The sequence below is a fragment of the Paenibacillus sp. FSL P4-0176 genome (assembly GCF_037975265.1).
Taxonomy (GTDB): Bacteria; Bacillota; Bacilli; order Paenibacillales; family Paenibacillaceae; genus Paenibacillus; species Paenibacillus amylolyticus.
Window position 1 is genome coordinate 6858554 of the sequence record NZ_CP150242.1, and the last position, 57671, is coordinate 6916224.

Below are 57671 nucleotides of genomic sequence, written 5' to 3' on the forward strand. Positions count from 1 at the left end.
CAAACAATGCCGTGATGGCCTGTGCCAGCCATTTGGCTTGCATAATGATCGTCATCGCCTGTAGCAGCACCAGCGCTGAGGCCAGCGCAAGTACCGGCCGGATGCCCGGCAGCTTCATCAGCCCCCGTCCCATATCAGTACTCCAGGTGGTGCTGCTCGTTCAGACGTTTGCGGAAGATATAATAGCTCCAGATCTGATAACCGAGAACAAACGGCAGCAAAGTGCAAGCTACAATGGTCATTACTTTCAATGAATAAGCACCAGATGCAGCATTGTATACAGTCAGGTCATATGCCGCCCCAAAGGAACTCACCATCACTCTTGGGAAAAGTCCGATAAAGACCGAGGCAAAGGCAATTGCAATCACTGCCCCTGTCATACCAAAAGCCCAGCCTTCACGCTTCTGACGAACAAAGTATGCCGCAAGTGCAAGCGAAACTGCGCCAAGTACAACCATGATCCAAAGAGCCCAGCCGCGTACGGCGAACACATCGGTCATGAAATACGTCATTAACGCGTAAACAGCGAGCAGTGCAGCCAGCGGCAGCATCAATTTTTGCGCTGTCTTCAAGGCACGCTCTCTGAGATCACCTACTGTTCGTAGTGATGCAAACAGCAATCCATGAACCAGACACAGCAGGGTTACACTCAAGCCACCAATCACGGTGTACGGATTAACAATATCGAGGAATCCTGCACGCAACTGCATCTCCCCATCAATGGGCAGACCCTTCATCAGCGTGGCAAAAACCACGCCGAACAGGAACGGTAAAAGCGCACTGGAGACCACAATGATGATGTCCCATGTTTTGCGCCAGCGCTGCTGTTTCATTTTACTGCGGAATTCGAAAGCAACTCCGCGACCAATCAAGGCGAGTAACACCACTACAAGTGGAAGGTAAAAACCACTGAACAACGTGGCATACCAGTGCGGGAAGGCGGCAAACATCGCGCCCCCTGCCGTAATAAGCCATACTTCATTACCATCCCAGAACGGACCAATCGAGTTGATCAGGGTCCGGCGTTCACGGTCCGTTTTGGCAATAATGCCTGTAGACATCCCCACACCAAAATCAAAACCTTCCAAAAAGAAGAAACCAACAAACAATACGGCAATCAGCAAAAACCACAACTCACTTAGTGACAACGGAATAACCTCCATCCACGCCGAACGGATCGGCCGATTCATCGTGATCTTCTGGCTTCTCGACCGCAAACGGTCCTGCTTTGATCTCACGTACGAACAGGTATACCATCACGATTCCGAGAACCGTATACGCAGCGGTAAAAGCGATGGTCGAGAACAGGATCGTTCCTGCGGATACGTTTGGCGAGACCCCGGCTTCGGTTGTCATATAGCCAAATACTGTCCATGGCTGTCTTCCTACCTCGGTCATAATCCAACCTGACGTATTGGCGATAAACGGCAGGGAGATGGCGAACACCATCAGACGCATAAACCACTTTCCAGCGACCTCCAGCTTCTTACGCATGGCTAGGAACGTACCGTATAGCGCCAATGCAATCATTAAACCACCCGCTGCGATCATAATGCGGAAACTCCAGAATGTTGTCCGTACCGGCGGGATGTAGTCCCCCGGTCCATACGTCTGTTCATACTCAGCTTGAAGCTCCTTCATACCTTTGACACTACCGGAGAACTTGCTGTAGGACAGGTAACTGAGCAATCCAGGGATTTTGATCTCACCCGTACTCTCCTGTTTATCCGGGTCAATAAAAGCGACCACCGTCCATGGCGCCGGATCTTCTGTCGTTGTCCATGTGCCCTCACTGGCTGCCATCTTCATCGGCTGTGTCTCCACCAGATATTGCGCCTGAAAGTGACCCGAGAATGCGACGCCGAATGAAGAAACAAGAGCGATAATGATCGCAATATTAAACGATTTGCGGAAGATCTCCACATCCTGCTTTTTCATCAATTTGTAGGCACTGATCCCGGTTACGACGAAGGCCCCTGTCATCAATGCCCCAAAGATTGTATGTGGGAACTCGACGAGAAGCTGACCATTTGTGATGAGTGCAAAGAAATCATTCATCTCGGCTCGTCCGTTGTTAATCTCAAACCCAACAGGATGTTGCATAAATGAATTGGCTGCCAGAATCCACAGCGCGGACAGGAATGTGCCGACAAACACCAGCCAGATGCAGGCTAGATGCACTTTTTTGGACAAACGATCCCAGCCAAATATCCACAATCCAATAAATGTAGACTCCATAAAAAACGCCAGTAGCGCTTCAATAGCCAGTGGCGCACCGAACACATCCCCGACAAATCGGGAGTACTCGGACCAGTTCATGCCAAACTGGAACTCTTGCAGAATACCTGTGACAACCCCGACGGCAAAGTTAATCAGGAACAGTTTGCCCCAGAACTTGGCCATCGTTTTGTAAATCTCCTTACCCTTAACAACGTACAACGTCTCCATAATCGCAACCAACAGCACAAGACCGATGGATAGCGGGACAAAAAAGAAATGGAAAATCGTTGTAAGTGCATATTGGATACGCGATAACATAATCGGATCCATACCGTTACCCCTTCTTTCTGTTCACTTCGCAGTATGCGTATTTGGCATTGAAGCTGCACCTTCGCTGTCTGTCCGCCAAATACGTTGATGAACGTATTGTGCCAGATTACCTATTTTATACATGTGAGAATTATCACAATCTTCGTCTCTAGAGCAAAAAAAAGTGATCCTGGTCACACAAAAGATAAAATTCAGCCTATTATCACAGCTTGCCAACTTCATCTATTCATGGAAGATACTCATGTTTGGGACGGAATGCCCATATGTTAGTCTCAGGCATATCATGCGAAGTACCGTGAGGGCTTTACATATGAAGTGAAAGCATGAAGCACATGCAGAGCGAAGACGCTCCATATTACAGTCAAGGTGAGGTGAACTATTCATGGAAAAACCTGCACCACTGCCAGGTGAAGACGCCGAAGCCAGCCTGGATAAGGCCAATACAACACAGCCCCCTGTCCGGTATGTTCTCTTCCCTCGCAAAGGAGGCTGGTCATCCTTTCCCTATCCCGATATTGCTGCACTGCTGTCGATCGAGGGAGAGGTCTACTATGTCAGCAGCCTGACACAAACAGAAGATGTACCTTCGGTCATTACCGTCATCTCCCTCCCTGATGCCGAGCAGCTATTACTGGAACCTCGCACCGTAGCCGTAGTCGCCCATCCCTACTGGCTAATGGCTACAGCTTCGCTGGAGCCTGAGCTATGTATTGCCCTGCTCCCTGAGCCTGCTGGAAACGAAGCAGAATCTCCGCTATGGGAGAGCAGTATTTCCAAACTGGTCGGCATCGCCGATCTGGTAGGCACATCCTCCGAAACACGTTATATGAAGCTGTTATTCCAAGGCGTACGTGTTATCTGGCTGGGCGGAGAAGACCCTGCACCTGCGGGTACGATGCAAAGGGATGATCTCGAAGTCCCTCTCCGGGACTACGAACTGCTCTTCTTGCATGCGCTACGGCAGATCCTGTCAGGCACTCCAGATAGCGTCACCCTGCTTCAATGCAGTGTACGTGCCGACTTCTACCGTCAGCTCCGTGCCAAAGCAGGTGCACATGAGACGATATCCTTTTTGCTGGCAGCCTATGAGTACTTGCTTGAAGATCCGCGGGCCGTCCATTCGTTGCAAGAGGCCTTCACCCATGCGGTCATGAATGATCGCAGTGATTGTGTGGTCTCCCATTATCGATTCCTGTCTGCCATCCATGCCCGGGCTGGACAGTTGGAGGACGCCCTGCGGGTGTATGGAATTAGTGCAGCAGATGAACAAGAACGGCATCATTATGAACAGTTATGTCGCTGGCTTGAGGCAGGAGAAGATCAACTTGTACGAGCGGAACTACTCCGTATGAACGATGATTACGGAAATGCCCTGCGTATCCTGGACGAACTTGGCGGAGAAACGGCGAGACATTGGAAATTCCGCATTTACCAGGAGACTGGACGTGTGGAAGAAGCACTGGCTCTGGTGCATGCAGTCGATATTCAGGATGATGCCAGTCGCCGGGATTACCAGCAATTATCCGGCAGTGCGCTGGCACTGCGAGGGGAACGACACGGGGCAGTCCGACATTTCCTTGAGACAGCACTGGAGGATGAAGATGCGCTGGCCCGGATTGTGGAGCTGGAGCTGTTGGATCATGCTGTACAGCAATTGCTTGGGGAGGTGCCATGATGCTGGACCCGAAGAAGCGTAGACAACAGTTGAATGGGCCAATGGTGCACAGGGATATCCGAACCGAAACCACTTACACGCCAACGGAAACAGTCGATCGAACACATACAGACGCATTGGGAAATGGCGATCACACCCCGGATCATGCACAACCAACGCAGGACATCCGAAGCCAAGTGCATCACTGGAATGATTCACAAGGTCAGGCAGAACAGAATGCTGCTGTAACACATGAGGAAACAAGTATATTCAAAGAACCCTTCTCCATTCGTCGGGTTCGCAAAAGCAAAGGCAACAAGCTGACCGCCATGCTCCAGGTTCGCAATGAACGCGGCCGATACCTTGAAGAAGTATTGCATGATCTGAGTGAGTTCGTGGATGAGATTGTCATTGTGGACGATGCCAGCACAGACGGAACACCGGACATATGCAAAGCCTATCCAAAGGTGGTCCGTCTGGAGGTATTGGAGAAACCACTGTTCGCCGAGGAATGGCGACTTCGCAACACCTTGTGGCAAGCGGCTGCGGGAACATGTCCCGACTGGTTGCTCTCAGTTGATGCGGATGAGCTGTACAGCTCAGAGGCCAAGAAAGCCATACGCACTCTGATTAATCAGGAGTATGCGGACTGGTTTGCATTCCGATTCTACGACATGTGGGGTGGCCGGACCCACTACCGGGAAGATGATCTCTGGTCTCTGCACAAACGGCATACCGCTTCACTTGTACGATATATGCCTGGATATCCTTATTTTTATCCACAACAGAATCATCATGTTCCCCGTCTTCCCTTGTCCTGCACGGTATTGCCTGGAGTCAGCACGGAATTGAAGGTTCAACATCTCGGCTGGGCCGGCAGTCTGGAGGACCGGGTTCGTAAATATTTGCGTTACAAACGCATTGATCCTAGTGGTGAATGGGGCAATCTTGCACACTACGAGTCGATTCTCGATCCGGAACCTCGGCTGATTCCCTGGAAGGAGGGACCGTGAGATGGGCGTGGTGAGTATTCTGACGCATAGTTTCACCGACGGGTACAACCGGGAATTCGGTCGTGTATTTGGTGGTGGACTGGAACGCTATATTCTGGATCTGTGCAGTGTCATCCGTGGACTCGGGCATATTCCCGAGGTTCATCAGCTGTCTTATTTTGAAGCATTCCAGACTCGGACGGAGCAGATTGACGTATTTGGTTATTCGTACGACATGGATAATGTACCCGAAGCTTTTGAGCGGATGGCAGCCGCAGCGCGCGGCCCAGTGATCTATGCCAGCTGTCTGTGGCAACCCATCACCTACAAAGCCGGCAGTCTTGGCATCTGTCACGGCATTAACTGGGATCGTCCCGGACTGCCACTGGAGACCAAACAACAAGTCGCGGAACATATTCAACTGGCTCTGGATGGACTCGTGCGCATTGTATCCGTGGATTCTCACTTCCAGACCTTTTGCCGAGCTGCGTGCACCTATACCGATCCAAGGCAGGTTGTCCTGATTCCCAATGCGGTGGATACGTCCTATTTCACACCTGCCCCACCAACGCGAACCTTTGAGCAAGAACAGGAAGACGAATGGCTTGTCGCATGGAGGAATGATCTGGCAAGTCATGTAGAGAGTGCTGGTGCAGTTATATCAGGGGTGCAAGCTGTAGAAGGCAAGGGGGGAACGAGTCGTGATGAAGCGGACAGTGGTAAGGCTAACAGAGATGGAGGTGAGGATACAGATAGCGATCAAGAACGAGAGGGGAAAGAAACGGTAGATTTCCATTTGAATATATCGAAACTGGAAGAAGTCGAGGTAGATGGAGAAACGTATAGGTTTGCTCATAATCACCGGAATTCAAAGGATTGGGCTACGGAGATTCTAGTAGAAGCAGATGCTGAGTATCAGGTTAATGGTCCGATTCAGGGACAGGTTGAAAAGGAAACTGTGGATGCCCGTATAACCTCTCCCCGCCCAATTCGCATTATCTATCCACGCCGCATCAGCATGGAACGGGGTATTATTCCAATGATGCTGGCAGCGGATAAACTACTTGGAGCCTTTCCAGATCTGGAGATTGAATTTGCCGGGGAACTGGTCGAAGGCAGCACGGTCGGGAGAGTCTTTCGTTACTGGCATCGTACTCATCCACATGCGGAGCGAATTAACCAGCGCACGTATGATTTCCGGGATATTCGGGAGGCCTACCATCAGGCAGATATCGCTGTGATTCCAACTGTGTTCTCGGAAGGCACCTCCTATGCCTGTCTGGAAGCGATGAGCTGTGGACTTCCGGTAATTGCCTCCAATGTTGGCGGATTGAATGATCTGATTCAGGATGGTTTTAATGGACTCCTGGTACCTCCTGGTGAGCAGGAACTAACCGCCGCACTGGTACGCCTTGTACAGGATCGGGCCGAGCGAGAACGGCTGGGAATCTATGCGCGCGAGACTGCACTGTCCTATGATCTTGCCAGGTGGCGGAGCCGGTGGAGCACGGTGTTGGAATCTTTTTTGGCAGAGACAGGATTGAAGGAGGGAATTCGGGGATGATGGATACGCCCAAGGCAACGGAATTCATGGAATCAAGATACATTCGGCAAAGTGACCCTAAAACGGACACACTGGTCTTCCCGCTGCATCCGGCATGGTGGAGCCGTCCCTACGAATATGAATGGGCCCGGCAGTTTGCACGTCCAGATGATGTCGTCCTTGATGCAGCCTGCGGCATCTCCCATCCGTTCAAATTCTGGCTTGCAGAACACTGCCGCGAGGTTCACGCTTGTGACTGGGATGAACGTATTTTGTCTGAAGAGGCGATAAGACTGGATATTGTTTCTGATTTTGGGGAGCAAGCCGCTCAGGATCTGCCGGAATCAACTCTCGTCCGATTGCACCGTGCACAGGCTAATCTGGCCCAGCTTCCGTACGAGTCGGGTAAGTTTGATCGGGTGTTCTGTATCTCTGTATTGGAGCATCTGGATACGGGCACGATGCTGCGAGCTTTTCGTGAATTCGCTCGGGTGCTGAAACCAAACGGACAGTTGATCGCCACCTTCGATGTACCCGAGATGCGGCCGGATCTGCTGGAGACAATCATGGCTGTCACCGGATTAACCATTGAAGATAAGCTGAATGTGAAAGAGCCAGACGATGCCATCTGGTCTGATATGTACGGCGCGCCGATCCGCTGTTTTCGAGCGGTGATATGCAAAGGTTGAAACGAATTGGGTTACGTTGAGTTAAGTGCAGAGTGGAAGATTGAGGGCTTAAGGGCTCGACCCATTGGCAACGGAACAATACACGGTTCGGGCAATGCTCCGATTACCGGTAGCTCCGTTGCTTTTGCAATTTCAATCGGATGGGCTAGTGCGGGAATATATGGGGATGTAGAGGGGTTGGAGGTTCGGGACTAGGACTAGGACTAGGACTAGGAATAAGAGATTAGTGATTAAAGATTAAAGATTAAAGATTAAAGATTAAAGATTAAAGATTAAAGATTAAAGATTAAAGGAAATTATAGGTGTACCAGTAACATGTTGCACTGGTTGGTGTACTCTTTGGCATAGGCTGCGCCGGGTGCTGTCAGGCGCAACAGGGTTTGCAGGCCCGGCGAGATTGTCGTCGCCGGGCGACCTGTAGCGGCAGGTTGCCGCGCAGTGAGTTGGGCCGATTTGGCCCATTCACGCGCCAGGTTCTGCCGCCCGGCGAGCAGCGCGAGCGTGCCCGCGAGGAGCGCGTGAGCGGTACGCTCCGGGGCGGGCACTTCGTCCGCGTGGGGCTGCTGCGCGCCGTCAGGCGTGCCGCATAGCGCAAGCAGCCCTTCGCGGACGCTCGCGGGTGCGCGCAGCAACCCGCAGCGTGCCGCAGGCGGAAGCGCTGCGAGCAACGCCAGCGCGCCGCGGGGCGGCAGGGCTTGCAGCAGGCGCAGCCATGCGGCCCAGGCGCCTACGCCGGCGAGCGCTTGCGCAGCGGCGAGCACGTCGCCAGGCGCAGGCGTGGCCGGGCCAGCGGGCGTTGCGCCGCGGGGCGGGCTGCCGCAGCTGCACGCCGAGGCGTAGCTGCCGGCCAAGGCCCCGCGCTGCAGCAGCGCCTCGGCGGCGTGGGTCGCTGCGGGCAGCGCTGCCGCATGGCGAGCCGCCGCTCGGGCGTTGCGCCCGCCGGGCTGCTTGTGGCCCAGCGCCCACAGCGCCAGGGCCGCCTCTGGCCCGTGCTGCGCATGCGCCGCCCAGGGCTGCAAAGCCGCCCGAGCCGAGGCGTCCTCGCCCAGCTGGGCCAGCGCAAGCCCGGCGGCCAGCGGCTGTGCCCGCAGCGGGCCAGCAAGCGCCGCCGCATGGCGTAGCAGCCACTCCGGCCGATGCGCGGCAAGCGCGGCCGGGATCAACGCTTGCCATGCCGCAGGTGGCAAGCTTACCCGGGCTGCGACGCTGGCGATGGCATGCGGCCGCCCTGTGGCTGCGGCCAACAACAACAGCCGCTGCCATGCAGCCATGCTGCCGGGTTGCATGCTCAGCGCCGCCGTGTACGCGGCTTCTGCCTCTACCCAGCGGCCAGCCCGTTCATGCGCCATGCCTTCCAGCGTCAGGCTACGGTAGGTTCCAGCACCAGAGACTGATGTATACCTGCTGGCTGTGAAAGCAGCTGATTTAGCCTGATTTAACCAATTCAAGGCCACGTTCTCTCTCCCTTGATCCAGTTCAAGTACAGCACCAAGCTCCAACAAATCCGGAAAATCCTCATACACGGGCGCCCATGCTTCCACCACAGCAAGCGCCCGTTCCGGGCTGCCAATCTCTCGCCAGGCGTAAGCCGTTTTCAGCACCAGATCCGAGTGATATCCGCAATCCGGCATAAGTTGTGCCAATAATGGCTGTAACAAACGGAGTGTTTCATCATACTTCGCTTGCTGAAACCACTCGGCAGCCAGAGCATATAACAACTCCGGTTGATCTCCCTCCTGATTCAACGCGGAACGTATCAACTGCATGTTGCGTGCACCTTTATTTTTGGCAGTAATCGCCTGCTCCAGATATCCGTAATGAATGACTTCAAGTCCAGAATGAAGCACACCTTGCGAAGCCAGTGCCATGATGGAAGAAGCAATCTCTTCATGAATTCTGCCCTGAAAGGCAATTCGGGGATCATTTCGGAACAATCGACATACCGCATCCGTCACACGCTCTTCACCGGACACACCCAGCAGACTTGTGACCTGTATCCAGTATCCCCACACGTCATCCCTACTTGCCGCTAACAACCGCATGAGTTCTGTCTTCATCTGAGGGGTCTGTACCCATACCTCATCCGCATCAAGCACCAGAATCCACGGTTTCGTAGCAGCGGTCAGCGACAGATTACGGGCTTCACTGAAATTTCCGTTCCATTCCGTTCGGATTACAACGGCACCATGAAGGCGGGCAATTTCAGTTGTATCATCTACCGATCCTGTGTCTACAACGATGATCTCATCCACAACATCCCTGACTGCATTCAAACACCGCTGGAGTGAACCGGCTTCATCCTTCACGATCATACACAAGCTAATCCCTATGCCCATATTCATCACCACCCCTCACCAACGGAGTTCACCCCACCCATTAGCCTGCTGATTTAAGTTTGACCCCGGACCTGCCTGATCCCCTCTCAGCTCTCAAACCCGTCCGCTCCCGGCAACTCCAGCCGAATATGCTGAACGACAGGCCAACAACGGTGCCGCTGTCCATCTGCATGCTGAGCGAACACCTCCAGATGATGGTCCGCAGCACTGACCAATCCTTTCACCAGCCAGCTTGTTCCCGTCAGGGTATCCGAAGCCCCAGGGAACGAATCAATGTCACTCACCTTCCCGTTTTCCTTTTTCCCTTCCATCTCTTTCTCCTTCTCTCCCATTCGAACGCTCTGTTCCACCGATAATCCTTCTCCAGCCAATTGCTGTCGACACATCTGAATTAGGCTATGCAGCTCTTTCCATCTCCCTGACTGTACACATCCTTCCATCATCAGTCCGAGCGCCTGCCAGCCATCATACTCTGCTCCTGCAACCGTTCCGTCCATACCGGAGTCCGTGTCCTTCTTCTTTGTCGCTCTCAGACCAGCAATTCGTCCTGTCTGCACAGCAGGTTCCTTATTCGTTACTGCCCCAGCCTGAGAACTACGCTTCAACCACAAGGTCAATGGATCATCTCCGTTGGCTTTCTTCCCCTCGATCCACTCCAAACGTTCGAGCCATCGTGCAGACGAGATCGCGAGTAGCCCTTTTTTCCGCTGCACAGGTTCCAATTTCAGACGCGCCTTGTTCCATCTTCCCTGTTGGATTTGGAGCATCGACTCCGCCACAGATAAACGCTCCCTCATCTCTGCGGAGGGTTGTGAGGATATACCCGATAACAATTGCAGAGCCGCATCATAACAACGAGATTGCTCCAGAATACCCAATACTTTGTGTGTAGCCTCTTCCGAACTGAGTGCAAAGCGCTCCCTCACCAGCTCTGGAATCTGATGTTCCTGCCCGGAGACTCGCATAATTCGGAATATCCGATAGAGCGGCGGTAACAGACTGGATTTGGCACGTACCGCTTCCACGTAAGCATCTACCGCACCCTCCAGATCTGCCCTTCCTTCCAGTAATCGTCCTAACGTATACCACGTCTGATAGGTGCCGATGCCTTCTTCCGTATGATATATGGGTGGAGGTGGTCCCATACGGACAGCTTCACGCAGCGAATATTCTGCCCGATCTGCATCACCCAAGGCGTCTGCACATACCCCGCGATGGTGCATCAGATCCGTGTACTCTGGAAAGAGTTCAAGCGCAGCATCAATGCGATCTAATGCCTCCTGCCAGCGATTCAGATGCTGGAGACAACGAACTTCATATTTGAACAGCAAATGCGCGTAACTGGTCACCGCAGGATCAATCCCCATCCGAGCCACACCAAACGTCTCCAACGCCCGCTCCGCTTCCCCCACACGCAGATACTCGACACCCAGATTATAGTGATGGAACGGCTGATCTGGTTCTTCCTCCACTGCCTGTTGCAGCAGGCGAACATTACGGTTCACCTTATCTTTGCGCTCCACAATCGCCGTCTGATACCCATAATGATGGATGACCATGTCCGTCACATGAAATGCAGCCTCTGGATTCCCACGACAGATCGCCGCCGCAATCTGCTCATGAATTCGACCTTCGAACCGATGCTCCGGGGCATTACGGAAGAGACGCAAAACCGGATTCACTGTAACCCCCTGCTGACCCGTACCTGTATAGTTATGAATGTTTAAAAACAATCCGTCACATCCGCTGACCGACGTCCAGCTCCTGATCTGCTCCCGCGCAGCCCTATCGAGCGCCTCGTCCGCATCAAGAAAGAGAATCCAGTCGCCGGAAGCGCGCTCCAGGCCAGCATTCCGTGCTGCGGCAAAATCATCGCACCACTCAAATCGCACAACCAACGCGCCATATTGCTGCGCAATCTCCGCGCTGCGATCCGATGAACCGGTGTCCACCACAATAATTTCGTCCACCGCTCCCTGGACACTGGCAAGACAATGAGGCAGCAACTCTTCCTCATCCTTCACGATCATGCATAGGGAAATTCGTTCCGCTCGCAAGCTGATTCCTCCTTTCCTTTGCATGGAAAAGCGTACGCCACGGCATACCATCGGTCGTTCGCAGCCTTTGTTCCAGTGCATTATGTTGTGCAGCGAGTACACCTGAAGAAGGAGATCGAACCAATTCCTGCCGAATCGCCTCCATTGCCAATCGCATGTAACATACAGCTGCTCCAACTCGGGCCTGCCACATATCAGGCTCCCGCTCCAGAGCCTGCTCGAACAGAGACAGCGCTTGATCGTTGTGGCCTTTTGCATACAGCGTTTCACCCAACCAGAATAACCCTTCGGCATCCAGTTCACTCTCGGTCATGCACTGAATCAGGATGTTCGCGGCTACCATGGTATACCCGTGACGATACAGCAGACTTGCAAACTTTCGCCTTCGAGTTAAAGTCGTTCCCCAATGATCACACATCATCATGGCCCGCAACTCATGCAGTTGCTCAGCAAGTGTGAGCTGTCCTATCTTTACGGCTTGCTGCACAACCTTCTCTGCTACCATTTCTGCCTGCGGACCCCATTGAATAAGCTTCTGTTCTTGTGACGCAGGTTCCATGCTTCGCGGCTCTTTCGATAGCTGATCCAGCAGTCGATCCATGACCTTCCAAACGTTCTTTTCTTGTGGAAGCGTAGTTGCGAGGAACGCCTCGGATAATCTTAATCCGTTGGCCCAACAAGCCAGTGCCCAATCCATTCTGTGCCCAGCCAGCAGATTGACTTCATGCACACACCCCACGCTCCAGTGTTCTTCTGCCAGTTGCAGTGCTTCGGAAACCCTATTCGCACACAACATCCAATGTATTTGATCCGCTACATGGATACGAGCAGTACACGAATCTGCATCCAGCATTTTCAATGCCTGTTCATATGCTCCACAGCCTGTTAGAACATAAATCATTTGCACCAGATGATCCTCATTTGTCACTGCATATGAATGGGGCATTTCACCACGAATCAAATCACCGTGATCTGACTCTCCCATTCCTCTGCTTCTGGAAAGTAATGTTTCTGCTATGTTCTCATCCGTTTCACCGGATTGTTGTAGCACGTCTGCCAACCCGGCCCATGAAGGAGCATATGTGAACATGCTGTCCAGAGCCAGCCCGTACAGATGTGCAGACTCTTTATAGAATCCCCGTTTCTGTGCAAGTCTTGCCATCGCAGTATAGGCTCTGTAACTGTTAGAACCCGCTTCCGTTACATATGACGCGTCTAACGTGCTACCGCCATCACTGTGTCCAACACGGTCTATTCCCTCCCGACAGTCCGTTGCTCGAGCATACGATTGATATGCACGCTCCTCCAAACCTTGCAGCTCCAACGTCTCCCCATACAACAGGTGCAGATCAGCATAAGATGGATAACGCTGTCTTTCCACAGCCAGAATTGCATGCGCCTCGTCGTAACGTTCCGATCCCACAAGGGTCTTTGCATAATCTCTAACCAGTGTAGGTCGATATGGTGCGAGCAACTCTGTCAGGTGTAATGATTCACTGAACGCTTCAATTGCCTTTTCAACCTCACCAAGCTGGCAATACGTTACTCCCAGATTGTACAGGTGAAAAGGATGTTTCGGGTCATCCTGTAATTCACGCTCAATCAGTTTCAAATTACGTCTTGGCTTATGCTCTTGCGCAATCGTTGAAGCCAGATATCCATCATGAATCAGACATAATGGAGCAAGCGGTTCAGTCTCGATCAATTGGCTTTGTTCTCCTGTACAGGTCTCGCTCTTATCCATATCACCAGCCACTTCTTGGACAAGCTCCCTTGGGCCACTACGAACCAATTGCTCATGAATACGCCCCTTGTATCGATATCCTTGATGAGCACGGAATAGTCTCACCGGCTGGGAGATTACCCTCTCTTCCACCCCTTCACCGTATCGATTCTCTATGGTAATACGTAATCTTGAAATGCTTTTATGGACTTTAGGTAAATAATTCAGCAGTTCTTCCAATCCCTGCGTAACGTACTCATCCGCATCCAAACACAGGACCCATTCCGTGCTCGCCAGAGGCAGGCTGATATTTCGTGCATAGGCAAAGTCATCTTCCCAACAGGCGTGCAACACCGTTGCTCCATACGTTCTGGCGATCTCGGGTGTACGGTCAGATGAGCCAGTATCGGTGATAAAACATTCCGTGCTGATATGCTTTAAGCTGTCGAGACAGCGGGGCAGGTGATGTTCTTCATTTTGCACAATCATATGAATTCCAAGTAAACGGTTCTTCAAATCCAACCACCTCCAATACAAAAAAGTACATGAAGTCCACCAAAGGAACTCCATGTACCTATATGACAAATAAATGGGTTATGTGCCTTGTCCATTGAAGAACACATCAATCGTGCTTGGTGCGCCGATTAGGCTGGAGCGGTAGGAAAGACGCGTGTATTTGAGAAAACGCTGAGGTACCAATACATCGACTGACCCGGACAAAATGCCCGTTACCGTCGTTACATCCGTGTACCAGTTCGTTCCGTTGGCGCTAATCTCAACAAGAGCATCTACCCGGTTTACACCCGGCCCCCGGTTATATACAAAGAAAGAATACGTGCCAAATACACTGGTCGTAACCGCCGGGAGCGCTGTGAAGGTGTTGGCGGTCGGGGTGCTTATGAGTTGGGACTCCTGAAAACTCTTCTGTGAAATGGACGTCACACTGCTAAGTGTTCCCGCGGTAATTGTAGCACCGAGCACGCTGGTGATTGTACCATTTAGCAGGTTTGTCAACGTCCCTGCAGTTACCGTTGCGCCAAGTACGCTTGTAATGGTTCCGTTCAATAAGTTTGTCAGTGTTCCTGCGGTAATCGTTGCTCCCAATACACTCGTGATCGTACCATTCAGCAAGTTCGTCAACGTTCCTGCGGTCACCGTGGCCCCGAGCACACTGGTAATGGTTCCGTTCAACAGGTTCGTCAACGCTCCGAGTATACCTGTGATGGTACCTGCTGTAATCGTGTTCACACTGTGATCGTTCCCGCCGTAATCGTCGCTCCCAATACACTTGTAATCGTACCATTCAGCAAGTTTGTCGTGTTCCTGCGGTCACCGTGGCCCCGAGCACACTCGTGATCGTTCCGGCCGTAATCGTTGCTCCCAATACACTTGTAATCGTACCATTCAGCAAGTTCGTCAATGTTCCGGTCACCGTGGCCCCAAGCACACTCGTGATCGTTCCGGCGGTAATCGTTGCTCCCAATACACTTGTGATCGTACCATTCAGTTCCGGCGGTAGTTCGTCAATGTTCCGGCGGTCACCGTGGCTCCGAGCACACTCGTGATTGTACCGTTCAACAAGTTTGTCAGCGTTCCTGCTGTTACGGTTGCCCCGAGTACACTTGTAATCGTTCCCGCTGTGATCGTTGCTCCCAATACACTCGTGATCGTACCATTTAGCAAGTTCGTTAATGTACCCGCTGTAACTGTGGCCCCAAGCACACTGTTGATCGTACCTGCCGTGATCGTCGCTCCAAGCACACTCGTGATGGTTCCGTTCAGAATGTTGGTAATGGTTCCGGCGTTAATTGTAACCGTGGTCAGACCTGAGATGTTACTGATCGTTCCGTCCAAAATAATACCAACCACGTTCCCGCTTGTATCCGTTCTGACAGGCTGGGCTGTGCCTGTACTATCCTGACCAAAAATCAAGGTTCTCAGATTATCCGGATTCGTATTAAACGTTGTAAAGTTAGGCATGTGCCTCGTCCTCCTCCCTGGTCAAATCTGTGAGATCATACTCCCTTATGGCATACGCTGCGCCTGAAAGTAAACATCGAGCCGGGTCGGCTGATCCGGTTCAACGGATCGAATTGCAAGCCGGGTATAGTGCAAAAATCGCAATGGTACCAGCGCTTTGGTCTGGCCTCCCGCGACCACCTCCTGGCTGTCCACAGCATAATCCACGGCATTGGGGCTGATCTGGATCTGTACAATAGCCGGATGTTTGCCCCGATTCACAACGCCATAGGTATACATGCTAAGTGATGAGGTGTCTTGTGCCGGGAGTGAATCCATGCTGCTACTGGTTTCGGCTCCGACATACGTATGCTCTGTAAAACAATGAATAGCACCAGGGAGTTTCGTACGTGAGGAAGCACCCTGCTTGAACCGGGGACGAGTAATCCGGGAACAAGGGGGTTTCAGCAATTTAGCGCGGCAGGAATGACGGGAGCGGCGGCGACTGACATATTTAGTTGGTTGCTTCGTTCTCTTCTTGCTTTGCTTCGCTGTTCGACTCATCTCGATTTCCCCTTAAAAAATGTGCTTACGCATCGTATGCCCGGATTGGATATACGGGCACGGCAACCGCCGTTATTTCCAGATATACGGCTCAGTCCCCAATCCATTTTGCTTCTTTTCACATACACTGCAAGTACAATGAAATACGAATCAATCGGAATGTTGCTCAAATGAACTGGTCTATGGAAGGTGGATGAGATGACCAACTATAATGTATTCAACCAATCTAATCGTCCCCTGTTTACTCAACTGACCAATACCTTCTCAGCCCCGGGCATTGAAGCGTCACCAGACAGTGGTGCAGCTGCTGCAGGCAGTTTTTTTGCCCTGACGACCAACAATACCTTAATTCCTTCCAACCAGAGTCTTCTTCTACAGATCCTGAATGCCGCTGGCAGCGGCCGAACAATACGCATATCCAGCCTCACAGGAGGCACAACAGCGGCAGCTACTCTTGTTATCTATTCAGGAGGAACCGTGACTGTCGGTAGCACACCAGTGCCCGTCAATACGTTACTTGGAAATACCAACGCCAGTGTAGTTACCACAAGACAAAATACAGGTACTCTGGGGGAACCTTCACAAGCATCGCAAGTATTCCGCTCACCGCAGGAATGTATTCACTGGATCTGAATGGCTCCATTATTGTTCCACCGGGACAAACATTATCCATTAGCGTAGGCACGGGGAATCAGACCGCAGCCATTAATCTGTTCTGGTGGGAAATCTGAGTTTGACCCTGATAAAAGGAGGTGCACACTGTGCCGAACAATAATGTATTCAACCCGTTAAGCCAGCCCGTCTATACGTCCAACACCAACACGTATATTTCTCCCGGCATTGTTGCACCTCCGGAGAATAATGCTGGCAGTACAGGCAATCTGTACAATGCAGGTTCCACCAACTCCACAACACTGGGGTTGCTGGGAGGAACGGTTATCGCCACCGTACAATTGGCCAATCCCGCAGGGAGCGGGAAAACCCTATACGTATCACGGCTCTCCGGCGGAATCACGGTATCACTCAATCTGTTATCTTCCTTCAGTGGTTCCATGAGTCTGAGCGCTAATGGAACACTGACATCGCCCACCGCACTCACATCGGTAAACAGCAATCTTTCCAGCAGCAATACCAGCGTAGCCACGGTACGCTTCTCTGCTGCTACACCTTCAGGAGCGACCCCATTGATGGCTATGCCCCTTCAAGCAGGGCCGTTTCTGTCCAATGAATTCGGCCGTTACGTGGTTCCTCCGGGTCAAGCCATTAACCTCTCTGTCAGCGGATCACTTTCAGTTGGTGGACTGATGGCCTCAACTGCTTATTTTGCTTGGTGGGAAGTATGATTCGTTCAACGATGTATAACAAAGGCAACGTGCAAACAGCCGCCCTTCGGTGACTACCGGAAGCCCCTTTGATAGAACGGATGAGCGACTTGGCTTCCGAGAGGGTGAGGGCGAAGCAGGAGGCTCGGCCTGCCGGAAGGTTAATCGCTTTCCCTCTGTTAACATTCGGAAAGCACAAGGGAAAATGCGAGTACAACAAAAACCAGCTAATGTTTGTCAAGCATTTCGGTTGGATGAGTTCTCTTTTCGTGGTATACTTTTTCCGACCAACACGAATAACCTCCACGGGTATGGAGGTTTTGGTTAAATATGGATTACACTTGGTAGGGCTGGCCTTTCTGCAAGATGGCGAAAATGTGATGTAACAGCTTGTTTGCGCAGGCGATCACGGCCACCTTGTAGGGCTTGCCCTCGTTTCTTTTTTCTCGTAGTACGAACGGATTCTTGCATTCGCATTCTTTCGCATTCCACATTGCACCGCTAAATATAGTGAACGTCTGAGCCTTTTAGAGCCTCGTTTCGTAATTCGTGTACTTGTCGCTGTGAACTTTCCTGAACTGAAAATCCCTGGGTCAAGGCCCGCAAACGCTACAAGTTGCTTCGCATCACTAAACTGTTTCACATCACCTAGTTCAGCTACAATGGCTGCGGCCAGTTTCGTTCCAATTCCCGGGATACTTCTCACCAGTTCGACTTCAGGCAGATTTTCTGCGAGTTCCTCCATTTGTTTTTCGAGTTCCTCCAGTTGCCGAATCATCGTCAACAATAAAGAGACCATTCCGAGCAGTGCCTTGCTTTGAGCGGGGCTACGCCGAATTTCTCTCCATTCATCCTGTACTTCCTCCAGTTTTCTCGCTTTTTCATTGGCCCATCGCTTGGAATGGGATCGTCCCGAATTACCCTGAATGACTTCATTCCAATTCGTCACACTTCCCTCCAAACAATGAGACAGCACCGTCAATGATGTTGTTGAAAACACATTGTAAAATATCTGCTCATACGCCGGAAAAACTTGCTCCAGCAAGGCTCTGCTGTTCAGCTTCGCCTGCACAAAGATTCCCGTGACAAACTCATGCTGCCGAGTCAAATGCTGTAGCTCTGTAAACGTCTCATCCCAATTTCGATGCGGCTTCACGTCGCCGCGATAGTACATCTCTGCCAGATGCCAAGCATCTGCAGCATCTGTTTTAACTTTGCGTAACTGCGTTCCCTTCGCTCGCTTGGATTGCAAGGGATTCACAATGTAGTAGGTGTAGCCACTCCGATTCAGATAGGACACCAAGGCACGATGGTAATGCCCAGTCGCCTCCAAAACAACCACTGGAGCGACACCCGTTTCGGCTTGAAGGGCCCCTAACACCTCCGTAAATTGTACGAATCCACTCGCAACATGCTCAATGACGATAGCTTTACCAACGGGCTCATTTCGTTTTTGAAACGCCTGTATCACACTTGAACCTTTAGCGACATCTACACCAACAACAGGTTCCATGTCCTCACTCCTTATCTTTCGTTTCGCCGGTCCTTTCCACGATGGTTCCAAACCCATAGCTTCGCTTGTTATACGGGGTCAACTGCCCCTACCAGCCCAAACATGGTCTTTTGGAGGTCGTGGGAGAACTGTTTTTGTTACGAGGTCCTAGCCCCTAAAACCGCCACGTTCTCCCGGCTTCCCCCATCGTAAAACGACCACAAAAAAAGGCCAACCAGTAATTACTGGCTAACCTGATAATACGAAAGACCTTCTCTGAAGAAGATCTTTATCTAGGTATCAATCCTACTCTCCGTTTGGAGAGTAAGCTTAATCATTAAGATCAAAAAGAGCACCCGTATGGATGCTCTTTAAGAATGAGTAAAACGATGATTTATTATTCAATGCACTTCTTTCTTTTTGTCCATTTCAGCCCATACTAGATAAATAATCCCTAGACAGAGTGCAATTATTTCTGGGACAAAAGAAAAGGATTTAGTAACTGACAAAGCATACTCAAACATACCCTCACCTAAAACATTATCTTTGCGGCCCATAATTGCCGCAACAATAAAATGTGTACTATTTCTCGAAATAAACAATATGGCAGAGATGACAAGGAGGGTAATACCAGCTGCCCGTTTATTCATATAATCATTCCTCCTTGGTATCAATAGATTTGTTTTAATTCGGAACTGTATCAGTTTCCATTATTACATAGAGCCCATCAGGCAATCCTGCATTTCCTTTTTTCGCGATATAAACGTCTAGAAAATATGTCTCATCAGTTATTTTCACATTGGTCTTACCATCGAAGTTCCATAGTTCTTCATACATTGTACCAAAAGAATTACTCATGTTGGGAGTATATTGCATCCATGAGTATTTTTTTGGAGGTATTGGTTGAGCAATTGAATCAGTGTTAGAGTATGAGTTGCTCCACGATGCCCCTACTGATACCCCTGCAGTAAATGCTTTTTTTGTATGAGAAGCGGATAAACTAACGTTACTCGTAAAGGATTGTGAAGCCGCAAAGGAGATAGTTCTAGTGGCAGTTTGTGTCCCAGAATTATAAACCGGAACTGAAATTCTGCGAGCTAAATTTTGCCGATACACTGTAGGTACGAAGCCAGCCTGAACGTATCTACTTCGATCAATCAAAGCAAATGGTGTAATCAAATCATCATCATTAGAACGACTCTTTAAATCCCCAATATTAATTCTATTAGTCATAATACTTTTCTGTGCCTCTAAAAGTTGTTGTTTTTCCTCATTTTCCTTTATTAAAAGATCATACTGCTCAGTATTAAGCTCTTTTTTCACCCCATCTTCAACGATAAATGCTCTTGATACATTAGACTCGGCCGAAACTGTATTTTCAGTTTCAGCAAAAGCAGCTGAGCTGGTACCTCCTACCAGTGCTACTACTAAAGACAGAATTACAGGAAACTTCAACTTCAACTTCATTTTTCACTTTCCCCTCTCTTAGGTTTATTTACGTACAACCAAATACAATTAATGTATTAAATGTATCTGATTATAATAAGAACACCTTATCTCAGTGTAAAGTTATGGGATTTTATAAAAAATAATAATTTATTATCCATATGAGAAAATAACATCCATATTTATAGGTTTCCACACCAGATCCAAGATATAATCACTAAAAAAATACCGATGAGGATCACCGTTTCTTTGAATATTCAAGCTCAATCAGAACAACACGTACTCTTCATCTAAGAATAGTTTTGGGAATTGATCTCTCACTTTTTCTTCCTTAGAATTTACAATCATTTTATAAGAAAATAGTTGAGCGTCACTGCTCCAAGGTTTAGTAACCCATAATTCACGGATTCTTTCCTCTTATTCATGTTCAGGATAAGGAACTATATCAGGATCAAGTAATGCATCATCAATTCCTAAAATATTGAAGATACGCTTGTCGTATCTTATTTACATGTAAGTTCGCTTCTCTCGGCTTTGGTAAAACCATGATTATCTCCTCACTCTTTTATGGTAGGAACAGCTAGCTATTAAGAGAGCCCCAAGTTTCAATATGGCTAGTTGTCTGACTGTGGATACAATGATGTTAGGTATCGGGTCAAAGCTGTCAGTCCAATTCCTGCGGAATAGTCTTTTTTGCTCCAGACACGAGAGGCTGCTTCCCTTCCCACAAAATGCGCTGTAGTAGTATGCCGGCAAAACCAATTACCAGCGTAGCGAGACCGATATATTGAAAGGTGGGGCTCGGCCCCGCAACTCGAATGAGCGCTCCACCTGCAAGTGGAGCTACAACCAGTACAACACTGGATAACGAGTTTTGAATGCCAAAGACGCGCCCTACATAGGCAGGAGGGGTTTCCTTTTGCAACAAATAATTCAGAGTTACCATAAATAGCCCATTACCCAGCCCAATGCAGAGGCCCCAGATAATAACCCAAATTTCAGGTGTTTGTGGGCCGATCCACCCCAGCGCAGCAATTCCGGCACCCACGAACAGATATCCTCCACCCAGTCCCCACCCATACCCAATTCTAGGCAAGCGATTTAACAACAAAATGGTGACGACTGCCCCGGCTCCTGCCGAAGACCCCAACCATCCGAGCAGTGATTCATTACCTGGCTTGATCTCCCGAAACAGGGTCGTAAACTGATAATCAATCATCAGAATGGCCATGAGTCCAAAACAGCCGAACAAAATCGTACTCATCACGGTGCGACTGCTCTGTATAAAACGCCAGCCTTGCTTCCACTGGGAGAACAAAGATTCCGATCCATCCTTTTCACTTGCAGTACTTCCGTCTGATTCAACGGACTCCGACTTTTCCACCAAACGCCGCAAGGGCCATAATACCGCACCCGACAACAGGCGGGTACAGGCATTAATGACAATACAGATTTGTGGTGAAAAGATGGCCAATATGACTGCACCCAGAAGTGGTCCCGCCACTTTAGAACACTGGCTCACAAAACCGTTTAGGGATGATGCCTGAAACAGATGCTCCTCTGCCACCACCTGGCGGGTTAACGCCTGCTGAGCTGGAACGTGAAAAACTCCCATCATGGCCCGCAGGGCAAGAAGTGGAAGCAGCCAAGCCGGGCTTGGTGCGAATAAAATAGCAACGGTTAATCCCACGGTGATCACGTCACACAGGATCATGATCTTTACTTTGTGCAGACGATCAGCCAGGGCACCTGCAAAGGAGCCCAGCAGTATGCCTGGGACAGCCATACATACAGGAATAAGTGCAATGATCAGCGGATCGGCGCCCCAGCGGTAGGACACCATCACCTGGATGGCGAGTGCATCGAACCAATCTCCAAACGTAGCCAGTGAGTATGCGATAAACATGCGGACAAACTGGAGGTTAGTCCATAAGCTTTTGGAAGATTCCGCAGATGAGGCGGGTGATTCGGTGGATTCATTGGATGTGGGTTCATTTGAAATGACGGTCATACATGTACTTCCTCCCTTGATTACAGCCGTTAGCGGTCTGTATGTTCCTTGGCTGTAATCATAAGGGCGTTATATCAGAGGAAGATCAGAGGATGGGGAGGTAGGAGATAAAAAGTTACGTATTTCATCTACAATTTGTTGTCCATATGCGGGTACACCGTAACTTTTGCCGATCTCTGCATACACTTGACGATACTTACTGCGAATTCTGCCTTCGATTCGATGATGACCCAGGAATAGGAGAATCTGATATGCAGCATTCAGATATAGTGGTGCGTTCAGCGACATTTTCAATACATCCAGACCGTCATCCATTCTTAACTCTGCCTCACGAATCCGTCCCTGCCGAAGTAACCATAATCCTTCCATCACCTGAAAACGTCCAATCTCCCGCAGATACGGGGCATCCTTCAATCCTGACCGCAGAACTGCCATCTGGGCCTCAACAGCTTCACCGCTGCCACCCCACAGTTCCACATACAACGCTGCAAGTGCTACAGGCAGTCTGAAATTCTTGAGCTCGTCAGTCTCTATTACACGATATGTTTCTTCCAGCTGCTCTTTGGCACGTTGATATTGGCCCACCTCTACATAGACTTCAACGATGTTGAGAATGCGGAGTTCGCGAAGCTGATCGGCAGACAATGCAGCTGAATTCAGCGCCTGTTCATACAACTGAATACTATCCGCTGGTTCGATCAGGGGGTGCACAAAAATTAGTAGCCAATATAGTCGCTCCTCAAAAGGAATTTCCTTTGTTGTAATCAGCCATTCCAGATCTCCCTGTATAAAACGGATATACAACTGATAATAAGGGGCAATCTGAATGCCAAGTGCCTCCTGTTGTTCAACCAGGGTCTGTATGGCGTTTCCCTGCCCAAACACATGATATTTACGAAGTAATCCGTGAATGACCTCCTGCATTTCTGGGTCCTGAGCAGAGGGGCTAGCGGGTAGAGCGGACTTGTTCTCATGCACAGCAAGTCGATATCCGTAGCCCCGTACTGTATCCAGACGGATCTCGTCCCAGCGTTTCAGCTTCTTGCGCAGGCGATAGATATGATCGTCCACGGTGCGTTCAACCGGATATTCCAAAGGCCATACCCGATCCAGCAGTTGACTACGGGTGAAGGCTTTTTCCTTGTTTTCATACAGGAAATGCAGCAGTGCAAATTCCTTGGCGAGTAGACGAATGGATTCCGTTCGCCGTGTTACCGTATATGTCCCTTCATCCAATTGCAAAGACATGCCTGGTTCCTCCTACTATGTATAATTCGCTGATCCGAAATCGTATAGATTCATTCCATTTTTTCAACGTGTTCAACATACCATAAAAACCCTTTGCGAGAACGCAAAAGGTTTTTTATCGTCTAACTTATAGATGGCTTAGATTGTGGATTACGGTACGTATAGCTATTCTTCCAACAAGTGTTCCCTTGTCTTAACCCAGCACGACACGATCATCTGCCATTTTTTTGCCGCTAATCCGTTCGAATTCACCAAGCAACTCAGGGACAGTCAACGTACGCTTGCGCTCTTCGCTGACATCCAGAATTATTCGGCCTTTGTCCATCATGATCAGACGGTTACCCAGACGAATGGCCTGCTCCATATTGTGCGTCACCATCAATGTAGTCAGTCTCATCTCACGCACAAGTGTCTCCGTTAGTTCCGTGATCAGTTCGGCACGTGATGGGTCAAGGGCTGCCGTATGCTCATCCAATAGCAAAATTTGCGGCTGGGTAAACGTAGCCATTAACAGGCTAAGTGCCTGCCGCTCCCCACCAGACAAGAGACCCACTTTTGCATTCGGACGCTTCTCCAGTCCAATTCCCAACTTCTCCAGTTGCGTGTTAAAAATCTCCCGTCTGGCACGGGTAACTCCGAAGCCTAGTCCGCGTCCTTTGCCACGTTTGTATGCCATCGCCATATTCTCTTCAATGGACATATGTGGTGCTGTTCCTGCCATCGGGTCCTGAAACACCCGGCCAATCCAGCTGCTGCGTTTATGCTCCGGCAGGTTTTTGATGGAGCGGTCATTGATCAGTACATCGCCCATATCCGGCTTCATCACACCCGAAATGATGTTCATCAGCGTAGATTTACCGGCCCCGTTACTACCAATCACCGTCACAAAGTCTCCCGGATTCATCGTCAGATTCACACCAACCAGCGCGGTCTTCTCATCCGTTGTACCTGGGTTGAACAGCTTGGTTACTTGCGTAATCTCCAGCATGATCACATACCTCCCTTCGCCTGATGACCCCCGGATCGCATCAACTCTTCCGTTCGTTTGCGAGCCAGACTACGCTGCTTCATGGAGCGCTGCATCGTTGGGAATACAAGAGCAATAATGACGATCACCGCGGTGATCAACTTCAGATCAGATGTATCAAACCATTCCACTTGAAGCGCAAGCGCGACCACAATCCGATAAATGATTGAACCAACGATCGCTGCAAGTGTAGCCCAGAATACCGTTCTTGCTCCAAGAATGGCTTCACCGATAATGACGGAAGCCAGTCCAATAACGATCATACCGATGCCCATCGTGATGTCTGCAAAACCTGATTGCTGTGCAATGAATGCACCAGATAGTGCAACCAATCCATTGGATAAGCTGACACCTACAATGGTAGTCACATCCGTATTTGCACCAAAGCTGCGAATCATACGTTTGTTATCACCTGTCGCGCGGAGTGCCAGTCCAACATCTGTTTTCATGAACAGATCGAGCATGATTTTAAACACCAGCACCACGATGATAATTAACACCATGACATGCTCACCTGAGAATGGATTATCCATGCCCATAATGGATTTATTCGGTGCGCCAAGAATACGCATATTAATGGAGTAGAGCGCGATCATCATCAAAATCCCGGATAATAATCCGTTGATTTTGCCTTTGGTATGAAGCAGACCTGTACAAGCCCCAGCCACCATGCCGCCAGCCATTGCCGCCAAACAGGCAAGCCAAGGAGAGAAGTCATTGGAGATCATAACCGCCGCGATTGCGCCTCCTGTTGTAAAACTTCCGTCTACGGTAAGGTCAGGAAAATCGAGTATGCGGAACGTAATATATACACCAAGTGCCATCAGTGCATATAAAAGCCCCAGCTCGATCGCCCCTTCAATTGAATTCCAGCTTATACTCACACTACTTCCTCCCTGTCTATCGAAAAGAATGAGGCGAACCCGTTGCACGTCCGCCTCGCATCCATACTGCCGGATTACACTCCGGTCAGATTATTGAATCAATCTCATAACTCATTAAATTTATGAATTGATTCTATTGAATAATGTTGTTTTCCTGGTCTTTTACTTCCGCTTTCATCTCATCCGTAACCGTGATACCTTGGGCTTCAGCCGCTTTCAGGTTCAGGATCAGATCCAGTTTGTCCGGAACGGTGACTTTCATATCACCAGGATTCGTACCATTTTTCAGAATGTCCGCGGCCATCTCACCAACCTGATATCCATGGTCATAATATTTGAAGCCAACGGTTGCGAAAGCTCCTTTTTCAACGGTATCCCGATCACTGGAGAAGAACGGAATTTTATTACTGTTTGCCGTTTGGATGATCGTATCCACCGCACTCACGACAGAATTATCAAGTGTAATGTAGAAGGCATCTACTTTGCCAACGAGGGAATCCGTAGCCTGTTTTACTTCAGATGTATTCGTAACTGGTGCTTTCACCAGCTTGATATTATGTGTTGCGAGCGCTTTTTCAGCGTTATCTGCCATAACCACCGCATTTGGTTCACCTTCGTTAATGACCAAGCCCACCGTTTTCACATCCGGCAGATTTTTAGCGATAAAGTCAGCCAATTGTACGATAGCCTCCGGATTCGTGTCGGATGCACCTGTAACATTGCCGCCCGGCTTATCCATATCGGTCACCAGTTTGGCACCCAGTGGGTCTGTCACTGCTGCAAACAACAATGGCTTGTCCTTCACTTGTTGAGCCAGAGCCAGCGCAGATGGTGTTGCGATGCCGAGTACGAGATCATTTTTGGAATCACCCGAGATTTTCTGTGCAATGGACAAGTTGTTCGTCGAATCACCTTGCGCGTTATTGTAATCAATTTTGAGGTTCTTGTTCTCTTCAATGCCTGCTTCCTTCAGGGCTGCGATGAAACCTTCGCGTGTTGCATCCAGGGATGGATGTTCAACAATCTGCGAGATGGCAATCTGATATGATTTTTCCTCGCTGCCTCCACCTGTTGTAGTCCCCGATCCTTCGGATTCCGAGCCTGTACCGCTGTTATTTCCGCAACCTGCTGCAACGATCATTGAAGCAACCATCATCAGTGACATCCAAAATTTCTTTTTCATGTGTGAGAACCCCTCTCCATCTTATAAAATTTGGTTACCCTTATCGAGATTCCATCGACACGATAGGGCGGGACAAAACAAACGCTTCAACGCATTGTTGCTTTGATCGACAAAAGCAGACAAATATAGACTTTTCTCATGCGACTGAAGTCCATGACCCGTGTTGGTGTTTTATTGTTCCCCTAATATTAAGGGGCGTCCCGATATCCGTCAATGGTTGAACCGCTTCCAATTTACTTTCATTGTATGGTTGTGATAGAAAACATTACATAACGACGAAAAAGCAACCTGCAAGTTATGCGAATGGCTCGTCAAGAAGCTGTAATGTGCTTAGGCGCTTCACGTTGACCAGCTGCACCAAGCCAACGTGTTAGCGCCAAACAATAGAATTGCCCTTTCTCCAATGCTAACGAACCCGAGACATCTTATTGGGGGAATAATCACGATATGCAAATCCTAACGAACCTCATACTCGTTATTCATTCAAATATTAGAATTCGATACCGAGAATCAGCCAAATTAAGCAAAATAGCGCCTTTACGATTCGTTAAATTTTGAAAAGATCTTTGGAGAGGAAATTAACGTCTACAGGGTTCGTTAGAGAAATTTCTTTCATACAGTTTCACGTAACGCAGGATATAAAAAAGAGATGGCCTCGACGAAACTCGATACCATCTCTTCTTCTTTACACTTTGAATATCTTTTATTATCTTTTTTTCAAACTCTCACCAATTAATTCCCCGACGCTTCGCGAATCTCATACTTGCACCTTTTGCCGCCATCGGCGTAACATTCAGTACGCTCCACCTCAGCTTGGAGTAGCGAGCGGAACAGTTCCAGTTCACAGCGGCAAGCCTGCTTGTAGACACTCGCGACTTGTACAATCGGGCAGTTCATTTCCGTAATGACGTAAGTTCCATCGTCTTCTCTGGACGCATCCGCCATATATCCGTTGGCATTCTGGATTCGAGCGAGTTCCTCCACCCGTCCAGCCAGATCCTGGCCCTCCATCTGTGGCAATCCGCTGCGAAGCAACTTGTCCCGGCGACTCTCGAACAATGCATCTACCACACCGCTCCCGGCTGAGTCAGACAATTCTTCAAGAAGTTCCAGCGTAAGGGACGAATATGATTTTGGAAAAAAGCTGTCCCCGCGTACCGTCAATTGGTACACCGAGGAAGGACGTCCGGCCGTAGCCCGGGCCTCCCGAACCTCAATCCAGCCGTCCTGCTCCAGTGCCGTCAGATGACGGCGAATGGCCATGCCGGTCAGACCCAGATCAGCTGTCATTTCCCTCGCGGTCAATGTACCTTGCTGCTTCAGCATGAACAAAATCCGTTCACGCGTCGTTCGTTCCTCTTCGCGCTTCACGATCAGCACCTGCTCTCCTGCTTATGCGTGTACCGGTGCTGCCTCCCGGCAGGCATCCGAGCAAAAGCGGTTATGCGTCTCTTCGCAATCCTCACAGCTTACATGCTGTAGGTTGCAGGTTGGACAATTAATATATCGGTCATGTGTCGTTCCACAGTGATAACAGCTGGCAATGACAATATCCTCTTCTGTCCGGTTAATCGGTACAGAGATCCGCTCGTCAAACACGTAACACTTACCATCGAACAGATGGCCTTGTACTTCCGGATCTTTACCGTACGTGACAATACCGCCGTCCAATTGAGCCACATCCTGGAATCCTTCATTGATCATGAACCCAGTCAGCTTCTCGCAGCGAATGCCGCCAGTGCAATAGGTAATAATCGTTTTGTCCTTCATGTCACCCAGGTTCTCGCGGATCCACTCCGGAAACTCACGGAACGACTCCACATCTGGACGGATGGCCCCGCGGAAATGACCAATTTCGTATTCATAATCATTGCGACCATCGATAACGATAACGTCATCACGTTGTAGATGTTCATGGAACTCTTTCGGCGAAAGGCGTTTGCCGCTAGTCACATTTGGGTCAAGTTCATCTTCCACACGGAAGGTTACCAGCTCTGCTTTGTGACGAACAAAGATTTTTTTGAACGCATGCTCCTCGACATCATCAATCTTGAACACCATGTCGCTGAACAGCGGATTAGCCAGCATATCTTTCATGTACTGTTCCGTCTGTTCTGGCGTACCGGATACGGTACCGTTGATGCCTTCGGATGCGATCAGAATACGGCCTTTCACACCCAGGTCCTTACAGTATTGCAGATGCTCTTGTGTAAACGTCTCGGGGTCTTCAATCTTCACGAACTTATAATATAAAAGCACGCGGTACGCGCTGTTACACATGTATATCACCTGTTCCTATTCCATGTTGTTATTAGCCGGATCATCCGGCAAGACGACTACGTTGCACCCTTACTGTTAAAAAGAAAATAAACAGCCGCCCGAAACATCGTCTCGAACTGCTGCCTGACATTCGACTTTTATTCCTGCATTCTAGTTTATCGGAAGCGGAACAGCTTAGTCAATATAAATGTATAGTAAGGCATGAAAGATATGGAACATATCTGTCCGCACCATTCACCCTATTCCGAGATCGTAATGACCGAGGTTACAAAGTGATACGATTCATTCTCCAATACCGCCTGCGATAACAGGATTTTATTTCCTTTCGGGCTCCAGGCGAGTGGGTCAGAAGCGTTGTCCATATCGGCCGAGATCTGGAACTGTTCTGCCGACTCCGTGTTGGAGACAAATAGCCCTTTCTCATTATCATTCTCAGAATTGATGGTATATGCAATCTTGGAATCATCACCCGACCAGCTTGTGCCGAAAATCTGTGTGCCTCTGGCAAGCGTGGCCTTCTCATTGCCTTCCAGATCGGTGAGCACCAGCGCCCGTTTGGTATCCGCTGTTTTTTTCACAATCGCAAGCCTTGTTCCATCATTAGAAGGGATGACCCACTCCACACTTTTCAGCACCTGTTTTACGTCACCCGTCTTCGCATCGTATGCATTCAACTGGCCATCTTCGCCCGTAATATAATAGAGCATATTGCCTGACACCTTGATACTCCGTACATTGAAATTACCTGTTTCCACCAGTATCTTTGTTGTACCGTCCACACTTGCCGAGATCAGATCACCCTTCATATTAGGGAAAACGACATGTTCATTATCCAGCCACGCGCCCTCTTGGATAAATCCATCCTCCTTGCCAGCAGGGGTTGTCTCCCCGTTATGCAGGTTCAGGAAGTAGCCTTTGCCCGTATTTTCCTCCGGCTCGCGGTAGAACAGGTACTGACCATCCGGTGATACCAGCGGTGCACCCAGACTGGCTTCACTTTCTTTGAGCGGCGTGTCTGTACCTTTCGTCAGATCATACATATATAAGTTATGCGGGTATCTTTCCTGACCTTCAACCGTGACGGGTTTCAAGGACTTGTTCTCTTTGTCGGATACAATCCAATCATCACTTAGCCATGCGATTCCGCGCATATTCGGCAATTTATCAATCTTCTCCAGCTTGAAGCTCTGGTACACGGACGTGTTGGTATTATCTTTTACCGTAATATCCGTGCCCGTTTTCCCGCCTTGTGCGTTGCCCCCCGGCTCCGTTGTTCCCCCGCATGCCGCTGTCGTTAACAGGGCAATGGCTCCGAACGTGCCCATAGCTGCTTGTTTCCAATTCATGATGGTCCCCCCTGGTTTCTCTTGCTATAGACCAAGCATATACATCGCATACTTCCAAAGTTATTCAGACTTGTTTCGAACTTGTAAACTTGAATCAGCCAATGGGAACATGAGCTGGAACGTCACACCTTCCCCATCTTCTGGATCGCCCGACAGCAGGGTGATTGTACCGCCCTGTTTTTCAACAAACTGCTTCACGAGAGATAGACCCAGTCCGGTTCCGCCGGTTTTTCTGGCTCTGTCTTTGTTCACGGTGTAAAAGGGTTCAAAAATCTTCTCCCGCGCCTCTGCCGGAATCGGCATACCCGAGTTATAGATGCGAATGACCGCTTGACGCTCCTGCATCCGCAGTTCATTCTTCACCCGGATCACACCATCCGGAACGTTATATTTGATGGCATTATCCAGCATGTTGATGAAAATATGCATAAGACTCTCCCGATCGCTGCGGATCACCGCCGGTTCAAGATCCAGTTCCATGTTCAGCGCAAACTTCTCCGCTTTCCCACGCATCCGGCCACAGGCATCCTTCAGTAGCGCGCTGACCTCTACATCTTCGGCCTGGTTCTCAAAGTCATACTTCTCCAAGGCAGATAAATGTAAGACTTTCTCGACCATCTCGTACAGCCGCTCCGTTTCTTTGCCAATGTTACTTGTGGCATCATCAAGCAGTTGCGGATCATCCTTATACATGTCGAGCAGCTCCACATAAGCTTTGATCGATGTCAGTGGTGTCTTGAATTCATGGCTGATGTTACCGATATATTGTTTCTGCTGCTGTTCCAGCGCTTGAAGTTTCTCAATCGCCAGTTGCAGCTTCTGCTGCTCCGCATGCATGGCTGTGATATTTTGCTGAATGGATGTACTCATATAATAAATGCCCTGCCCCAGCTCCCCCAACTCATCCTTGCGCTTTAAAGGAGACTCCGTAATGTAATTCCCTTCGCGAATGGAATCTGCGGACCTCTTCAGTCGGGTAATCGCAACGGCAAACCGATTGTAGAACAGATAACCTAATATGAAGCTCAGCGCAACAACGACAATGCCCGCCCATATGAACAATTGAAGGATGCGAGTATAGAATTCATGGTAGCTTTGGACCGGATATTGCATCCATACAGCACCCATCTGTCCATCCGGACCGTCCAACGGTGCCGCATAGAGCAAGGTATCCCCTTGTTCATGATAGGCAATTTTATTTTGCAGTGCATAGTTGAGCGTATCCTGAACAATCGCACTCTCCCCAGAGCTGATCGATGAACCGACTTGTTGGCCTTTCATATCATAGAGCGCTATCGGCAATCCGGTAGAGTTGGCCAGTTCCTGTGCAAGCCTGCGGCCGTTTTGTTGTAAAAAAACGTCCTGTTCCAGATGAACGGACTCCGTGTAGTAGGACTGTCGCACATTCAGATTCACCAGCCGTGTCTGCTGTGATAAAATACCTTCAATTTGTGACTGCTGATTGCGTTCAATACCGCGCAGAACCAGTGAACTAAGCACAACCACCGTTAGGATAAGCAATGCTGCCAGAAAAACACTGAACTTCAGCTTGATGCTGACTCTCATATGGCCCCGCCTGTTTCAGGTGCAGATGCTTTGTAGCCAATCCCGTATACGGTCTGTAATTTTTGCTGATCCGTATCTCCAATTTTTTTACGCAAACGCTGGATGTGAATGTCAACGGTCCGTGTCCCACCCGCATACTCCATGCCCCAGACCCGGTCCAGCAGGTCGTCTCGTGTGTACACACGCTCGGGATTGGACATGAGAATGGTCAGCAGGTCGAACTCTTTTGGTGTCAGATCCAACTTCTCCTCATTCACGGTCACCGTGCGGTGAGCAACATGAATACGCAGTGTGCCATTCACGATGGCCTGATTCTTCGAATCGTCAGGTGGTGGACTGCTTTTCTCGACACGGCGCATCAATGCTTTTACCCTTGCGAGCAGTTCACGGATCTCGAATGGTTTGGTCATGTAATCATCGGCGCCCATTTCCAGGCCAACGATTTTGTCCACGATATCATTTTTGACGGTCAGCAAAATAATGCCGATATCCTCGCGGTCCTCCAGCCTGCGGCATACGCCGTATCCATCAAGCCTGGGCATCATCACGTCCAGAATCATGACCTGTGGGTGAAACGATGCGACCTTGACCAAGGCCTCTTCGCCGTCCCTCGCAGTATCTACTTCATATCCTTCGCGCCGCAGCGCGTAAGCAATGGCACTGACAATACTTGATTCGTCATCTACCACGAGCACTTTTTTATTCATGGGATTCATCCTCTACGTTACACGAGATAACTTCAAGTGCAGTACCGTCTTCTGATCGCTGTTATCCCCAGATTTCTTTAATCCCCTTCTTCCAAAGGGGAAATCCGGTGATAAAGGGCGTAGCATATGCTTCCGAAGTAGCTTTCTGACAGAAAGCTTTGAACTTCGTTTCTTCAGACTGGTTCTGCACTCTTCGTTTTCGTGTAAATATTCAGTTCTTTTTATTTATGTTAGCAAGATCTTTGCGATTTAGCTATGGATGAGTTTGCAATTTGTATGAGAAGCTTTCATCCTCTCAGCTTGGACTTGGCTCTACTTTCTTTATACCCCAATGACGACAAAAAGAGCCAACCCGTGATTGGATCAGCCCTTAATCTATAGATTCCCGTTTCATGTTACTGTTTAGGCAATAACTTCTTAATTTCATCTTCAGAGAGTCCAGATGCTTTAACTATAGCAGAGAGATCTACGCCAAGTGTGAGTAACTCACGAGCCATTTCTCTCTTGCCTTCAGCCGCTCCTTCAGCTCGTGCGCCTTCAATCATTGATTTTTCGTCACTCAATGCTTTCATTCGAGCATCGTAGGCCATTCTGGTGGACGCATCCTGACTCAGAAATTCCAGCGTATCCATCGCCTTTTTCAACATCGGTTCATTCATGGCCAGCACCTCCCAGTTTGATGTATCTATTCCTTTAAGGAATAATAACCAATTCACGAGTCCGCCTTTTTCCATCGGAACAGAATACTCATCCAATTTGGTTAGTTCCATCACATGTATTTCGATATCATCCGTCAAACCAATACCTGTATGATCTTCTCGTAAATGAAAAACATTGTGATATCGCTCATTATCCAGACAGGAGTAGTTGAGTATATTAATAGTCACGCATTTTTTGAGTAGACTATAGTTTTCACCCTTTTTTATCTGATGAAAGTACATCTCACTCCAATAAAACAACGTCCTTTTCTCCATGTTATACGGGTTAAACAGCTGCATTTCAATGTTAATTAGTTTGCCTTCTAACGTCTTTGCTTTAATATCCAGAATGGATTGTTTATCCTCTGGACTATCCTTATCTGTATACGTGTTAACCACAGTGATCTCCGTAAGAGGAGATTCGCCGGTCTCTATAAACGTGCTGTTCAGAAAAGCTAACAAAACATCTTTGTTTTGCTCACTTCCAAAAATGCGTTTGAACACAAAATCTACTCGTGGATCGAGTAATTCCGTCACTCAGCATCAGCTCCATTCTCACCAGCATTATATCATAATTCCCATATAGCCTCAGCTTGATAATGGATCTGCACTTAAATTGCATTTACTCCTCAAATGACAGATTCAGCGGCTCGTCCGACATCTCGTACTCTGTCTCCATATGTGTCAGTGGTGTGTTCAGATCAACCTCCTCGAAGCGGAAGCTGTCGACCCACACTTTTCCTTTGCCGTTCAAAATAACCCCAAACGAAATGACCGCACTGCCCTCCGGCACATCAAGCACAATACTATACTGATTCCATGGCTGCGTACCCGTAATTGGCCGATCATGCATGTTATCAAATTGAAGTACATCATGGGCGTTATTATCCACACGCATCCATAATCCGCAGAACGCATCCACATGCTCGGTCTTCACGAATCCCGATAACTTCATCCGCTTACCCACATACTTGTCCGCTCTGAACTGTTGCATCATTGTTGCGAACTCGTTAGGCTCCATCGGCGTAACGGCCTTCAAATATCCTGATGCTTTTCCCTGATGCACTTCGGCCGGATCAATGCCCATCTCATAATTCTGCGGATGACTTCCGGTTAACATCCAACCTGTAATTATTGACGTCTGATTCATCTGTAATTCTCCTCCTCTGGTTCTTCCTTCGAATAATTTCAGATCAAATAATTTGCGAAAACGTCCTGGTGGCATGCCATATAATTTGCGGAATGCGCGGGTGAAGGCCTCCTGACTCTCAAAGCCACACGCCAGAGCGATGTCCAAAATGCCCGCATCCGTCGATCGGAGGGTCGTGGACGCCAGACTCATCCGACGGTTTCGGATATAATCCACCACGGTCATGCCCACCTCATTACGGAAAATTCGATGGTAGTGATATGGCGACAACAACGCCTCGGACGCCACTTCTTCCAGCCCAATCTGCTCATGCAGATGAGTCTCAATATAGAACAAACTTTGCTGAATCATTGCACGGTAACGGCTCAACTGAGGTAAAGCCCCCTTCCATATCCTTACTATACGTGAAGGATGTCATCGCCGTTTTGATCATTTTTGCTATCTTTATTTCTGTTTACCTCTGCCGGAGATGCAAAAAGAGCCAATCACGGATTGAATCCTTTCCGTAATTGACTCTTCTGGGAAACTGCCGCCCTGTGGCTACTCTAGAGCCACTTCATTGATCTACAACAGGTTCATTTATCTATTCGTCAGACAGCTGGTACCGGCTGTGCACCAACCTCTTCATCATCATGCTCCACCAGTTCATGTTTCTCCCAAGCTCTACTCTTCCAGCGGAAGTACATAATGACCGCGCGGGTCCACTCATCCGCCGCAATGGCAAGCCATACACCAGCGAGCCCCAGATGAAGCTTGAATATGAGCAGGTATCCCAGTGGCAGACTCATGCAGACCATGGAGATCAGACCCATGTATACCGGGAACTTTGCATCCCCTGCCGCACGCAGGGAACCAATGATCACAATATTGCAGGTACGCCCGGTTTCGAGCAAAAGACTGAGTAGAATCACTTGAGCCCCCAGCTTGATAATTTCCGGATTATCCGTAAATATGCTCATCAGCGGCACACGGAAAAAAATGATGATTACATCAATGATAACCGTGGCCAGAAGGGCCCATTTTACACTGTCAAAAACACGTTTGTACGCATCGTCTTTGCGCCGCGCACCCACAAGCCGACCTACAATGATCGATGTCCCCATACCAATCGCCATGCTGAACAAGTAGATATAGCTGGAGATGTTACCCGCATACTGCTTGGTTGCCATAGCTTCTGCGCCCAGATAGGTCACATACAGCGTGAACACGAGCTGGCAGGAATGATATACCATGGATTCCATCGCAGACGGAATACCAATCCGCAGAATTTTGCCAATGAATTTCTTGGACAACTTAATGTAGTATTCAAAATCCACCCGTACCTCGCTCACACGATACAACAACCAGAAGAAGATCAGCAGGCAGATAAAACGGCTTCCCACCGTGGAGATCGCTGCCCCTTCCACCCCAAGCTTCGGCAGGCCGAAGTGTCCAAAGATCAATGCATAGTTACCAACAACGTGAATCACGTTCATGAATACAGCAACATACATCGTTTCTTTGGTGTAACCATGTGTACGAATCGTCGCAGCCAGCGCATTAATGAGCGCCTGAAGGAAGATACCGCCACCGACGATATTTATATACGAACGGGCAAAATCATAAATTTCGCCTTGAATGTTCAGGAGTGATAACAAATGTCCTCCGAACAGAAGGAAGATTCCGCTCAGGACCAGACCTACGATAAGATTCAGTGTGATCGCATTACCCGTAACTTGTGCTGCTTCACTTAACTTTTTGGATCCGATATATTGTGCGACTACAATCGCAGCACCATGTCCAATGACTTCCAATACAAGGATAGCGATAGAAATAATCTGATTGGCTGCTCCAACGCCGGAGACCGCATTATCGGATACCGAGCTGAGCATGAGCGTATCCACGCTCCCCATCAACATAAATAAGAAGAGTTCCAGGAAAATAGGCCATGTCAGTCGAATCAGATTCAGATCCTTGGCATCAGAACGAAGGGACTCTTTGGTTGAGGATATTGCTGTCATTTTCTCACCTTTCCCATGTGGGCTTTAATTCTTAGGGTATGTTAGCACAGGTGGTTTGAAAATGCAGTAGTTTTGCGAAAATAGTTGAAAGTTTTTTGTAATTCCATAAATAGGTATTTTCACTGCTTTCATAAAGCCCCATTTCCGTAAGCTTATCAGAGGTTTCAGAAGACAAAAAAGGCCCCTCCCAACTCGCTTTTAAGCAAGTAATGGAAGGACCTTGGAACCTCAACCTTTTAACCTTTAACAGAACCCGCAGCAATGCCCTCCACGATTCGGTTACTCAGGATGAGAAAAGCAATCAGGATTGGCATAATGCTAATCATCAGCGTTGCACCAATGGCTCCCCAATCCGTTGTGTATTGACCAATAAAGTTCTGTACCCCAACAGTCAGGGTTTTGTACGAATCTGTACTGATGAACGTATTAACAAAGATGAATTCATTCCAGTTATAGATCATGTTAATGATCGCCGTTGTGGAAATGACCGAAGACGTCATCGGCAGCACAATTCGAAAGAAAATCCGATGCACGGAGCAACCATCCATCACTGCGGCTTCTTCCACTTCCCGGGGGAGAGCGTAGTAGAATCCAAGTAGAATCATAATGGTAATTGGCATATTAAAGGCAATATAAGACAGGATGACTGACAAAGGATGATCTGTGAGATGAAGCTTCAGGAACAAGCTGAACAGCGGGATCAACGTGGAGTGTACAGGGATCATCAGACCCACCATGAACAGCCCCAGCACCAGCGAACGACCCTTCCAGCGCATACGTGTAATGGCAAAGGTCACCAGACTGGCGAACAGCACGGTGATCACCACCGAGACCACCGTAATCCATACACTGTTGAAGAAGTACAAGCTGATATTTCCCTCTGTCCATACCTTGACATAGTTTTCCCAACGCGGAGTAGCAGGAAGGGAAAAAGGCGCCATGTCGAATACTTCCTGATTATTTTTAAGCGAGAACAACAGCAGCCATACCAAGGGTAAAATTTGAAGCAAAGCTACCAGGGACAAGAGGAAATACAGCAGGATATATCCGAATCGCCTTAACCATGCCGAACCTCGGCTTGTCCCCGGGTAAGTTGGCAATCTAACGGCCGTATCCGTCTTCACCGGGATGGACCTCCTTTCATTTCACTAGGGCGTGTCTGGAAACTCCGAAGGTGGCAGATTTTGCCGAATTTTCGTTCCAAGCAAGGAAATTTTCCGCAGGCGTGCCGGGGCACGTCAAGGGAAAGTGACGCAGCAGGGGGCGAAAAGGCGGTAAAAGATGCACTTCAGCGAGTTTTCAGACACGAACTAGCGTCAGGAATACTGGATCGTATCTTTGGATGCTGTCGCTTTACGAAGCAGCCAGGTAACAAGCAGACAGATCAAGAGCAGGAAGAACCCTACAGCACTGCCGTAACCAAAGTCGAAGCTACGGAACGCCTGACGATACATATAGGAGGCCATCACTTCGCTGGAGCCATTTGGTCCGCCATCGGTCATCACGTAGATGAGGTCAAAATACTTGAGTGAGCCCACCACTGCCAGTACCACAGTCACCTTGATGACTTCTGTAATAAGGGGCAGCTTGATTCGAAAAGCGATCTGCCAAGGGCTTGCTCCATCAATCCGGGCTGCTTCCACCAGAGATTCCGGAATATTTTTGAGGGCCGCATAATAGATCAAAATATAGAAGCCTGCATACTGCCATAGAATCGGCACGAACAGTGCATACAACACCAGGGATGGCTCCGCCAGCCAGGCTGGCGGATTGCTGAAGCCAATCGCTTCCAGAAAGGTGTTCAGCACACCATTGCTTGGATGGTAGATCTTTAGCCATAACTGAGCGATCGCGACCGAAGACAGCAGCATCGGGATCAAATATATTTTGCGGAACAGATTGGCCCCCTTGATCTTGCCTGACAGCACCAAAGCGATCATCAGATAACCGATCAGACTCAGCGCAGAGAACAAAGCAAGCAAAAAGGTATGGTTCGCACTCTGCCAGAATGTTCCGTCTTGAAGAAGTCTGGCGTAATTATCCAATCCAATAAAGGTCATTGCACCGATCCCGTCCCATTGCATCAACCCATAATACCCGGTGAGCACGATCGGGATGTAAACCAAGACCAGCAGCAGAAGCAGTGCAGGAAGCACGTACAACGCAGCAACGAGACGGTTGGACATGACTTTGTCCATCACATTATCCTCCCTTCAAGCGTTCAAACGTGTGTACGTCAATTGCCTTTATCAATTGCAGCCTGATGATTCTTCACAAAGTCCTCCGGTGTTACCGCTTTGCCAAACAACGCCTGAATCATGTCGAGATGGGCCTGAGCGGCTGCCGGTTTCATCTGTACATCTGCAAAGAGTGTAAGGCTGCTGGCCTGATTCAATTCGTTGAGCAGGTCAATGTAAAGCTGTGGCAGCTGTACTGCAGCTGTATCCACTTTGGTAGCCGGGATGACGCCTGCTTCAGTTACAGAACTTTCACCCCATTTTTCCACAAAGTATTGCACAAACTTCTGCGCTTCTTCCTTCACTTTGGAGTTCTGGGCCACGAACAGTCCTACGCCTGGACCACCTACCCAGCTGTTAATATCGCTCTTGCCATCTTCCATTGTTGGGAATTTGAAAAATCCGATCTTGTCCTTAAATTCCTGCGGGATGTCCGGGTTAGTCGTGAAGTTTGGCAGTTCCCAGGTACCCATCAGGTACATGGCAGCTTTTTCGTTCATGAATTCGGATTTACCCTCATCGTTAGACAACCCGTTGAAACCTTTGTTGAAGGCATTCATATCCACCAGTTTTTGTACCTCGGCAGCAGCTTGAGTCAGCGCAGGATCATCAAACTTGCCAGAGCCATTGATCGCCTTTTCCAGTGCATCTCCACCTAACCGATTCGCCAGATACATATACCAGAGTGAGCCGGTCCAGCGGTCTTTATTGCCCAGTGCGATCGGAACCTCACCGTTCTCTGTCAATGTCTTCAGCACACTCAGGAATTCATCGTACGTTGCTGGCGGCTGCAAGTTATATTTCGCAAAAATGGCTTTGTTATAATAAATGGGGGAGATATTCAACTCGATTGGTAACGCATATGTTTTGCCGTCTATGGCATAAGCTTCTGTTGTTCCGGCTATGAATTTCTCGCCCAGAGAGTCACTCAGCAGATCATCGACCGGTGCGAACAGGTTCCCCTTCACATAAGGCTCCAGAAATCCGGCAGCCCAAGTTACACCAACATCGGGAAGTTCATTGGATGCCGACAGAATTTTCAATTTGTTCTTATATTGTTCATTCTCCAGCACTTCCTGCTTAATGGTTACATTGGGATGATCCGTCTGATACTGCTTGATGATATCGTTGACCAGTTTGTTTTGCTGTGCGGAGCTGCCTGCTGGCCAGAGGTGCATAAACTTGAGGGTTACTTTCCCATCTGTGCCGTTGCTGCCTGATTCACCCTCTTCATCCGAACTTGAACTGTTACATCCGGATAAAATTACGGCGAGAACCAGCGTCCATGACAGAAGAATGGCCATCGTCTTTTTGCTCATTATTCCAACCCCCTTGGTTTTTTCGGTTAATGTAACCGCTTTAACCAAATTGTAGCACGGGCCTATCACACCTATAAGACCAGAGTAATTTGGAAAAACTCCACTTTTTTGAGGTTATTTGTTATTTCGTTCAGATAGGGAATGCCGATATTTGCTTGGACTTAGCCCCTCAAGACTTTTAAATACTGTGATAAAATACTTATCCGTCTGATAACCCACCTGTTCGGCAATCTCCGAGATGGGCATCGTTGTCTGTACAAGCAACTCCTTCGCGCGCTGAATGCGTTTGCGGGTAAGATATTCACTAAAATTGATGCCGATCTGTTCCTTGAACAATACGCTGAAGTAACTGGAGTTGAGATGGAGTAGATCAGCGATTTCACGCATAGTTACATGTTCACCCAGATGAGTATCCACATAGGTCAAAGCTTCACTGATCTGGCTATTTAGCCTCTGTTCCCCTCGCTCCTTAACATCCAGCAGCTTGGGGTCAACCATTTCTTGCATCGTTTGAATACGTCGTTGTTGTTCGCTGAACTTTAGGGCTTTTTCGACGGTCTGTAGCAATTGTTCCTTATCAATCGGTTTCAACATATACTCCACAACACCCAGCTTAATGGCCTGCTGGGCGTACTGAAAATCGGCATGCCCCGACATAATCAGGACAACAGGCTTGTTCGAAAAATGCTGAATGGCTTCAATCAGAGACAAGCCAGAGAATTCCGGCATGCGAACATCCGTTATTAACAGATCTGCTGGCTTTTTCTTGAGCCATTCCACAGCCTCGACACCACTTTCTGCAGTCTGAATGTGATTTCGTCCTGCCGACCATCCTTCCAGTGTTTTGCGAATACCCTCTCTTGTACGCGGCTCATCATCCACGATAAGAATCGTTTTGTCATGAATCATATGCACCCTCCGTTCCCTTGGGAATCTCAAAGCAAATGACAGTTCCTTCCCCAACCTTACTTGTTATGGAAAGCTTGCAACGTTCGCCAAGTTGGCTGCCAAAGTAAAGCATCAGTCGCCGATGTACGTTGATTAGACCTACGCCTGTACCCTTGTTAGATACAGCGGGCCCGCCATGTAAAGCATGAATGACAGATTGAAGCCGTGATTCATCCATACCGGGACCATCATCCCGAACCTCAATGCGAACCAGATTTTTCTCGGTCGAAGCATCCACATGGACGCTTATCGTTCCCGGACCCAGTTTACTTTCAACCCCATGAAGAATCGCATTTTCAACCAAGGGCTGTATGAGCAGTTTCGGGATGTGGACCTCACGTACCGCATCGCTCAGCTGAATCTGCCATTGCATTCTCTCTCCCAACCGCATCTGCATAATTTGAAGATAACGCTCCGCGTGTTCCAGCTCGTCGGCAATCGTAACCCATTCATCCTGCTGCGAACTGGAGATGATGTAGCGAAATAATCGGGACATCGCCACAACCATACGTGCCATCTCCTCGTCTCCCTTCTCCTCAAGGGACCAATAGAACGCTTCCAGCGTGTTGAATAGAAAATGGGGATTAATCTGAGATTGCAACGCCTTCAGCTCAGCCCGGGACTGCATGACTTCCTTCTCATGAACCACACGGGTCAATTCATTCTGCCTGTAGACCATCTGGTTATATACGTTGTTAAGTTCATTGATCTCCATCGTAGAGCTAACCATTAGATTAGGTCTCATTGCTCCCGGCTCTGCACTGCGCATGGCCCGCATCAGCCGTATGAGTGGACGTGTAATCATGGTGGACAGGAAGAAGGACATGATAAGGAACAGAACAACACCAATCATTCCCGAGACGAGCAACGCTGTTCTCAGGATGGATACACCTTCCGTTGTCTCCCGCAACGGGGTCAGGACAGCAAGTGTCCATCCCGTTAACTCCGATTTTTGCCTGACGACGATATAGGATTCCTCCCCGTTCTGCACGACTGATCCGCTGTCCAATATGGCCTTTGGATCGAGATTAATTTCCAGATCGGAACTCACCACTTCGCCTGCACCATCCAAGAGCATGATAGAGTCCTGCGAACCATCTGTCCCATTCGAATCATTGAGTTGAAAAAAACTACGCTGCATCCGCACCACCACATAACCTCCGTGTTCGAAAGAATGATCCAGCAGGTTAATCCGCCGAATAGCCAGGAGCACACCCGGATCTTCAGGGTCAGCGCCTGCCCATACCAGTCTGCCTTTTCCTTCATCCGCCAGGTTGATCCAGTTGCGCTCCACTCTGAGATCGAGGGATCGGTCATCCATCGGAAAGATGCGGTTATAACCCGTAGTGTATATCTCCATACTTTGTGCGCCATTAATGAAAGACTGATAACTGCCTGCAATCTGCAAGAGAGCTTGGCGCTGATTAAAGGTCGCCGGGTTGCCTTGTTTCTCATCGCTGAGCAGACGTTGCACATATGCATCATCCGCCACCTGGGCAGTCAGCGAATTCACTTGTGCAATGATTGCATCCAATCTTCCACTGGCTTGGACGGCGGTTTGGTGAATATGTTTCTCCGCATTGCTTTTCAGCAGGGCAGCTACCCGATCATAAGCCGTTATGCCTGCGAGCAGCAGAACAACAAGCATCACCATAACAAAACCAATGAAGATCTGATTGCGAAGTGAGTTAAAATGTCCTTTTTTCCCGTGCAACTTCCCCATTCTCCTCTCTTTTTGGCATGTAAAAGAACCCACCACCTTACGCCCGTGCTCTTGAAGACTGGGTACAAACGATGCCGGATTTATCTACGTATTCAGTTCTTCTATATAAAATGAACAAAAGAATATTTACACTAGCCACTACGATGACAGAATAACCTTCCAATCGCTGTTATCCCCAGATTTTTTGATTCCCTTTTTAAAGGGGAAAATCCGGTGATAAAGGCGAAGCATATGCTTCCGATGCAGCTTTCTTTCAGAAAGCTTTTAGCTCCGCTTTTTCAGGTTATTTCTGCCCTCTCCGTTCTCGTGTAAATGTTTAGTTCATTTATATAGTTAAAGCGCTTGCAGAAATGAACCTTACTCTTCTTCTCTCTTAGTCTTTGTTTACCGATTAAACTAACGACTAAAAAATAGCATAGTTTTACAGGTTAATCAATCCTCCCGAATAGTTCCCAAACGTTAAATGACAAGGATCAAAAAAAGAGAGGGAACTTTTAAAGTCCACCTCTCTTTGTTCATATCCCTTCACACATATCCTTCTCTGTGACACAACTTCAGTTATTTCACGGACCCTTGGGTAACCCCGTTGATGATCCACTTCTGTGCGAACAGATAGATGATAATCATCGGCAGTAACGCGAGCAGGTATGATGCAAATGCAAGGTTAAATTCAGTATTGAACTGTCCTTGGAATACATACTGTACCAGCGGCAGCGTGTACTGTCCCGGATCACTGATAATAATGAGTGGCAACAAGAAGTCGTTGTATGTCGATAGGCAGGTCAGAATACCAACCGTGGCACTGATGGGCGCCATGAGCGGGAAAATGATTTTCCAGAACGTGCCCCAGGTTGTCGCCCCATCCACAAACGCCGCTTCCTCCAATGCCACCGGAATGGACCGGATGTATCCCACGTACACAAATACGTTGAATGCCAGGCCATATACCGTGTGCAGCAAGATCAGACCTACCAGATTTGTCATCTCCAGCGATGCGGTCAGCTTAACAATCGGCAGCATGATGATCGGGAACGGAATGAACATCGCGCTGACGAAGTAATAATACAGTCCTTTGAAAAACTTGCGTTTCTCCATATTCCGCGCAATCGCATAGGCCACCATCGAGTTACTGAGCAACGTCAAGAGCACCGTTGATGCGGTAACGATCGCACTGTTACGGAACGATTGGAAGAAGTTTGTCATGTCGATAGCTCTCGCGAAATTCTCCCAGTGAAGTGTGGTCGGAATGGCAAAGACCGACTGGGCCATCTGTTCTGGATTTTTCAAAGCAATCGTAACGGTCATATATAATGGGAACAGGATAAACAAGGTACCCAGCACAACGAGCAGCATAACGAGCCAATTGATTCGTGTACGGCTTCTCATTACAGATCCATCTCCCTTCTTTGCAGGAACCGGATTTGCAGAATTGAAATCACCGCAATAACGATGAAGTAAATAACCGAGTTCGCAGATTGATAAGCATATTCGCCGCCTTCAAATCCGCCGGTGTAGATCAGATGGGAGATGGACTGCGTCGCCCGTCCGGGACCACCGTTGGTCAAGGCTACGATTTGGTCGAAGACCATAAGTGAATTTTTCATCGCCAGCACCATATTAATGGTGAAGAACGGGGCAATAAGCGGGAAAGTAATGCTCCAGAATTCACGCCATTTGCCTGCGCCGTCGAGGTTGGATGCCTCGTACAGTGTCGTTGGTATCGTTTGCAGACCAGCCAAATACAGAATCGTATTCAGGGCCACCGATTGCCAAACTGCAACAATGACGATACCGATCCAAGCCAGGCTCTCGCTACCAAGTATGTTCGTGGATAGCGCGTTGATGCCCAGATTTTGTCCCCAGATCGGGAATACGTTGGAGAACAGGTAGTTAAATATGTAACCTACGATCAGTACACTCAGAATATTGGGCAGGAAGTAGATGCCGCGGAAGAAATTACGAAACTTAATCTTGGCATTCAGCCCGAGTGCAATGAGTAAGCTTAGAATATTGGTCAGGATCGTCACCACGATCGCAAATTTGAACGTAAACCAATAGGCATTGCCTACATTGTCATCTTGGAACAAGTTGAAATAGTTTTTAAAGCCAACAAAATCATACTCTTTCCCGAATCCGTTATAATTCGTAAATGAATAATAGATGCCCTGGAGGGCCGGCAGTGTCATAAATACAAAGAACAATACAACCGCCGGAACCGTCATCCAGTAATAAGGTGCGATACGCTTGTTCATACTCCATCCTCCTTCAGACAAGGCTTAGCGCCGATTAGCAACCTTGTCCCATTCTTTGTCGAGTGTATCTAGATAGTTGTCGATGTTTTGGTTCTGCAAAAAGGACTGTACGATGGAATTCAGCTGCACCGCAGCCGGAATATAGTGATCGGGAAAGTCAATAACCTTGCCCTGCTCGATATATGGCATCAATTCCTGTACGGCAGGATCATCCTGCTTCACGCCTTCTACCGCAGAGAACAGTGTCTGTTCGTCAATATATCTTCCGATATTTTCAGGCTCTAACAGGAACGCAATAAACGTCTCTGCCTGTTCGCGATTAGGCGTGTCCGCCGCAATGGTAAACAGGGAGTCGATCCCGTTCACCAGCTTGATCTCGCTTGCATCGTTGCCCGTAGGGAATGGGAAAAAACCGATGTCAACATTTGGGTTCGCTTTGCGAATCTCCGAGATGGCCCAGGTTCCCTGGATGTACATGAAGGCTTCACCGTTAGCGAAGGCACGGTTACCGTCCGAATAAGCTTTACCAAAGTTATCGCCGTGACCGTATTTCATGAGTTCCAGTTGCTTCTCAGCTACCTCGCGGTACTTCTCTTTGAACGTCACTTTGTTATCTCGCCGCTTTTGGTAGAAATCAATACCAACCAGATTGGAGGCTAGTGCATTGAACGGCAGGCTCGTCTGCCAGTCATCCTTGTATGTGAAGTAAAATGGAATCTCACCTGCATCCTTAATCTTTTGGGCGGTTGCAATGAGTTCATCCCACGTCTTGGGCACGTCCAATCCCATTTCCTTAAACAGCGTTTTGTTGTACATGATGCCGTTTGCATTAGTCGCGTAAGGAATACCAGTCACTTCGTCCATGCCTGTGAGATCATTCAGCATTTGTATGTAGTTCGGATCAATCGTCTGGAGTAATGAGCTGTCCGTCAGATCGGTGAAAATATCACTCTGGGCCAGAATGGAATACGTATCCGTTGCCCCCATGGCCATAATATCCGGTATATCATTTTTGACGACACGGGTCTTCAATACCGTCTCCGCATCCGGCGGATTCACCTGTGTCACCTGAATATCGTCATGCTCCGCATTAAATGTTTTAATTAATTCATCAAAGGTTGTTTTGGCTTCAGGCTTGTTCTGGAAAAACTCAATCTGCACTTTGCCATTCGCACTATCCCCACTGGTACAGGAAGATAAAAGTACAGCCATCATTCCACACAGCAACATTGTCCCGAGAGCCTTGGTAAGCGTTGTTCTCATGTTGTACCTCCCTCAGCTTTATAAATTGAACTAATGTGATTTACACAGTGTCACTCCGATTGCAGTACCATCTTCCGATCGTTGTTATCCCCAGATTTTTTGATTCCCTTCCTCAAAGGGAAAATCCGGTTTTAGCGTATGCTTTCGAAGCAGCTTTCTTTCAGAAAGCTTTTAGCTGCGCTTCTTCAGATTGGTTCTGCACTCTCCGTGTTCGTGTATATCTTAGTTTCACTTTATATACGTAAAAATTTACCCATTCAGATGGTGAAATAACCATTTGGTTAATCCTTCCAAACCGACTTCAATCTGAATGGATGATATACGTCTTTATTATTTCTAAAACGGTTTCGATAAAAATGAATCAAGGCAGTTCTTCCCATGACCCGAATTGGGCATAACAAAAAGGACACTGGATAATATCCAATGTCCCTCATTTTTTCAGCTTATATTCAGCCACTGTAACGCTTTTATCCAACCTATTACGAACGTTCTGCTTTCGGCAAAGCATTACGTAAACGCTTGGCCCGATAACTCTGATATGCACGAATCAACATGCCGATGATGATCATGACCACACCGATGTTAATTGCGACATCAGCGAGATTCAAAATCCCGCGTCCTGACGGAAATACGAGGAAATCCGTTACCCGGGCATAGATAAATCGATCGATTGCATTTCCCAACGCCCCACCGACCATAAAACCCGCGCCAGCTTGCATCCAGAAACCGCGAATCTCACCTTTACTCCGGTAATACAGCATGCCTGCTATGAACAGAACAGCAATCACACCAAACAAACGCGCATTTCCCTGAAACATGCTGCCCGCCATTCCACTGTTCTCGTAATGCTGTAACTGCATGCCTGAGTTACCCAGTCTCATGACGTCGCCAACTTCCATATACATCCTCACTGCAATCTTGGTTCCCTGGTCCACCAAAGTCACCAGCAGTGCTACAAAATAAAACAGCATCGTGCTTCTCCTCCTGCCTACGTAGCAATAACTTATTTTAACTTTAAGAGTTATGTATATTAGGTTCCCTTCACTTTAACACAGCCGATGTACGGTCTCCAAATGAACGGTCTTTAACCACGCAAATAACGTCCACTAACATCGTTCAGACTGCATCCAGAAGGGACTACACCAATCCATGTCGAATGTAGACATCAATCATATACGTAAAGGGGATGCCTGTAATTTGAACCTGACCACGACAGAGAAATTAAAGGAAATGCAACAGGAAGAAAAGGACTTGGTATTTGACACATTTGATTCTGAAATGGCACTTAACCTTGGCCTGCATCTGGTTGAAGAAGCGAAGCGTCGTTCCCAAGCCGTGACCATCGACATCACCCTGGAGGGGCATCGTCTCTTTTTGCATGCGATGGAAGGCACTCATCCCGACAACGAAGACTGGATTCGACGCAAGAACAACGTGGTGAATCATTTCTCCTCCAGTTCTTGGCATACCGCCCTGCGGTTGAGAAGCGAAAACCAGACACTTGAGCAAGACTTCAATCTGCCTGCATCGGACTATGTTCTGGCTGGTGGTGCTTTCCCGCTGATTCTGGAAAATGAGGGACAGGTCGGCACCATTACAGTATCGGGTTTGCCTGATGAGGAAGACCATGATCTGGTCACGACAGGCATTCGCTCGTTTTTGTTGCAGCAGAGTTAGATTAAAATAGGCAATAAAAAATCCGTACCTGGGATAGGCACGGATTTTCTTCTTTTTCCTGCAGTTAAATTCTTGCGTTTTATTGGATCGCTGAGAGAACGTCCAGAAGCATAGATTTGAATTTGGGCCGATCAATGGCTTCACAGACACGTACATTCGGCTCTTTGCCAAAACGTCCGTTGATATCAACCACACTGTATCCACGTGTCAGTTCTCCTGCCGCTTCCACATCCACATAATATTGACCCGACTTGGTCATGATGGATTCATCTGCCGCTACAGCCATCAACAATGTATCCGGATGAGTGGTGCCATTGAGTTTATGTACCGACTTGTTGAACTGCATAACCACTTTGTTGATTGCAGTGAAGAAATCGGCACCCGATGTACCCAGAGCCGCAATCTCTGCATGATCGTCATCGTCCATCACTGAATATTGCGTGCACATCTCCCAGCCAACCATCGTGATCGGAATTCCGGCATGCAGTACAATTTTCGCTGCTTCCGGGTCCACGTAGAAGTTATACTCCGCCGCCGGTGTGATATTGCCAAGTGCATTATTCGTTCCGCCCATGATGTACAGGTGAGCAATCTCCGGGATAATCGTGGGGTCTTTCTGAATTGCCATCGCAATGTTAGTCAGTGGAGCAATAGCCAGAAGTTCAATTTCGCCCGGATTTGCGTGCACCTTCTCAATGATAAAATCAACCGCATGCCCGCTCTCGGGACGCTGATCCGCCTTCGGGAAATGCGCGCCGCCCATACCATCATCGCCATGCACATCTTCCACTGTGCGGTGCTGAGCCTTTCCGTAGGCCATTAGCGGACGCTCGCATCCTTTATATACCGGCACCTTGCCGCCATGTCCAGCAACCTGTACCGTGTACAGGGCATTTTCAACTTCCTGGTCGAATTGTACGTTACCGCCCGTAATGGTGATGCCTTCCACCTGAAAGTGATGCAATGCCGTCAGGATCGCAATCGTATCGTCTCCTGCTGTATCTGTATCGATGATGACTCTTCTCATGATGCCGCGCTCCTTCTTCCGTTTATATAGTAAACTCCATAAAACACTATGTCTTATTTTACATCAAAAACGTACCAATGACGATGGAAACGCCGATGATAATCGAACGCAGCAGCTGTGCTACCGCCATATTACCTCGTGCGATTTCGTCACACACCCGCATTTTTGGAATCAGGAAATCAAATATAATATAGACCAGGCACAGCACAATAATTCCAAACGCCGACCACAGCAGCATATCCAACCACGAATGCGTCGAGAAAGATACCATGCCCACAATAATACACAGTCCCAGTAATTTGCTGCCCATGTACATGCCTGCCGCCTCGTTACCTTTGGCGATTTCCTCACTATCGTTATACCGGGTCAATTTGCTAAAAGCGAAATATCCACATACCAATACCACCAGCAGAATGCCTACACCCACCGCCACATTCACGAGGTTTAATCCCAAGTTTTCCATTCCTTTTCCTCCTCATCATTCATCCGTTCACGAACTGTAGCCGCGCAATAATAGGCCATATCTCCAGTTACTTTCTCCCCGACCCGTGGTAGTATCCCAGCCAAACGCCCACCGATAACAAACACCCCTGTAAGCAGATAACCACTGTACGCTCCATCTTCCGTCTCGATCACTGCCTGTTCCATCGGAACCAGCTGCTGATAGATTTTGGGCTGATTTTCGTAATAAGCTGTGATCTCTTCATCCTCGTCCGTTGCCCCAGATGCAAGATTGGATTCCAGCGCCTCGTTAAGAGGATGCTCCATATCCTGCTTTCCAAAGGCATTGTCCCTTCCTCCATCCAGCAAAAGAGTTCCTCTGCCTTCGCGCCCCCAATAGCTTTTGGCTACATATGATATGGCGTTCAGCTCGAAGGGCTCAGATGAAAAATAGGTGGGTAGCAGATATCGGGAAATCACGTCCATCTCTGCTTCATCAAAGAGGGTAAACCCGCAATATTCCGGGGTTTGCTCGTTACGCTCGTAAAGTGACCAGATTGCTGCCATGAAGCCTTTGCTCTGCATCAGCACATGCTGAACGGGATTCATCAGGCCCAATCTTCCCTCACGTACAAGTTCAAGCAGCGCAGCCCCAATCTCCACCCCTGTCGTCTCATCCCGATCATCGATCAGATACTCCAGCGGATAAAGGCGATACAGCAAGTTAATCTCCCGCCCCCTATGGTAAAGCGCCTCCCCCGGAACAATCTCCAGTTCCTCAAGTGGAGCATAGAAAACCTCGTATCCCGCTTCCTGACAACGTCTCATCAGGTATTCCGTATTTGTTCGGTCTTCGACATGTTCGCCAAAAGAAGTGAATGTCACCGGACCCTTTAATCCCTGCTCTGTATAGAATTCCAGCCACATCTTGAAACATTCCCGAATACGTGTATCCATCTCGGCAGATGGCGCAGTTAACGCGGCATCCTCAGCAAGACCGACCAGGATATTTTCCAATGCAGCAGCCTCCGGTATGCCCGTAGGCGTGTCCGTATTATTTTCAATACACTTGGGCCCAGCTTCTCCGATAATCCAGTCCTGACGGGTAATGCCTCCAGTCACCATCTCCATGCGTGCCGCCGGAATAAGCCCGGGATGGATACCTAACTGATGTTCCAAAAAGGAATCCGGCATATATTGCTGGATAAATCGCATCACTTTACAGTAAATGCCGTCTACCGCCTCGGCTGCAATACGCAGTTCCAGCACCTCCGAGGGAGAGTAGACCGTTAATGCTGGCACACAATATTGCTTCCCGTACATTCGATGATATGGAATCTGTTGTTCCGTTTCACCCTGAAATACCTCTTCGTGACTTAACGGCAGTTGAACCACTTGCCTCATCCGGTTATCCTCCCGAGCTGCGGAAGAAGCTACCGAAGCCGCTTGATTTGGACTTGGATTTGCTATAGGAGCTGTTACTGTCCTTGTTGCTTCGATACGACGACCCACCGTAGTAATAGTGCCCACTGCTGGAATCATATTCACATCCGGTATCATACTCCGGGTCACATTCATCATTGTTGCTACCACAACCGGATAACACGGCAGGAACCGCCAGCATCAGGGAGAAAGCAACCAGCTTTGCTTTTGATCCGGGTTTTGATGCTTGCACCCGCTCTTGGTCACTCATTACAGATCCACCTCTTTCATATAAAACAACACTTTCTTGCGATCTGCATCCAGCACGGAATACAGGAACTCATACGTCTTGCCACCGCGAACCATGTAATGGTCCAGCAGTTGCTCGGCAAGCTCCATCGTATAGGTGGAGGAAGCTGTGAGTTCCAACTCCTGAAATGAACTTCCATTCCAGAGCATATACTCTGCACTATACATAGAAGACATTTTGCACATCGCCAGCGCAGCATCCGCAATGGCTGCACCGTACTCGTCCGGCATCTGTTGGTCATATGGCGTTACATATACTGCATGTTCCCGCCCATCCTGGCATTCATTGGACAGATGCGCCCAGAGTTTGTTTTTCACCAAGGTGGCATCCACCAGTTTGCGCATGAACAGTTCATCTCGTGTGACTGAAGTCTGTTCCAGCACCCCTGTCTCCGCTTGTCGATCATCCGACCAACTCCGATACGTCAATGAATAATAGATACCGATAACCTCCCTTTTTGCGAGCTCTTAGGTGAGCCGTTTCAATTCATACAAACGTATTTAACGCATCCGAAGGAAAAAAGTTACACTAGTGAATCAATTTCATAGTACCTTTAGCTGCTTCAAATCAAGGCTAGACATAGATCAAAATGGTTTAATTTGTCTATGTCTAGTTACAAAACTCCATTTTTAGTGATTTATGAAATTGATTTTATTCACCATGACATGTAATAAAAGCTACTGTTCGAGGCACTGTTGATGATAATGCATTATGTGGTTTAACTAAAATAGAACAGGTTTTCACGCCCGTTTCTGGATCAACGAAACTTGGCTAACAAGTGGATTCCGCGTTTGGTATGTAATTCAGTTCAAAAAGGCCGGAGAAGACTCTCCGACCGCACTTGTTTAATCTTATGCTCATGCCATTCTGACTTATAACTCAGCCCACTGTGCCAATACATCATTATATTCAGCGGACAATTGCTCGCGATCATTCCAGATTTGTTCCAGTTCAAGCGGATTGTTCTGCACCATTTCCAACTGTTGATCCAGCACCTGAATCTCTGCCTCAAGACGAGCCAACGTCTGTTCCAGCTTCTCCGCAGATTGTTGGTTGCCACTGCCACTTCTATGTTTCGATGCAGTTGCTGCCGAAGGAGTCAACGCCTTACCTGATTCAGTAGAAGCTTTATGATCATGACTTCCACCGGCAGCTACAACAGTGGATCCGTTCATTGTCGAGGTTGCTCCTGGCTTCTTCCCTGATCTGGCAGTCCCGCCGGGCGCGGACGTTAAACCTGACTTCATCTCTGACTTGGTGTTCCCACGAGAAGAAACGCCCACGCCTGCTGTAGCCTGAGTTGTCGCCGCCGCACGAGCTTGCATATCAAGCTTCTTCTCACGATACGCCTCATAGTCTCCCAGGTAAGCGGTCATCTGACCGTCCTCCAGTTCCCACACACGGGAAGCGAGGCGATTGACGAAGTACCGATCATGCGAGATGGCAAGTACGGTTCCTTCAAAATCAACCAGTGACTCTTCCAGCGCTTCTCTCGATGCGATATCCAGATGGTTGGTTGGCTCATCGAGCAACAGTACATTGGGTTTGCGCTGCACCAGCAGAGCTAGCCGCAGACGCGTCCATTCCCCACCAGATAATTGCCCGACAGAGCGGAATACATCCGCTCCATAGAACAGGTATCGGGCCAGAATTCCGCGAGCCTCTCCCTCTTCCACGCCTGCTTCCAGACGGAAGTATTCGAGTACGTTCAGCTTTGGATTCGTGGGTTCCTCCTGTTGAGCCAGATACCCTACATCCACGCGTGCTCCCCACTCCAGCTTGCCCGCATTGGGCTGCTCGTCACCAAGCAACAGCTTGAACAGGGTCGTCTTGCCGGAGCCATTGCGTCCAATGAGTGCAATTTTATCCCCATATTCCAACAGACCCGAGATTCCGCGCAGGATTTCACGCTCGCCATAGCTCTTCTCGACCTGTTCCAATACCGCTACCCTTTTACCCGTTCGATCCGTAGGACGCACATCGAACTCGGCATTGCGGCGCTCCAGTACAGGACGCTTCACCTGTTCCATCCGCTCGATGGCTTTACGCATAGAAGCCGCCCGTCTGAAGAACTTTTCATTCCCACCAACTCGGCCCCACTCCTCTAACTGGCGGATCGTTTCTTTCATTTTTTTGATAACCTTCTGTTGCTCCTTGAACTCCTCGAATTGCTGCAACAGCCGTTGTTCCTTCACTTTCATATATTCCGTATAACCGCCAGCAGATGTTTCCGCTTCTCCATCCTCCAGCTCCAGTGTTCGATTCACGACCCGATCCAGAAAATAGCGATCATGCGAGATCAGGACAATGGTGCCGGGATATTCTCGTAAAAATCCTTCCAGCCACTCAACCCGCTCCAGATCAAGATGGTTTGTCGGCTCATCCAGCAATAACAGGTCGGGTCTTACGATTAGCTGTGAAGCCAGCACCACCCGAGTCTGCTCCCCACCAGACAGGGAGCCAAAGCGCCAACCATAGTGTGCCTTGGCGATATCCAAACCGTCCGCCACCTGATCGATCCGGGCATCCATTTCATATCCACCCTCACGCTCGAACTGGTCTTGCAGTGCCGCGTAGCGTTTCAGCAGGCGCTCCAATTGATTAGGGTCTGCTACACATGCCGGATCGGACATCTGCTGCTCCATTTCCTTCATTTGCGTGCGACATATCATAAGCTCCTTGAATCCAAGACTCAGTACATCCAGTACGGTATGGTCATCCAATCCTTCTGGAACCTGAGCCACATATCCCATTCGTGTATCTTTCTTGATCATCAATTGCCCTTCATCCGGCTTGTTCAGTCTTGCCATCAGGCGCATAAGTGTGGTCTTGCCGCTTCCGTTGCGGCCAATCAGGGCGACCTTGTCACCTTCCATAATTTCAAACGTAATGCCGTCCAGCACCAGATGTGCTCCGTGGTATTGAGTCAGTTGTTGCGCGCTAATCATTATCATAATAAGGTTCCTCCTATGGTATGGAAGATCCTGACCGCAACACAAAAAGAGCCGCAGGAGGTTAGCTCCGCGGCCCTTCAGAATTCAAGCAATATCGCTTATCGTCCGAATGAGGTCAAGGCAGGCATCTTCTCGCAAATGTTAACTTCCGTATATTCAAAATTGGACAGACTTCTCCCGTTGGTCAGAAAAGTATGAACAATGCCAGCCATAGCAATCGGCAGCTGGCTAATACGGTTGTTAAGCATCTCGTGATTCACCTGTCTTCACCTCCCTTGTCATAATTAATGTCAATATATCACAGACGAATGCGTTTCCGCAACCATCCCTTCGCCCAATTCAATCATACTGTACAGTAGTTTCATTCTTACGCTTAATTCCTGCCCCGTCGCCGAAGCATTACATCCCTGATTGCCACCGTAATAAGTGTTAACATTCCCGAGGTACCCAGTGATGCGCCGAGCAGGGCATATCCGATGCCGTTCCACCCGCCAATATCGATGCTGATCATGATTACAACGGCACCGCCGAGCAAGGCCACACATGGCAATATATATTGAACCCACGTCATTCGCCGTCCTTGCAATCGGTAAATAAGCCATTCAATCAGCAGCAGCACCGCCCACATTCCCAATGTCCACAAGATCAGTACTTCCATAAGGTTCCCCTCCTGTTGCTGGATGGATTAAGCCCTTTGTTACAGACCTTACGTTACTTCAACCAATCCGAGAAAAAGTGTCGGTACCCTTCTTTCATCTTCGTGCGCGAAAAGGCACCAAACGCATACTCCCGGTTGTCTTCTGACACACTGCGCGGCGCAGCCGCAGCCATGTTCACCAGTTCAAACCAATTATCCTCATTGCCTGCAAAGGCATGCGTGGATCGAATGTGACCGTAGCAGGCATGCTCCGGCTTCACGACCATTTTGCCCATCGCCATCGCTTCCGTCAACGGCATAGCAAATGTATCAAAGGCCGAACAGTTCCAATACACCTTGGATGAGTTCATCAACGTAAATATCTCATCCTGCGTGAGCGCAAACTTCAGCTTCACGTTGGAAGGAATGTCGTACTTCTTCATGGTTTCCTTATAGCGTACACCGCCAAACACCATATATACTTCCTTGTCCGGGTTCTGCCGAGCGTATTCCAGCACCAGATCCGGGCGACGATTCGCTTCATCCCTACCGATCCAGAGCACCCGATTATGCACAACCTGACTCGGATCATAGTGCCGGTTCGCCAGCTCTTCGCTAAAGCCAATCGGAATAACATTCACGTCATGTACACCGAAATTGCGACCCAGCTCTGTTTTCAAAAACTCCGTCTGTACAATTGCTTTATCCACCATCGTATAAAATGGCTTCATCATCTCATATCCCGTTAGCGCGGGATCGGGGAAACTGTGCGGGAACAATACGCTTTTCGGTAAGAACATCTTCAAAAATGTAAACCCGGATACGGTGTAGATAACATGCTCTATATTTTGACTATGAATCTGATCCAGCACGATATCGTAGTTCACCAGGTCACCTTTCTCATGCTCATAACCCGGCAACCAGTCGTATCCGCTGACATGACGCTCCGGCGAGATGAACACAATATCCACGCCCAGCTCCAGACCAATCTGCTTCAGCCGATCCGCAAATACGCGTGGCCCCTGTGCTTCCGTGAATTGAATTTTACGCATAACAAGTCCGACTTTACGCAAGCTTCTCACCCCTCATTTCTATTCCTCACCCAAGTGCTTCATGCACTGTTCCAGCGTCGCTGCCGTCTCATGCCACTGGTTACGCAACTGTTCCTTCGGCCACACACATTCCTCACTTCTCAGGTCACCGTCAATCAAACGCAGCATCCAGAGTGAGAATACAATAGCATAGGCGTGGTACCATTCTGCAAAAGAAACCCGTTCAATCTGCATGCCCAGGCTCCCCAGTTTGTCCAAATAAACATCCATAACCCGCTCTCGCAATGCAGGCGTAACCGTTCTGGGAAACAGCGGATGCGAGAGATCAACTAGGTGAAATATATCCCACAATGGCGCATTCAGATGGGCATGCTCCCAGTCCAAGATGACCAGTCTGCCGTCCACCTCCGCCATGTTACCTGGATGCAGGTCTCCGTGACACAAAACGGTTGGAAGTTCTTCCTCTGCCATGAGGATCAACCTGGAGATCTTGTCCCAATCGGATTCGGACAGCTGCATATCCAGCCTGGATAAAAATTCATCCGTAGATTGTCTGTGCATTTGTAACTCATCCAGCATTGTGTGAATGGGCGGTTTCTGGCCCACGCGAGGCAGTTCGCTCCAATCCGTGACAGACAACGCATGCCATACTGCCATATGTGCCGCTGCGCCGAGCATCGTCGCTTCTTGCGAATCATGCACCAGTTGCCCCAAATCCTCGTAGATCATCCAGCTCTGTGCTGGAGCAATGGTAAGATCCGACGCTGCAATGAGTTGCGGATAGATTGGTGGTAAGCCAGACATCACATGCTCGTACATCCATCGTTCCCGTCCATGCTGCGCAGGATTCGTCAGTGGTTTGAAAATATAACTGCCCCCGGTAGGAATCGTGAATCGCTCCACATATCGTCCGTTTATTCCTTTATACAACTGCTCGCGGCTTGTTATATAGTGATCATTCAGCATTCCTTCGGGCGTCACCCAGCTGTATGCATCCAACTCTTCGTTCACGCTACCCACCATCCATTTCGTTCTCCCTGCTACTCCGATGTTGATTTCTATTCATCATACGTTGCCGCTCACAAGCCTGCAAGCTTTGGTCGTAAGAGCTTATTCAGTGTCTCAATTCAGAGTTTCAAAATTGCTTATTGCATTTTGGTTAGTAATCACTTACTATACAATCATGAAGAACAAATCTCATGTGGATAGCAAAAAGAAAGATATCCTACAAGCGGCGATGCGCTTGTTCGCAACCAAAGGCGTTGACGGCATATCCGTCAAAGAGATCGGTGACGCCGCCGGAGTAACCGATGCGGCGATCTACAAACATTTTAAAAACAAAGATGCCGTTGCCCTGGAAGCCTTCACCCAATACTGTGTCGACTATACTGCACTGATTGACGGGTATGTTCGACAGGAAGGTCCGGTGTTGGAACGCTTCAAGCAACTGGTTACCGAGGTTCTCCATCTGCATGATGAAGATCCCTACGGACTGCTACTGATTTCACAGAATCATGAAATATTCATTGAAGCCGGAAGCAGCGAGGATTACCGTCAGCCGTTGGATGCGTTGATGGATCTGATCGATCAGGGAATGATGCGGGGCGAACTGCCTCAGCAGGATTCACGGCTCACAGCCGTTCTGGTGATCGGTGCAATTACACGCATGGCGGTCTCCAGTATGCAAGGTGAGCTACCGGAGCTGTTGGTACCTTATACGGGGGAAACGGTTCACCGGCTTGCATCAATGTTGGGGCACTTATCTCAGAAGTAACGATGGAGATGGGATGAAGCTAGAAATGGAGTAGCGGAGTGTAGGGAAAACGACGTGAGCAACTACATTGTTTCCGAAGGAAACAACCTTCGTAAGCACCCCTCTTATTTCGGCTGAATCCCATATTCGATGCGGATTATGCCGCTAGGCATGATTCGTAATCAAAGGCGGACTTGTTGAATAACTTCTAAAAGAGAATCGTCAACAT

53 protein-coding genes (1 of these 53 cut by a window edge) are annotated in these 57671 nt (G+C 48.8%); 8 read left to right on the forward strand and 45 right to left on the reverse strand.

The window, feature by feature from the left end; genetic code table 11:
- The 3 genes in view from cydD to MKY95_RS31325 are tightly spaced (at most 1 nt apart) and all read right to left on the reverse strand, a layout consistent with a single transcriptional unit that may run on beyond the window.
- On the reverse strand, positions 1-133 hold the 5' end (the start) of the coding sequence (cydD, locus tag MKY95_RS31315) for a thiol reductant ABC exporter subunit CydD (RefSeq protein ID WP_076320330.1). Its footprint begins 1784 nt before the window's first position; 133 of the gene's 1917 nt are visible here — the first part of the coding sequence; the start codon lies at positions 131-133; the stop codon falls past the left edge of the window.
- A gap of 1 nt (position 134) precedes the next feature.
- Positions 135-1190 carry a cytochrome d ubiquinol oxidase subunit II gene (gene cydB / locus MKY95_RS31320; protein ID WP_244898245.1) on the reverse strand — a complete coding sequence of 352 codons (1056 nt, stop codon included), beginning with the start codon at positions 1188-1190 and terminating at the stop codon, positions 135-137.
- Entirely contained in the window at positions 1135-2550 is a 1416-nt protein-coding gene (locus MKY95_RS31325) for a cytochrome ubiquinol oxidase subunit I (RefSeq protein ID WP_076320331.1), read from the reverse strand. Before MKY95_RS31325 ends, cydB begins: the two co-directional genes overlap by 56 nt.
- Positions 2551-2932: 382 nt before the next feature.
- Between MKY95_RS31325 and MKY95_RS31330 the strand changes: the two genes are divergently transcribed.
- From MKY95_RS31330 to MKY95_RS31345, 4 genes are read left to right on the forward strand one after another with little or no spacing between them, the layout of a single operon-like run.
- The gene (locus tag MKY95_RS31330; RefSeq protein ID WP_076320332.1) at positions 2933-4225 is read left to right on the forward strand and encodes a hypothetical protein; all 1293 of its coding nucleotides are present in this window, start codon (positions 2933-2935) and stop codon (positions 4223-4225) included.
- Positions 4222-5217, forward strand: a complete 996-nt coding sequence (locus MKY95_RS31335; RefSeq protein WP_256721364.1) for a glycosyltransferase — start codon at positions 4222-4224, stop codon at positions 5215-5217. Before MKY95_RS31330 ends, MKY95_RS31335 begins: the two co-directional genes overlap by 4 nt.
- A 1-nt stretch (position 5218) precedes the next feature.
- The gene (locus MKY95_RS31340; protein ID WP_256721365.1) at positions 5219-6760 is read left to right on the forward strand and encodes a glycosyltransferase; all 1542 of its coding nucleotides are present in this window, start codon (positions 5219-5221) and stop codon (positions 6758-6760) included.
- Complete coding sequence (locus MKY95_RS31345; protein WP_076320333.1) at positions 6757-7428, forward strand: class I SAM-dependent methyltransferase; 672 nt, start codon at positions 6757-6759, stop codon at positions 7426-7428. The genes MKY95_RS31340 and MKY95_RS31345 overlap by 4 nt, the downstream gene beginning before the upstream one ends.
- A gap of 296 nt (positions 7429-7724) precedes the next feature.
- Here the strand turns inward: MKY95_RS31345 and MKY95_RS31350 are convergent, their stop codons facing one another.
- The 7 genes from MKY95_RS31350 to MKY95_RS31380 all read right to left on the reverse strand — a co-directional run bounded on the left by MKY95_RS31350 (position 7725) and on the right by MKY95_RS31380 (position 16067).
- A complete protein-coding gene (locus MKY95_RS31350; protein ID WP_179088727.1) occupies positions 7725-9740 on the reverse strand; it encodes a glycosyltransferase family 2 protein in 2016 nt (671 codons plus the stop codon).
- A 110-nt stretch (positions 9741-9850) separates the two neighbouring features.
- Positions 9851-11821, reverse strand: a complete 1971-nt coding sequence (locus MKY95_RS31355) for a glycosyltransferase (RefSeq protein ID WP_179088728.1) — start codon at positions 11819-11821, stop codon at positions 9851-9853.
- On the reverse strand, positions 11778-14060 hold the full coding sequence (locus tag MKY95_RS31360; protein WP_076320337.1) for a glycosyltransferase: 2283 nt from the start codon (positions 14058-14060) through the stop codon (positions 11778-11780). Before MKY95_RS31360 ends, MKY95_RS31355 begins: the two co-directional genes overlap by 44 nt.
- A 78-nt stretch (positions 14061-14138) precedes the next feature.
- On the reverse strand, positions 14139-14792 hold the full coding sequence (locus MKY95_RS31365) for a DUF6385 domain-containing protein (protein WP_339196007.1): 654 nt from the start codon (positions 14790-14792) through the stop codon (positions 14139-14141).
- 55 nt (positions 14793-14847) lie between these two features.
- Complete coding sequence (locus MKY95_RS31370) at positions 14848-15027, reverse strand: hypothetical protein (protein WP_339196009.1); 180 nt, start codon at positions 15025-15027, stop codon at positions 14848-14850.
- 20 nt (positions 15028-15047) lie between these two features.
- Positions 15048-15524: a hypothetical protein gene (locus MKY95_RS31375; protein WP_339196011.1), complete on the reverse strand. Its 477-nt coding sequence runs from the start codon at positions 15522-15524 to the stop codon at positions 15048-15050.
- Between the two features lie 45 nt (positions 15525-15569).
- Complete coding sequence (locus tag MKY95_RS31380) at positions 15570-16067, reverse strand: DUF6385 domain-containing protein (RefSeq protein ID WP_036606672.1); 498 nt, start codon at positions 16065-16067, stop codon at positions 15570-15572.
- A 198-nt stretch (positions 16068-16265) separates the two neighbouring features.
- On the opposite strand from MKY95_RS31380, the gene MKY95_RS31385 reads away from it, so the two are divergent.
- Both MKY95_RS31385 and MKY95_RS31390 read left to right on the forward strand, forming a co-directional pair.
- On the forward strand, positions 16266-16700 hold the full coding sequence (locus MKY95_RS31385; protein WP_339196013.1) for a hypothetical protein: 435 nt from the start codon (positions 16266-16268) through the stop codon (positions 16698-16700).
- 128 nt (positions 16701-16828) lie between these two features.
- Positions 16829-17410 (forward strand): hypothetical protein, encoded by a 582-nt coding sequence (locus tag MKY95_RS31390; protein ID WP_076320338.1) that lies wholly within the window; start codon positions 16829-16831, stop codon positions 17408-17410.
- Between the two features lie 385 nt (positions 17411-17795).
- Here MKY95_RS31390 and MKY95_RS31395 read toward each other — a convergent pair whose 3' ends face one another.
- From MKY95_RS31395 to lspA, 25 genes are all read right to left on the reverse strand, one after another.
- Entirely contained in the window at positions 17796-18902 is a 1107-nt protein-coding gene (locus tag MKY95_RS31395; protein WP_339196015.1) for an IS110 family transposase, read from the reverse strand.
- Positions 18903-19282: 380 nt separating this feature from the next.
- Positions 19283-19531 carry a hypothetical protein gene (locus MKY95_RS31400; protein ID WP_076320089.1) on the reverse strand — a complete coding sequence of 83 codons (249 nt, stop codon included), beginning with the start codon at positions 19529-19531 and terminating at the stop codon, positions 19283-19285.
- A gap of 34 nt (positions 19532-19565) precedes the next feature.
- Positions 19566-20348 carry a hypothetical protein gene (locus MKY95_RS31405; protein ID WP_076320090.1) on the reverse strand — a complete coding sequence of 261 codons (783 nt, stop codon included), beginning with the start codon at positions 20346-20348 and terminating at the stop codon, positions 19566-19568.
- Between the two features lie 643 nt (positions 20349-20991).
- Entirely contained in the window at positions 20992-22338 is a 1347-nt protein-coding gene (locus MKY95_RS31410) for an MFS transporter (protein ID WP_083669954.1), read from the reverse strand.
- A 69-nt stretch (positions 22339-22407) separates the two neighbouring features.
- Positions 22408-23586 (reverse strand): winged helix-turn-helix domain-containing protein, encoded by a 1179-nt coding sequence (locus MKY95_RS31415; protein WP_076320091.1) that lies wholly within the window; start codon positions 23584-23586, stop codon positions 22408-22410.
- A 193-nt stretch (positions 23587-23779) separates the two neighbouring features.
- Positions 23780-24574 carry an ATP-binding cassette domain-containing protein gene (locus tag MKY95_RS31420; protein WP_036606660.1) on the reverse strand — a complete coding sequence of 265 codons (795 nt, stop codon included), beginning with the start codon at positions 24572-24574 and terminating at the stop codon, positions 23780-23782.
- A 2-nt stretch (positions 24575-24576) separates the two neighbouring features.
- Positions 24577-25497 (reverse strand): ABC transporter permease, encoded by a 921-nt coding sequence (locus tag MKY95_RS31425; protein ID WP_017691724.1) that lies wholly within the window; start codon positions 25495-25497, stop codon positions 24577-24579.
- A 133-nt stretch (positions 25498-25630) separates the two neighbouring features.
- Positions 25631-26680, reverse strand: coding sequence for an ABC transporter substrate-binding protein (locus MKY95_RS31430; RefSeq protein WP_074092683.1), 1050 nt, complete (start codon positions 26678-26680; stop codon positions 25631-25633).
- 732 nt (positions 26681-27412) lie between these two features.
- A complete protein-coding gene (locus MKY95_RS31435) occupies positions 27413-28060 on the reverse strand; it encodes a winged helix-turn-helix transcriptional regulator (RefSeq protein WP_081745846.1) in 648 nt (215 codons plus the stop codon).
- Between the two features lie 12 nt (positions 28061-28072).
- Positions 28073-28960, reverse strand: coding sequence for a rhodanese-related sulfurtransferase (locus tag MKY95_RS31440; RefSeq protein ID WP_036606654.1), 888 nt, complete (start codon positions 28958-28960; stop codon positions 28073-28075).
- Positions 28961-29199: 239 nt separating this feature from the next.
- Positions 29200-30306 carry a hypothetical protein gene (locus MKY95_RS31445; RefSeq protein ID WP_051447007.1) on the reverse strand — a complete coding sequence of 369 codons (1107 nt, stop codon included), beginning with the start codon at positions 30304-30306 and terminating at the stop codon, positions 29200-29202.
- Positions 30307-30366: 60 nt separating this feature from the next.
- A complete protein-coding gene (locus MKY95_RS31450; protein ID WP_076320092.1) occupies positions 30367-31872 on the reverse strand; it encodes a HAMP domain-containing sensor histidine kinase in 1506 nt (501 codons plus the stop codon).
- A complete protein-coding gene (locus MKY95_RS31455; protein ID WP_076320093.1) occupies positions 31869-32579 on the reverse strand; it encodes a response regulator transcription factor in 711 nt (236 codons plus the stop codon). Before MKY95_RS31455 ends, MKY95_RS31450 begins: the two co-directional genes overlap by 4 nt.
- A 395-nt stretch (positions 32580-32974) precedes the next feature.
- Positions 32975-33814, reverse strand: a complete 840-nt coding sequence (locus tag MKY95_RS31460) for an Rpn family recombination-promoting nuclease/putative transposase (protein ID WP_036671594.1) — start codon at positions 33812-33814, stop codon at positions 32975-32977.
- 85 nt (positions 33815-33899) lie between these two features.
- Complete coding sequence (locus MKY95_RS31465) at positions 33900-34778, reverse strand: AraC family transcriptional regulator (protein ID WP_179088715.1); 879 nt, start codon at positions 34776-34778, stop codon at positions 33900-33902.
- Between the two features lie 239 nt (positions 34779-35017).
- Positions 35018-36427: an MATE family efflux transporter gene (locus MKY95_RS31470; RefSeq protein WP_036671595.1), complete on the reverse strand. Its 1410-nt coding sequence runs from the start codon at positions 36425-36427 to the stop codon at positions 35018-35020.
- Positions 36428-36663: 236 nt separating this feature from the next.
- Positions 36664-37527, reverse strand: a complete 864-nt coding sequence (locus tag MKY95_RS31475; RefSeq protein WP_036606719.1) for a carbohydrate ABC transporter permease — start codon at positions 37525-37527, stop codon at positions 36664-36666.
- A 216-nt stretch (positions 37528-37743) separates the two neighbouring features.
- The gene (locus tag MKY95_RS31480) at positions 37744-38625 is read right to left on the reverse strand and encodes a sugar ABC transporter permease (protein WP_036606643.1); all 882 of its coding nucleotides are present in this window, start codon (positions 38623-38625) and stop codon (positions 37744-37746) included.
- Between the two features lie 38 nt (positions 38626-38663).
- A complete protein-coding gene (locus MKY95_RS31485; protein WP_076320095.1) occupies positions 38664-39983 on the reverse strand; it encodes an extracellular solute-binding protein in 1320 nt (439 codons plus the stop codon).
- Between the two features lie 114 nt (positions 39984-40097).
- Positions 40098-40892 (reverse strand): response regulator, encoded by a 795-nt coding sequence (locus tag MKY95_RS31490; RefSeq protein ID WP_076320096.1) that lies wholly within the window; start codon positions 40890-40892, stop codon positions 40098-40100.
- Complete coding sequence (locus MKY95_RS31495; RefSeq protein WP_083669955.1) at positions 40882-42645, reverse strand: sensor histidine kinase; 1764 nt, start codon at positions 42643-42645, stop codon at positions 40882-40884. Before MKY95_RS31495 ends, MKY95_RS31490 begins: the two co-directional genes overlap by 11 nt.
- Before the next feature lie 567 nt (positions 42646-43212).
- A complete protein-coding gene (locus MKY95_RS31500) occupies positions 43213-44040 on the reverse strand; it encodes a carbohydrate ABC transporter permease (RefSeq protein WP_036606635.1) in 828 nt (275 codons plus the stop codon).
- Positions 44040-44906, reverse strand: a complete 867-nt coding sequence (locus tag MKY95_RS31505; RefSeq protein ID WP_036606633.1) for a sugar ABC transporter permease — start codon at positions 44904-44906, stop codon at positions 44040-44042. The genes MKY95_RS31500 and MKY95_RS31505 overlap by 1 nt, the downstream gene beginning before the upstream one ends.
- Before the next feature lie 24 nt (positions 44907-44930).
- Positions 44931-46169 (reverse strand): extracellular solute-binding protein, encoded by a 1239-nt coding sequence (locus tag MKY95_RS31510; protein ID WP_256721351.1) that lies wholly within the window; start codon positions 46167-46169, stop codon positions 44931-44933.
- Positions 46170-46648: 479 nt separating this feature from the next.
- Positions 46649-47140: a signal peptidase II gene (gene lspA / locus MKY95_RS31515; RefSeq protein WP_036606631.1), complete on the reverse strand. Its 492-nt coding sequence runs from the start codon at positions 47138-47140 to the stop codon at positions 46649-46651.
- Between the two features lie 178 nt (positions 47141-47318).
- Between lspA and MKY95_RS31520 the strand changes: the two genes are divergently transcribed.
- Positions 47319-47846, forward strand: a complete 528-nt coding sequence (locus MKY95_RS31520) for a heme-degrading domain-containing protein (protein WP_083669956.1) — start codon at positions 47319-47321, stop codon at positions 47844-47846.
- A gap of 79 nt (positions 47847-47925) precedes the next feature.
- Here the strand turns inward: MKY95_RS31520 and MKY95_RS31525 are convergent, their stop codons facing one another.
- The 10 genes from MKY95_RS31525 to MKY95_RS31570 all read right to left on the reverse strand — a co-directional run bounded on the left by MKY95_RS31525 (position 47926) and on the right by MKY95_RS31570 (position 56712).
- Positions 47926-48873 carry a nucleoside hydrolase gene (locus MKY95_RS31525; protein ID WP_076320098.1) on the reverse strand — a complete coding sequence of 316 codons (948 nt, stop codon included), beginning with the start codon at positions 48871-48873 and terminating at the stop codon, positions 47926-47928.
- A 58-nt stretch (positions 48874-48931) separates the two neighbouring features.
- A complete protein-coding gene (locus tag MKY95_RS31530; RefSeq protein WP_017691702.1) occupies positions 48932-49336 on the reverse strand; it encodes a DUF350 domain-containing protein in 405 nt (134 codons plus the stop codon).
- Positions 49318-50718: a glutathionylspermidine synthase family protein gene (locus MKY95_RS31535; RefSeq protein ID WP_076320099.1), complete on the reverse strand. Its 1401-nt coding sequence runs from the start codon at positions 50716-50718 to the stop codon at positions 49318-49320. The genes MKY95_RS31530 and MKY95_RS31535 overlap by 19 nt, the downstream gene beginning before the upstream one ends.
- A gap of 4 nt (positions 50719-50722) precedes the next feature.
- Entirely contained in the window at positions 50723-51007 is a 285-nt protein-coding gene (locus MKY95_RS31540; protein ID WP_076320100.1) for a hypothetical protein, read from the reverse strand.
- Positions 51007-51474, reverse strand: coding sequence for a hypothetical protein (locus tag MKY95_RS31545; RefSeq protein ID WP_083669957.1), 468 nt, complete (start codon positions 51472-51474; stop codon positions 51007-51009). The genes MKY95_RS31540 and MKY95_RS31545 overlap by 1 nt, the downstream gene beginning before the upstream one ends.
- 444 nt (positions 51475-51918) lie before the next feature.
- Positions 51919-54000 carry an ABC-F family ATP-binding cassette domain-containing protein gene (locus tag MKY95_RS31550; RefSeq protein WP_076320101.1) on the reverse strand — a complete coding sequence of 694 codons (2082 nt, stop codon included), beginning with the start codon at positions 53998-54000 and terminating at the stop codon, positions 51919-51921.
- 98 nt (positions 54001-54098) lie between these two features.
- Positions 54099-54260 (reverse strand): hypothetical protein, encoded by a 162-nt coding sequence (locus MKY95_RS31555; RefSeq protein WP_017691697.1) that lies wholly within the window; start codon positions 54258-54260, stop codon positions 54099-54101.
- A 113-nt stretch (positions 54261-54373) separates the two neighbouring features.
- Entirely contained in the window at positions 54374-54658 is a 285-nt protein-coding gene (locus MKY95_RS31560; RefSeq protein WP_036606621.1) for a YesK family protein, read from the reverse strand.
- A 53-nt stretch (positions 54659-54711) separates the two neighbouring features.
- On the reverse strand, positions 54712-55710 hold the full coding sequence (locus tag MKY95_RS31565; protein WP_036671606.1) for a glycosyltransferase: 999 nt from the start codon (positions 55708-55710) through the stop codon (positions 54712-54714).
- Between the two features lie 18 nt (positions 55711-55728).
- Entirely contained in the window at positions 55729-56712 is a 984-nt protein-coding gene (locus MKY95_RS31570) for an aminoglycoside phosphotransferase family protein (protein ID WP_076320102.1), read from the reverse strand.
- Between the two features lie 160 nt (positions 56713-56872).
- On the opposite strand from MKY95_RS31570, the gene MKY95_RS31575 reads away from it, so the two are divergent.
- Positions 56873-57463, forward strand: a complete 591-nt coding sequence (locus MKY95_RS31575) for a TetR/AcrR family transcriptional regulator (RefSeq protein ID WP_036606709.1) — start codon at positions 56873-56875, stop codon at positions 57461-57463.
- Positions 57464-57671 lie beyond the last annotated feature (208 nt).

Excerpts from the sequence above, each read along its gene's own strand:
- lspA (WP_036606631.1), bottom strand. The coding sequence starts at position 47,140 with ATGCTGTTTTATTTTGTAGCACTGCTGGTGACTTTGGTGGACCAGGGA.
- MKY95_RS31510 (WP_256721351.1), bottom strand. The coding sequence starts at position 46,169 with ATGAGAACAACGCTTACCAAGGCTCTCGGGACAATGTTGCTGTGTGGA.
- MKY95_RS31375 (WP_339196011.1), bottom strand. The coding sequence starts at position 15,524 with ATGCCTAACTTTACAACGTTTAATACGAATCCGGATAATCTGAGAACC.
- MKY95_RS31385 (WP_339196013.1), top strand. The coding sequence starts at position 16,266 with ATGACCAACTATAATGTATTCAACCAATCTAATCGTCCCCTGTTTACT.
- MKY95_RS31440 (WP_036606654.1), bottom strand. The coding sequence starts at position 28,960 with ATGTGTAACAGCGCGTACCGCGTGCTTTTATATTATAAGTTCGTGAAG.
- MKY95_RS31400 (WP_076320089.1), bottom strand. The coding sequence starts at position 19,531 with ATGAATAAACGGGCAGCTGGTATTACCCTCCTTGTCATCTCTGCCATA.
- MKY95_RS31415 (WP_076320091.1), bottom strand. The coding sequence starts at position 23,586 with ATGTCTTTGCAATTGGATGAAGGGACATATACGGTAACACGGCGAACG.
- MKY95_RS31470 (WP_036671595.1), bottom strand. The coding sequence starts at position 36,427 with ATGACAGCAATATCCTCAACCAAAGAGTCCCTTCGTTCTGATGCCAAG.
- MKY95_RS31450 (WP_076320092.1), bottom strand. The coding sequence starts at position 31,872 with ATGAGAGTCAGCATCAAGCTGAAGTTCAGTGTTTTTCTGGCAGCATTG.
- MKY95_RS31505 (WP_036606633.1), bottom strand. The coding sequence starts at position 44,906 with ATGAACAAGCGTATCGCACCTTATTACTGGATGACGGTTCCGGCGGTT.
- MKY95_RS31345 (WP_076320333.1), top strand. The coding sequence starts at position 6,757 with ATGATGGATACGCCCAAGGCAACGGAATTCATGGAATCAAGATACATT.
- MKY95_RS31575 (WP_036606709.1), top strand. The coding sequence starts at position 56,873 with ATGAAGAACAAATCTCATGTGGATAGCAAAAAGAAAGATATCCTACAA.
- MKY95_RS31540 (WP_076320100.1), bottom strand. The coding sequence starts at position 51,007 with ATGAGTGACCAAGAGCGGGTGCAAGCATCAAAACCCGGATCAAAAGCA.
- MKY95_RS31340 (WP_256721365.1), top strand. The coding sequence starts at position 5,219 with ATGGGCGTGGTGAGTATTCTGACGCATAGTTTCACCGACGGGTACAAC.
- MKY95_RS31500 (WP_036606635.1), bottom strand. The coding sequence starts at position 44,040 with ATGAGAAGCCGTACACGAATCAATTGGCTCGTTATGCTGCTCGTTGTG.
- MKY95_RS31420 (WP_036606660.1), bottom strand. The coding sequence starts at position 24,574 with ATGCTGGAGATTACGCAAGTAACCAAGCTGTTCAACCCAGGTACAACG.
- MKY95_RS31490 (WP_076320096.1), bottom strand. The coding sequence starts at position 40,892 with ATGATTCATGACAAAACGATTCTTATCGTGGATGATGAGCCGCGTACA.
- MKY95_RS31570 (WP_076320102.1), bottom strand. The coding sequence starts at position 56,712 with ATGGTGGGTAGCGTGAACGAAGAGTTGGATGCATACAGCTGGGTGACG.
- MKY95_RS31455 (WP_076320093.1), bottom strand. The coding sequence starts at position 32,579 with ATGAATAAAAAAGTGCTCGTGGTAGATGACGAATCAAGTATTGTCAGT.
- MKY95_RS31410 (WP_083669954.1), bottom strand. The coding sequence starts at position 22,338 with ATGACCGTCATTTCAAATGAACCCACATCCAATGAATCCACCGAATCA.
- MKY95_RS31350 (WP_179088727.1), bottom strand. The coding sequence starts at position 9,740 with ATGATCGTGAAGGATGAAGCCGGTTCACTCCAGCGGTGTTTGAATGCA.
- MKY95_RS31520 (WP_083669956.1), top strand. The coding sequence starts at position 47,319 with ATGTCGAATGTAGACATCAATCATATACGTAAAGGGGATGCCTGTAAT.
- MKY95_RS31395 (WP_339196015.1), bottom strand. The coding sequence starts at position 18,902 with ATGGAACCTGTTGTTGGTGTAGATGTCGCTAAAGGTTCAAGTGTGATA.
- MKY95_RS31535 (WP_076320099.1), bottom strand. The coding sequence starts at position 50,718 with ATGAGGCAAGTGGTTCAACTGCCGTTAAGTCACGAAGAGGTATTTCAG.
- MKY95_RS31485 (WP_076320095.1), bottom strand. The coding sequence starts at position 39,983 with ATGAGCAAAAAGACGATGGCCATTCTTCTGTCATGGACGCTGGTTCTC.
- MKY95_RS31525 (WP_076320098.1), bottom strand. The coding sequence starts at position 48,873 with ATGAGAAGAGTCATCATCGATACAGATACAGCAGGAGACGATACGATT.
- MKY95_RS31325 (WP_076320331.1), bottom strand. The coding sequence starts at position 2,550 with ATGGATCCGATTATGTTATCGCGTATCCAATATGCACTTACAACGATT.
- MKY95_RS31550 (WP_076320101.1), bottom strand. The coding sequence starts at position 54,000 with ATGATAATGATTAGCGCGCAACAACTGACTCAATACCACGGAGCACAT.
- MKY95_RS31330 (WP_076320332.1), top strand. The coding sequence starts at position 2,933 with ATGGAAAAACCTGCACCACTGCCAGGTGAAGACGCCGAAGCCAGCCTG.
- MKY95_RS31465 (WP_179088715.1), bottom strand. The coding sequence starts at position 34,778 with ATGATTCAGCAAAGTTTGTTCTATATTGAGACTCATCTGCATGAGCAG.
- MKY95_RS31445 (WP_051447007.1), bottom strand. The coding sequence starts at position 30,306 with ATGAATTGGAAACAAGCAGCTATGGGCACGTTCGGAGCCATTGCCCTG.
- MKY95_RS31405 (WP_076320090.1), bottom strand. The coding sequence starts at position 20,348 with ATGAAGTTGAAGTTGAAGTTTCCTGTAATTCTGTCTTTAGTAGTAGCA.
- MKY95_RS31480 (WP_036606643.1), bottom strand. The coding sequence starts at position 38,625 with ATGGACAAAGTCATGTCCAACCGTCTCGTTGCTGCGTTGTACGTGCTT.
- cydB (WP_244898245.1), bottom strand. The coding sequence starts at position 1,190 with ATGAATCGGCCGATCCGTTCGGCGTGGATGGAGGTTATTCCGTTGTCA.
- MKY95_RS31335 (WP_256721364.1), top strand. The coding sequence starts at position 4,222 with ATGATGCTGGACCCGAAGAAGCGTAGACAACAGTTGAATGGGCCAATG.
- MKY95_RS31430 (WP_074092683.1), bottom strand. The coding sequence starts at position 26,680 with ATGAAAAAGAAATTTTGGATGTCACTGATGATGGTTGCTTCAATGATC.
- MKY95_RS31530 (WP_017691702.1), bottom strand. The coding sequence starts at position 49,336 with ATGGAAAACTTGGGATTAAACCTCGTGAATGTGGCGGTGGGTGTAGGC.
- MKY95_RS31560 (WP_036606621.1), bottom strand. The coding sequence starts at position 54,658 with ATGGAAGTACTGATCTTGTGGACATTGGGAATGTGGGCGGTGCTGCTG.
- MKY95_RS31380 (WP_036606672.1), bottom strand. The coding sequence starts at position 16,067 with ATGAGTCGAACAGCGAAGCAAAGCAAGAAGAGAACGAAGCAACCAACT.